Genomic DNA, 56,319 nt, shown 5'->3' on the forward strand with positions numbered 1-56,319 from the left:
CGCTGCCGATCGGCGACCCCGGCCCGCAGCACCTGTTCGACCCGCCGGTGTACGTGCGCGGCGCCATGACCCTGCACGCGCTGCGGCTGACGGTCGGCGACGCCGCGTTCTTCCGCACCCTGCGGACCTGGCCGCAGCTCCACGCCGGGGGCACCGTGACGACGGAGGAGTTCATCGCGCACGCCGAGCGCGTCTCCGGCCGCCAGCTGGACGACCTCTTCGCCGCCTGGCTGTACGGCACGACCCAGCCGGACTCCCCGGCGGGAACGGCCGCCCGGGCGCGAACTGCGCAGGTGGGCCCGCCGTCCGCGGTCGTGCGCCGGGCGATGCACCGGGGCCGGTAATTGCGTTGAGGCCCGTCCCCGGCCGCCGCAGGATGGAGGCACCGCTTCCTCCTGCCGAATGAGGACGTTCGATGCGCCTGCTCCGCGACTTATGGGGTACTTCGCCCCGTCGCACCGCCTTCATCGCCGTCCTCATCGTGCTCGGCGCCGCCGGCCAGGCCGGTGCCCTCGGGCTCGCCGGCGCCGTGCTCGTCAACCGGTCCGTGCCGCTGTTCGGGGTGCTCGCCGCCGCCCTCGTCGTGTCCGTGCTCAGCGACGTGCTCGTCGGGCTCGCCGCCGCCCGGCTGACCGCCGACTGGGCCGCCGCCGTGCGCCGCGGGCTCTGCCGGGTGGCGTTCGGCCAGGACGTGCCCACGCTGGAGAACACCCCCGTCGGCGAGCTGCTGGACCGCATCGACAGCGACGTCTACCAGGTCGGCTCCGAGCTGCGCGGCAGCGGCGTACGGCTGGCCCAGTCCCTGGCGGTGGCCGTGCTGTCCGTGGTCACCGCGTTCTTCGCGTGGTGGCCCGCCGCGCTCGGCATGGTGCTCGTGTCGGTCCTGCTCGTGGCCGTCATGAACAAACCGATCCAGCGCATCTCCCCCGCGCGGATCAGCGAGGAGGAAGCCTGGTCCGACCTGGCCGCGGTGATGGAGGAGGCGATCCACGGGCAGGACGACGTACGGACCAGCCTCGCCGCGCCGTACGTGCGCCGCCTCTACGCCCAGCGCGCCCGTGAGGTGCTGCGCCGGGGCCGCCTGGTGTGGCGGATGTCGTCGCGGATCACGATGGGCGCGGGCGCGATCACCCGGACGCTCATCGCGGTGCTCGTGGTCGGCGGCGCGTGGGCGCTGGCGGCCGGCCACATCGACGGCGCCCGGCTGACCGCGGTGTGGCTGCTGGCGCTCGGCTTCGGCGGCACGCTGGAGCACGTCACCCGGATGGTCCCCGAGCTGCAGAACGCGCTCGGCGCCTGGAGCCGCGTGCAGCTGCTGCGCGGCGTCGAGCAGGAACCGGCCGGCGGGCAGCCCCCGTCCGACGGCGACCTGGTCGTGCGCGACCTCACGTTCCGGTACGGCGAGTCCGACAGCGCCCGCCCGGCCGCGCTGCGTGGGGTCAGCCTCACGTTCCGGCGTGGGCGGTCGTACGCGCTCATCGGCCGTACCGGTTCCGGCAAGTCGACGCTCGCCAAGGTCCTGACCCGCGCGGTCGACGTGCCGCGCGGCACGGTGTTCCTCGCCGGTACGGACATCAACGACCTCGACATCGAGGGCCTGCGCCGGTGGACCGCGATCGTGCCGCAGCGCACCGAGATCCTGGCCGGCACGCTCGCCGAGAACATCGCGCTGTTCGACGAGGACCTGCTGCCGCGGGCCGCGACGGCCGTGGCCGAGCTGGGGCTGAGCGGCTGGGTGGAAGGGCTTCCGGACGGCATCGACACCAAGCTCGGCGACGGCGGCTACGTGCTGTCCGCCGGGCAGGAGCAGCTGGTCGCGTTCGCCCGGATCCTGGTCCGCGACCCGCGCGTGGTCATCCTCGACGAGGCGACCGCACGGATGGACCCGGTCACCGAGACCTGGGTGCAGCGGGCCACCGACCGGCTGCTGCAGGGCCGCATCGGCGTGATCGTGGCGCACCGGCTCTCCTCGGTGCAGCGCTGCGACGAGGTCGTGGTGCTCGCCGACGGCCAGGTGCTGGAGGCCGGCCCCCTCGCGGGGTCACGCCGCTTCGCCGAGCTGCTGGCCAGCTCCAGCGTCGCCGCACCGGCCCGTTCCGGCAGCGGCGCGGCGGCGCAGGCGGACCCGGGCGGAGGGGGCGTCGCCGTGCTGGAGCGGGAGGCGGTCGAGCCGGTCCGCGCCGAGCTGGGCAACACCCTGCCGCTGGCCGATCCCCCGCCGCTGCCGGAGGAGCCGCCGGCCCGCACGATGCGCGAGATCTTCCGGCTCACCACCAACGACGCCCGGTACGGCCTGGCCGCGCTCGGCCTGTTCCTGGTCCTCGTGCTGCTCGGCCTGGACGGCGCGATCCTGCCGCTGCTCTGGTCACATGTGGTCGACGGCGCCGGCGACCCGATGTGGCCGGCGCTCGGCATCGCGGCGGGGCTGCTCGTGGCGATCCCGTCGCTGTTCTACACCGGCGCCTGGTTCCCCGAGTGGTGGGTGCGCCAGATGCTGCGGATCAGCCTGCGGCTGGTGCACGGGCAGATCGGGCCGCGCCGGGTCAGCAAGTACACGCCGGCCGAGGTGGTGGCCCAGGGCGGCGACACCGAGCGGGTGGTGATGCTGGCCGACAACCTCATCGACACCTCGATCAGCCTGGTCGTGATCGTCACGATGACGGTGGCGTCGCAGTCGCTGGTCCCCGCCGGCTTCTTCGTCGGGACGATGGTCGTGTCCGGCCTCATGGCGACGCTGTTCGGGCCGCGGCTCGAGCGGGCGGCCCGGCGTACGGTGGCGGCCCGCGCGGCCTTCGCGACGGCGCTGGTGTCCTCGCTGTCGGCGGCGCGCACGGTCAAGCTGGCCGGCGCCACCGTGCCGGTGCTCCAGCACCTGGCCGGGCTCGACGAGGTCCGCAGCGAGCGGCAGCGCCGGGAGATCGCCATCCAGGTGTGGGCCCGGTCCACGCCGTCGGTGCTCAGCGGCCTGCTGCCGATCGCCGCCTGGGCGATGTACCTGTCCGGGGAGCTGTCGGCGGCGGCGACGCTGATCGCGGTGGCGGTGCTCGGCTCGGCGCGGTGGTTCGCGTGGACCACGGCCTCGCTGGTGTCGCACTTCCCGTCGGCGCGGGTCTGGACCCGGCGCACGGTGGCGATGGCCGGCGAGTCGGCGTACTCGTCCGCGGTTCCCGGGGTGGACATCGCGGCGGGTACGGCCGACGCCCCGCCCACGCCGCCGCGGGTGCCGCTGCAGCGCCTGGAGCTCACCGGCTTCAGCGCGGTGCACGAGAACGGCACGGTCGGCGCGCAGGACGTCGACCTGACCGTCGAGAAGGGCGAGCTGGTGCTGGTCGTGGGCCCGGTCGGCGCCGGGAAGTCGTCGCTGCTGCGGGCCCTCGCCGGCATCGTGCACCACACCGGCACGCTGGCGTGGAACGGCCGGCCGGTCGGCGAGCCGGAGACGTTCCTGCGGCCGAACCAGGTGGGCTACGTCGCCCAGCTGCCGCGGGTGCTGTCCGGCACGGTCGCTGACAACATCCAGCTCGGGCACGAGGTCGACGCCGCGGACGCGGTGACGACGGCGCAGCTCGAGCACGACCTGGCGGCGGCCGGCGGCGGTCTGCAGCTGCTCATCGGCCACAAGGGCACCCGGCTGTCGGGCGGCCAGCTCCAGCGGCTCGCCCTGGCCCGGGCCCTGGCGCCGCGTACCGAGCTGCTCGTCGCCGACGACGTGTCCTCGGCGCTGGACGTCACCACCGAGCTGGACCTGTGGCGCGCGTTGCGCGAGCACGGCGTCACGGTGATCGGCTCGACGTCGAAGCGGGCGGCGCTGTCCCGCGCCGACCGGGTGGTCGTGCTGATCGGCGGCCGCGCGGTGGCCCAGGGCACGTGGCGCGAGCTCGAGGACCGCTACGGCCACCTGGCCGGGTGAGCCGCGGCGACGCGCCGGCCAGCCCCTTCACAAGGAGGTGACCCGTGCGGTTGCGGCCCGCCGAGACCGTCATCGCCGCGGCCCGGCGCATCGAGCGGGACGTCCGCGAGCGCCTGGCCCCGCTGCTGCCGGCGCACGAGCTGACGCTGACCGGCGGTAGCTCGGTGCCCGGTGCGCTCACGAAGGGCGACGTGGACCTGCACCTGACGGCCGCGCCCGCCGACTTCCCGCAGACCGTCGCGACCCTGCGCGGCCTGTACGCCGTGGTCCACCCGGAGATCTGGCAGGACACGCTCGCCACGTTCGCGCTCGAGGCGGAGCTGCCGGCCGGGCTGGCGGTCACACCCGCCGGGAGCGAGCACGATGTCCGGTTCCGGCGCGCCTGGCAGCTGATCGCCGCCGACCGACGGCTGCTGGCCGAGTACAACGCGATGAAGCTTGCCGGCCCCGAGGGCTACGAGCAGCGCAAGTCGGCGTTCTTCACCCGGCTGACCGGGCCTGCGCCTCGAGCCGGTCGATGACCTGGGTGACCGTACCGGCCGGGATCGCGAAGCCCACCCCGACGCTGCCGGTGCTCTGGTCGCTCGCCGTGGCGATCGCGACGTTGATGCCGATGACATTGCCGGAGGTGTCGACCAGGGCGCCGCCCGAGTTGCCCTCGTTGATCGCCGCGTCGGTCTGCAGCAGGCCGGTGAGCTTCTCCGACCCGGTGTCGACCTCCCGGTCGAGCGCCGAGACGATGCCCGAGGTCACCGTGCCCTCCAGGCCCAGCGGGGCGCCGAACGCGAGGACCGTGTCGCCGACCGCCACGCTGTCGTCCGTGCCGAAGGTGGCCGGGGTCAGCCCGGACAGCCCGCTCGCCCGCACCAGCGCGAGGTCGTGGGTGGTGTCGGCCGCGACGACCGAGGCCGGGACCGTACGCCCGTCCGCCAGCCGTACGCTCACCGTGCCGCCCGAGGCGATGACGTGGTTGTTGGTGAGCACCAGGCCGTCGGCGGTCAGCACGACCCCGGAGCCCAGCGACGACTCCGTACGGCCGTCGACGAGGACGGTGACGATGGTCGGCGACACCTTCGCCGCGACGGCGGCCAGGCCGGTGCGCCCGGTCACCGCGGAGGTGGCCGTGGCAGTCGCGGCGGCGGCCGGGCCGGGGTTGGCGTAGCGCTCGGCGACGACGGCCCCGGCCGCACCCCCGCCGGCGACCAGCGCGAGCAGGGCCGCACCCCCCGGCGACGCGGCGGGGCCAGCGGCTTTCTCCCCGGCCGCGGTGGCTGACGACGTACGGCGGCAGCGGCGGTACGGGCGGCCCGGCGGAGGTGGGGTGGTCGGTGTCCGCGGGCCGGGTCAACAGATCGGTCATGGCTGAGCCTCCTTGGGTGCCTTCACTGTCGCCCGGCGACTTGTCAGCTCGCGGTGAGCCCTCTGTGGGTTCGCTGAGTGCCGCGGGTCACCCGTGCGGGGCACGGCTGACCCGGTGTCCGTCGCCGCTGCCGCTCCCGCCCGTTAGACCTGCGCACAGCTGGACACGATCGGCGGGGGATGGACGAGATGACGAAGCGGCTGCCGGCGGTGGCGATGCTCCTGCTGGCCCTGAGCGGGTGCGGCGACGACGCCGGCACCTCACCGGCGAGGACGCCGTCGCCCGCGACCAGCACCGTCGCCCCTTCGACGACCGCCACGACCCGGACCGCCGCCGGTGCGGACGCTTTCGTGGCGGAGGTGCGCCGCAGCCTGCCCGAGGTCGCCGCGGACCGCCGGGAGGACGAGATCGGCGCCGTCGCGCGGCGGGCCTGCGCCGCGCTGGCCAAGGGCGACGACGCCGACGCGATCGTGGCGCAGACCCGTACCCTCGGCACCGTCGACGCCGAGGCCGTCGACGAGGCCACCGCCCGGGAGCTGGTCAAGCTGGCGATCGACACGGTCTGCCCGGACCAGGACCGCCGCGTCGACGAGTTCTGAGGGCGGCGGTCGGCCGAAAGTCGCAGCGGATCCACAGCAGGTCAGGACCGCGGTCCGATGTCCTGCACAGCTCGCCGGCGGATTCTGGGAGCAGATCACGAGAGCCCTGCGGAGGTAGCGATGTCGGCACGAGGAATGCTGAGTGTGGTCGGGACCGCCGTCGGCGGCCTGATCGGCTGGAACGGCGAGCCGGTACCGGCCGCGGACCCGGCGGCGGTGCGGGAGCTCTTCGCCGATCTCGGCCTGACGGTGGGCCCGGACCCGGCCGGCCTCGACGCGGCCATCCGCCGCTTCCAGGACCGGGTCGGCCTGGAACCCGACGGCGTCGCCGGGCCGCACACGGTTCACCTGCTCACCCGGTACGCCAAGGAGGCCCGCGAGCTGCGCCGCTTCGAGCGCGCGGCCGCCGCCTGACGACCGGCGCCACCAGCAGCGGCGCGACATCGCGGCGCAGCGTCAGACCGGCGCGGTCACCGCCCGGTCCGCCCGGCGAGGGCCGCGAGCGCGGTGAGGCCGGGCAGCAGGAAGTATTCGCCGCCGCGGCAGGTGACCAGCGGCCGCGGGATGGGCACGTACGCCGGCGGTTCCCCCTCGACCAGCACGCGCGCCCCCGGACCGCCGGCCGTGGTGAAGACGTCCTGCTCGCCGCCGCGGCCGAACACGTTGCCGTCGGCCATCCATTGGGTCTGCACGAACTCGAACTGCCGGTGGATGTCGCCGACCACGGCGAGGAAGAGCAGCCCTCGCTCCCGCGCGTCGTCCGGAACCCCGTCGGGCAGCTCCGGCCCGTACGGGATGCCGCGCCGCAGCATCATGTGCCGCCGCGACAGCCGGATGCCCCCGGGCAGGGTACCGAGCGGGTTCGCCCGGCGTACGTGCGAGGCGACCGGGCACCGCTCCAGCGAGGAGCCGTCGATCGCCCGCCCCACCAGCGCGGCGGCCACGTCGCCGGCACCACCCTCGAACCGGTCCGCGACGGCCGCCGTGGTCTCCCGGAACGCGGCGACGTCCTGCTCGAGCTTGCGGTAGACCAGGAAGCTGCCGTTGCGGGCCAGGTCGGCGGGGATGCCCCGGCCGGCCGCGTCGCCGTCCACATCGGGCAGGCCGAGGACGAACTCGCCGGGCGGCAGCAGCTCGTCGCCGGCGCCCTCGTCGTACCCGTCGATCTTCGGGGTGGACAGGCCGTCGGCGAACCCGAAGTGCTCGACGAAGGTGCGCCGGCCGCCCCGGTCGGCCAGCAGGCGGTCGCCGCGGATCTCCCCTGCGACGGTGACGCCGGCGTCCGGCCCGGTCCCGGCGCGCAGCTCGCGCAGCGACGCGTCGAGGATCTCCCGCGTGGTGGCGGAGACCATGAGCACCGCGTGCACCGCGCCCGGGCGATCGAACGGGGCGGCCCAGGGACCGGTGCCCCGCCCCGGCGACAGCGCGGCCTCGCGGGCGTACATGCCGGCGCGGAACTCGTCGGGGAAGGCGTCCAGCTCGGCACCGGTGACGCCCAGCGCGGCCAGGCCGGCGTGGCTCAGGCCCAGGTGCAGCGCCCGGTTGGGCCGTTCCTGCACCTCGGCGGCGGAGGTCACGCGCGGCGCCAGCTCGCCCAGCCAGGATCGGGCCGCGTCCGGTCCGGCGAAGCGCAGGAAGAGGTGGGCCGCCGCATGGTGGTGGCCGAAGCCACGCAGCACCATGCCCTGGATGTCGCCGAGCCGCAGCGCCTCGGAGACCACCGCCCGGGGCCGCTGCGGCACGGGCGCCGGGCCCGACGTGGTCAGCGCGGGGACCCGGCCGGCGTTCCCCTCGGCCGCCAGCGCCGCGAGCCGGCGGCGCATCCCGGCCGCCTCCCGCAGCTCGCCGACCGTGCCGCCCGGCGCGCCGGCGAAGGTGTAGTCCGCGCGCTGGCTGCGCTCCACGAAGAACCGTACGAAGCCGGCCGCGCGCTCGCTGCCGGGGTATCCGGTGCAGTGCTCCCAGATCGCGTCGGCCTGCGGCCCGAGGGCCCGCATCCCGGCGAAGAAGCGCTCCTGCGGCCCGTCCACCGTGGCGGTCAGCAGCAGGTACGGGTGCGGCAGCCGGTCCGGGCGCGGCCCCCGCCCGGCGTGCACCACGAGGTCGAGCAGCCGCGCCTTCCAGCGCCACACGGCCGGGCGGACCTGCGCGACGACGTCCTCGACGACGACCAGCCGTACCACGTGGACGCCGGGTACGTGGGCGAACGGCGTACCCGCCTCCCGCAGGGTCTTGCGCAGCGCCTCCACCCGGTCGTCGGCGATGCGGGCCAGGACGGTCACGGACCGGGTACCCCGGTCAGGCTGCGAGGTCATCGTCACGCTCCCATGCGTGCAGGTCACCCTGGACGGCGGCCAGGAACCGCGGCCACGCCGGGTGGGCCGGCGCGTCGGCGGGATCGGTGTCGCCGAGATGGTCGCTGTAGGCGTCGCGTACCCGCAGCGCGGCGGCGATCTCGCTCACCGAGGACTCCGGGTACGCCGACCAGTAGTGGTCGACGGGCAGGTCGTTGCGCCGGATGTAGCGGCGGAACGGCTCCGTGGGCAGCGCGCCCGGGAAGCCGTACGACCAGCCCCAGATCAGCGCCATCCGCAGCGGGATGACGATGGAGAAGGCGTCGATGTACTCGTCCCAGTCGCCGTTGAAGTCGCTGCGGAACAGCAGGTACGCGTACCGCGTGCGGCGCTCCTGGCCCGGGAACCGGGTGATGACGCTCCAGTGTGCGAAGTGGATGAACGACATGTCCTGCAGGTCCCGGCTGGGCCCGAGGCGCTTGCGCAGGTACAGGATCGCCCGCAGCGGCCCCGCCCACAGCCTCGGCATCGGGCTGAGCACGGTGAGCGCCGTGCTCCGCCCGGAGTGCCCTGTTCCGTTCATGGCTGGCTCCCCCGGTGGACGCTCGCCCGGCCGGCCGGCGCCGACGCGGTACTGACATCCTCGTATGCGGACAACTCGTATGCGGCCAACCGGCATACACTCGGCCGATGATGCTCGGACGGACCGCCGAACGTGCATTGATCGACGGTCTTCTGACAGACGCCCGGGCCGGGCGCAGCGACGCCCTGGTGCTCACCGGGGAGCCGGGCATCGGCAAGACCACCTTGATCAAGTACGCGCTCGACCACGCCGAGGGTATGCGGGTGCTCAGCGCCCGCGGCTACGAGGCGGAGTCCGAGATCCCGTTCGCCGGTCTGTCGGACCTTTTGCGGCCGGTGCTCGCCGAGCTGGACGGCCTGCCCGCCCCGCAGGCCGCCGCGCTGCGCAGCGCCCTCGCGCTGGGCCCGCCGGTGGCCGGCGACCGCTTCTCGGTCTGCGCCGCGACCGTGGGCCTGCTGTCGGCGGCGGCGCAGGGCGGCCCGCTGCTGGTCGTCGTGGACGATCTGCAGTGGCTCGACGCGTCGTCGCGCGAGGCCGTGCTCTTCGCCGGCCGGCGGCTGCAGTCCGACGGCATCGCGCTGCTGCTCGCCACCCGCAGCGCCTCGGACACCGCCGAGCTGCGCGCGCCGCACATCGCGCTGAGCGGGCTGAGCCTGGAGGAGGTCGACACCCTCGCCCGGGCCACCCTGGCGGCCACCCCGGCCGGGACGGCGGCCCGCCTGCACGCCGCGACCGCCGGGAACCCGCTCGGCGTGATCGAGATGTGCCGGGAGTGGACCGACCCGGCCGAGGACCCGATCGGGGCACCCGTGATCCCGACCGGCTCGCGGCTCGAGCGCTCGCTGGGCGCCCGGCTCGCGCAGCTGCCCGAACCGACCCGCCGCGCGCTCGTGCTGGCCGCGGCGGCGGCCGGCGGCGACATCGGCACGCTGCTCGCCGCGGCCCGCGCGACCGGGCTCCAGCTGCGTGACTTCGCGCCCGCGGAGAAGGCCGACATCGTCACGATCGACGAGCGCCGGGTCGACTTCCGTCACCCGATGCTGCGGTCGCTGGCGTACTACGGCGCCTCCATGGACGACCGCTGCGCCGCGCACACCGCGCTGGCCGCCGCGCTCGCCGGCGAACCCGGTGACGCCGCCGCCGACGCCCGCGCCTGGCACCTGGCCGCGGCGACCCTGGAGCCCGACGACGACGTCGCCGCCGAGCTGGAGAGCGCGGCGCAGCGGGCGGTCGGGCGCGCCGGGTACGTGGCGGCCGCCCGGGCCTTCGGCCACGCCGCGCGGCTGAGCCGCGGCCCCGACCGGCCCCGCAGGCTGCTGCGCGCCGCCCGGTGCTGGCAGCTCGCCGGCCGCAACGACCAGGTGCTGCCGCTGCTCGCCGAGGCGCTGCCGCTGACCACCGACCCGGGCCGGCGCGCGGTCATCCAGCACATGGACGCGTACGTGCGGATGTGGCGGGAACGGCCGGACGGTGCCCTGGAGCGGCTCACCGCCAGCGCGCACGCCGTGGAGCTGGCGGACCCGGCCCGCGCCGCGCTGATGTATTCCGACGCCTGCATCCCGTACTTCATGATCGGCCGGATCGACGAGCTGCAGGAGGCGGTCCGGCGCGCGCACGACCTGGGCGTGCGGGTCGGCGGCGTGGCGCGCCTGGTCGCGGCCGTGGCGTACGCCGGCGGCCGGGCCCTGCAGGGTGAGCGCGCCGAGGCGGCCCGGCTGCTGACCGACTGCCACGACGAGCTGCTGCGCGCCGACCCGCTCGTCCGCGCCCAGGAGATGTGCCACGCCGCGCTGACGTGGATCTGGCTGGACGGCTACGACCGGGCCGGCGAGCTGCTGGACCGGGTCGTCGACGCGGCCCGGGCCACCGGGGCGCTGGGGGTGCTGCCCCAGGCCCTGGGCGTGCAGTCGGAGCTGCAGTTCCGCACCGGCCGCTGGCACGACGCCCGGGTCAGCGCGGCGGAGAGCCTGCGCCTGGCCAGCGAGACGCGCTCGGCGAACCTGTACGGGCTGTTCTTCGCCGGCCGCCTCGACGCGGTCCAGGGCCGGGTGGACGACTGCGAGCGCCGGGTGGGCCGGACGGAGGAGGTCGCGCAGCGGCTCGGCATCGACTGCATGGCCCTCTACACCGGGCACGAGCGGGGCCTGCTCGCGCTCAGCCAGGGCGACGCCGCGGAGGCGATCACCCGGCTCGAGGCCGTCCGCGAGCTCCCGGTGGTCCGGCAGATCCACGACCCGGCCGTGGTCCCGTGGGTGTTCGACCTGGTCGAGGCGTACGTCCGCGCCGGCCGCCCGGACGACGCCACGCAGCTGCTGGACGCGCCGGAGGCCGCCGGTGAGGGCGTCTGGGCGCGGGCGGCGGCGCTGCGGTGCCGGGCACTGCTCGCCGAGCCGGGCGAGATGCGCGAGGCGTTCGCCGGCGCGCTGGCCGCCGAGGCGTGCGCGGTGATGCCGTTCGAGCGGGCCCGCACCCAGCTGGTGTTCGGCGAGCGGCTGCGCCGGCAGCGGCAGCGCGCGGAGGCCCGGGAGCACCTGCAGGCGGCGCTGGAGACCTTCGAGCGGCTCGGCGCCCAGCCCTGGGCGGACAAGGCGCACACCGAGCTGCGCGCCACCGGCACGTCGGTGACCCGCGCGGACGCCGGCCTGCCCGGCCTCACCCCGCAGGAGCTGCAGGTGGCGCTGGTGGTCGGCCGGGGGGCCACCAACCACGAGGCGGCGGCCACCCTCTTCCTCAGCCAGAAGACCATCGAGTACCACCTCAGCAACATCTACCGGAAGACGAACATCCGCTCCCGGTCCGAGCTGGCGGGCATCGCGGCCGGGAATTAGTGCCATGCGTACGACCCCAGGCCGCTGCCCTCGAGCTGGGTACGCAGCTTGCGCAGGGACCGCATGCGGGTGGGGCCGATGCTGCCGACGGGCATGTTGGTGATCCGGGCGAACTCGGCGTACCCGGGGGCGTTGCTGCTGCTCAGGGTGGTCAGCAGGGCCCGCGCGGGCGCCGGGAGCCGGTTCACGTGCTGCCAGAGCAGGTCGTTCATGCTGCGCTCGACGGCGGCGCGCTCCGGTTGCGGCTCGCGCTCGTCGGGGCGGTCGGCCTGGTTGTCGAGGCCGACGATCTCGCGCCGGCCGTGGCGCAACAGCTGCAGGCATTCGCGGCGGGCCACCGTGGCGAGCCAGGCGCCGGCCCGCTCGGGGTCGCGCAGGTCGCCGAGCCGCTCGACCATCCGCAGCCAGGTGTTCTGGACGGCGTCCTCGGCGTCGGCCTCGGAGAGCCGGAACGAGCGGACGGTCCACCACACGAGCGCCTCGAACGTACGGATGAGCGTCTCGCGGGCCCGGGTGTCCCCCGCCTGGGCGTCGAGAATGGTCTGACGGATGCCGTCGGATTCGTTGGTCGTCATGGGTCTCGCGTCCTCCCGTGTCAGCACCCGTCCGACGCTAGGGATTCCGGCACCCCGGGAGATCCGGGCGGCACCCTAGCCGTCGAGGCGCACCACCCTGGGGTTCGTACGTCCCCCGGGTGTCGGCCATCCGATCGGATCTGGGTCGCCGGGGTGTATCAACCGGCCGCCGGGCCCCCCGTAGGGTGTCCGTCCACAGTGCTGGAGCTCCCCGTGGAAGGACGATCCGTGCGTATCGGCCTCAACCTGCCCCATTACGGCTCCCTCACCAGCCCCGAGGCCGTCACCGAGGTCAGCCGCGCCGCCGAGACCCTGGGGTACGACAGCCTCTGGACCGGCGACCGCCTCCTGTCCCCGCTGGTCCCGAGCGACCCCTACCCCGGGGGCGACGGCACGATGCCGGCCGAGATGGCCACGTACCTGGACCCGCTGACCGCGCTGACCTTCGCCGCGGCAGGCACCTCCCGGATTCGCCTGGGTACGAGCACCCTCAACGCGCCCTGGTACAACCCGGTGCTGCTGGCCCGCACGCTCACCACGCTCGACGTGCTCAGCCGGGGCCGGCTGGAGGTCGGGCTGGGGCTGGGCTGGATGCGCGACGAGTACACCGCGACCGGCGTGCCGTGGCGGGGCCGGGGCGCCCGCCTCGACGAGATCCTGGACGTGCTGGAGGCGGTCTGGGGCGCCGAGGTCGTGCGGCACGAGGGGGCGCGGTTCCGCGTACCGGACAGCCGCATCGAGCCCAAGCCCGCGCAGCGGCCGCGCCCGCCGCTCCTGCTCGCGGGCCTGCGGCCGGAGGCCACCACCCGCATCGCCCGCCGCGCCGACGGCTGGCTGGCGGTGGGTCTGCCGCTGCCCTACCTGCGGTCGCTGTGGGACAAGATCAGGACCGAGGCCGAGGCGTACGGGCGGGACCCGGCCGCCCTGCGCATGGTGCAGCGGCTGAACCCCAGGCTGACCGCCGCACCGGCCGACCCGGCCCGCGTCCCCGCGACCGGCACGCTCGAGCAGGTCGCGGCCTACGCGAAGGAGGCGGCCGCGGACGAGGTTTTCATCGATCTCACCCTGACGGTGACCCGGCAGGACGAGATGCTCGAGCTGGCCGCCCGCTTCCTGGAGCTCATGCGGGCCGGCTGAGACTCACCGGTGCGGCGGCGCGAACTCGTTGGTCCGGGCCTGCGTCCGGGCGGCGCGCAGGCGCATGAAGCCGGCGCCGGCCGAGACGCCGGTGATCACGATGAGCGCCGCGACGATGATCTGGTGGCCCAGCTCGACCCGGTCGTCGGTGGCCTCGGCGGCCGGGCTGAGCCACGACTCGTGGGCCTGGGCCGCGGGCTCCGCCGCACTCTCCGGGCTCTGCGCGTCCAGCGGTACGGCCACCGCACCCGGCTCGGCGGAGCGGGACACCTTCGGGGTGGCCTTCTTCACCGGCTTGGCGGCAGCTACCGCCACCGGCGCGGAGATCACCAGGTCGGAGCACGAGTAGTACGTGTCCGGCGTGCTCGACGTCTGCCACACCGTGTACAGCACGTGCCGCCCCGTACGGTCCTTGGGCAGCTTGGCGGTCATCCGGTAGCTGCCGTCACGCAGCGGGGGGTCGGTGACCGTGAGGATCGGGTCGCCCAGGTCACCCCAGCCCAGCGGCCGCGCCGGATCGTAACCCGCCCGGGTGAGATACACCCGGAAGGTGCCCTCGTGCGGGATCGTCCCGGCGTACCGGATCGGCAGCGTGGCGCCCGCGGTGACCTTGGTGGCCGGCCAGTCGGCGCGGGGCAGGTCGAGACCCTGGAACTCGGGCAGATCACCGCTGCAGAGGTTGCCGTCGGGGATGTACTGCCGGTCCTTGCCACCGACGTTGGGCACCCGCAGGTTGTCGAACGAGCCGAAGGGCCGCCCGTTCGCGGCGCGGGCCGCCCGGCACGCGGCCGCACCGGTCCGTTCGCCTCCGGTCGCGCAGGCGGCCGTCCGGCTGATCGGTGACGTCGGCGCGCCGTGCGCCAGGGCCGGCGCGGCCGGCAGGACGGTCGCGGCCGCAGCGATCCCGCCGGCGACGGCGAGAGCTGCGGTACGGCGGACGGACCTCATGCGACCTCCTCGGCGGCACACCTGTGGGCGGAGCGGGCCCACGGCGGACAGTACGGAGATCGGCCTCGGATCGTTCACCCCCTGAGGGGTGGCGCTGCCCGAAAGCACACCCGGCTGTGGTTGCATGGCCCTGCACGCAATCGAAACAGGAGGACACATGCAGAAGCCCGACGTCGGCCCCATCACCGGTGAGCCGCCCGCCGAGCTGGTCGCGGAGGACCTGGTCGTCGGCGACGGCGACGAGGCGAAGCCGGGGCACCAGGTCAGCGTCCACTACGTGGGCGTCGCGTTCTCCTCCGGCAAGGAGTTCGACGCCTCCTACAACCGCGGCGAGCCGTTCGAGTTCGGCCTCGGCGCCGGTCAGGTCATCAGCGGCTGGGACCAGGGCGTGGCCGGCATGCGCGTCGGCGGCCGCCGCAAGCTGACCATCCCCCCGCACCTGGGGTACGGCGCCCGCGGCGCCGGCGGCGTCATCAAGCCGAACGAGACGCTCATCTTTGTGGTGGATCTGCTCGGCGTGCGCTGAGCCACGGCCGGCAGGCCGCGCGGGCCGGGACGGGCGTCGCCTGTCCCGGCCCGTCACCGTCCCGGTCGCCGGCGGGCCCGCGGGAGTGCTGCGCGGGGTCGAACGGCTCGCCGATCGGGGTCATCGCGCCGCCTTCAGGTCGGCGCAGCCGGTCTCCCCGGGCAGCAGCGGCCGGAAGCGGACGGTCCAGCCGTTGCCGCCGGAGATCCACGGGGTCTGCGCGTTGGCGTCCTTCGCCGCGGCCAGGATCGCGTCGAGCTGGTCACCCGTGGCGGTGACGCAGCTCAGCTTGAGCGCCGGCGTCAGCGGTTCCCCGGGCAGGGCGGGCCCGGGCCATTCCTTGCCCGCCGGCCGGGCGGGCAGGTCGTCGCCGGGTTCGACGTACGGCGTGACGATCGCCGCCAGGATCTCCGGCCGGTACGGCTGCGCCCCCGGACCGGCGGCGAGCTTGTCGGCACGGTCGAGGAAGTCCTGGAGCTTCGCCCGGGCCTGCCGCTGCGCCGGGGTGAGCAGCGGGTCGTCGTCGCTCGCCTCGCGCAGCGCGTTCGCGGCCACCTTCTGCTCACCGGCCGCCGTGACGACGGTGACCTCGGTGGTGGTGGCGTCGGCCACGCCCGGCTGCCCCAGGTCGGTGCCGGAGCGCACCCCGGCCGCGACGGCGCGCTCGACGAGCTCCCGGACCTGCTCGGGCGAGATCATGCGGACCTGCACGTTGGGCAGCGCCGCGCCGGGGTAGATCGCCGTGACCGGGCCCTCGAAGATCATCCGGCCGTCGGCGTACACGCTGAGCTCGGGCAGGCGGCCGGCGAGCGCGTCCGGGCCGACGAACCCGCCGGTGTGCGCCACCCGCAGCACCAGGCCGTCCGCGCCGCCGGCGGGCGGGCCGGACGGGGGCACGGAGGACGGCGCGGCGCCGGGCCCGCCGGCGGTGCCGGCCTGCGCACAGGCGCTGATCAGGAACAACGTGGCGGCGGCTGCGACCGCCCCCAGGCCGCGAAATGTCGTCATGGTCGTCAGACGTACCCCCGTCGGCGCCCGGTTCCACCGCCGGGCGAAAAACGTGTCCCTACTTCACCGACCCCAGCGACAGACCCTGCACGAGCTTGTCCTGCGCGGCGAAGCCGGCCACCAGCACCGGCAGCGACACCACGAACGCGGCCGCGCACAGCTGGGCGAGGAACAGCCCCTGGCTGGTGACGAAGCTGGTGAGGAAGACCGGCGCGGTCTCGGCGACGGTGGCGGTCAGGACCCGGGCGAACAGCAGCTCGTTCCAGCTGAAGATGAAGCAGATCAGCGCGGTCGCGGCGATGCCGGGCATGACCACGGGCGCGATCACCGAGCGCAGCGTCTTGGTCAGGTTGGCGCCGTCCATCGCGGCCGCCTCGAGCATCTCCACCGGCACCTCGGACAGGAACGAGCGCATCATCCACACCGCGATCGGCAGGTTCATCGCGGTGTAGAAGACGATGAGCAGCCAGATGTTGTCGAGCAGGCCGGTGTTCTGCGCGAACAGGTACAGCGGGAGCAGGCCGGCGACGACCGGGAGCATCTTGGTGGAGAGGAAGAAGAACAGCACGTCGGTCCACTTCTTCACCGGCTTGATGCTCAGGGCGTACGCGGCCGGGAAGCTCAGCAGCAGCACGAACAGCGTCGAGATGATGCTGGCGGTCAGCGAGTTGAGCAGCGGCGGCCACGGGCTCGCGCCGCCGGAGAAGAACTCGCGGTAGCCCTCGAGGGTGAGCGGGGCGAGCACGGCCGGGGGGTTCTGCGCGGCGTTGGCCTCGGAGTGGAACGAGGTCAGCACCATCCACACCACGGGCAGCACGAACAGGATGCCGACCACCCAGGCCAGCAGGCTGAGCCAGACGTTCGCGCCCTCGCGCCGCTTCTTCACCGGCCGCCCGCGCTCGTCCCGCGTCGCTGCGACAGGTGCCGTGTCCGTGATGCTCATCGACCGGGGTCCTCTCGGAACAGCGACGACACCGTACGCAGCGCGAACGTCGCGATGATGATGGTCCCGGCCACCACGACGACCGCGGCGGCGGAGGCCCGGCCGTAGTCGTGCGCCTGGTAGAAGATCTGGTAGATCGTGTACGGGAGGTTGGCCGTACCGAGCCCGCCGGACGTGATCGTGAAGACCGCGTCGAAGTTCTGCACGATGTAGATCGAGCCGAGCAGCGCACCCAGCTCCAGGTACTGGCGCAGGTGCGGCAGGGTCATGCTGCGGAAGATCTGCCAGGTGTTCGCGCCGTCGATGCGGGCCGCCTCGATCACGTCCAGGGGGCGCCCCTGCAGGCCGGCCAGGAGGATCAGCATCATGAACGGCGTCCACTGCCAGACCAGAGCGAAGATCACCGCCCACAGCGGCATGGTGCTGATCCAGTCCGGCTGCGGCGGGTTGTCCGAGCCGAACAGGCCCCAGATCCGGGTGAGCGCGCCGTTGAAGAGGCCGTACTCGGGGTTGTAGAGCGCGTGCTTCCACAGCAGCGCCGCCGCGACCGGCACCACGAGGAACGGGGCGATCATCATGGTGCGGACCGCTCCCCGGCCCCGGAACTTGCGGTCCAGCAGCAGCGCGATGCCCAGGCCCAGCAGCAGGCTGATCAGCACCACGCCGACGGTGAGCAGGATCGTGGTCCAGACGGCGTCGCGCATGTTGACGTCGGTGAACACGCGCCGGAAGTTGTCGACGCCGGCGAAGCCCACCTCGTCGGGGTAGTAGGCGTTCCAGTCCATGAACGAGATGACCAGGGTGGCCACGAACGGCAGCTGGGTCACCACGATCATGAAGATGAGCGCGGGCATCAGCGGCGCGCGCCGGATCCACGCACTCGCGCGGCGGGCACCGCCCCGCGGCGGCTCGACGGTGCCGGCCGGGGTGCCGGTCTGTTCGGCGACGGACGTCATGACGGCACCTCAGCCTTCCGCGCGGGACTTGTAGCGTTCGGCGACGTCCTCGGCGAGCCGCTGGCCCCGGTCGAGGGCCTCGGTGACGCTCATCTGCCCGGCGATCGCGGAGCTGACGTACTGGGACGCCTGGGTGCCGAGGTCGGTGAATTCGGGGATGTCGACGAACTGGATGCCGAGCGCCGGGCGCGGCTGCACGCCGGGGTTGCGCGGGTCGGCGCCCGCGATGGCGTCCCGGGTGGGCGCGGCGAACGCCGAGGCCACCTTGAGGTACTCCTGGTTGGTGTACGTGGACGAGCGCTTGCCGGCCGGGACGCTGGACCAGCCGATCCGTTCGCCGACGAGCTGCTCGTACTGCTTCGACGATGCCCAGGAGATGAACTTCCAGGCGTTGTCCTTCTTCTCGCTGGCCTGCTGGATGCTCCAGGACCACGCGTACAGCCAGCCGGAGGCCGGCGTACGGACCACCGGGGCGGCCGCGTACCCGATCTTGCCCTTGACCGGGGAGTCGGCGGCCTCGAGCGAGCCGGCGGCGCTGGTGGCGTCGTACCACATGGCGACGTTGCCCTGGATGAGGTTGTTGAGGCACTCGGTGAAGCCGGCCTGCGGGGCGCCCGTCTCGCCGTGCGCGCGGACCAGGTCCACGTAGAACTGGGTGGCCTGGCGGAACTCCGGGGCGTCCACCCGGGCGTTCCAGCCGGCGTCGAACCACGTACCCCCGAAGGTGTTGACGACCGTGGTGAGCGGGGCGAAGATCTGGCCCCAGCCGGGCTGGCCGCGCAGGCAGATGCCGGCCATGCCGGGCTGCTTGCCGTCCACCTGCGCGGCGATGTCGGCGACCTGCTGCCAGGTCGGCTTCGCCGGCATCGTGATGCCCTGGGCGTCGAGCACGTCCTTGCGGTACATCAGGAACGACGACTCGCCGTAGAAGGGCTCGCCGTAGAGCTTGCCGTCGTCCGCGGTGAGCGACTGCGTCATCGGCTTGAGGATGTCCGCCTGGTCGAACGCGGTGTCGGCGCCCACGTAACCGTCGAGCGGCGCGATCCACTTGCTCTTGGCGTAGATCGGGATCTCGAAGTTGCTCAGCGACGCGATGTCGTACTGGCCGGCCTGGCTGGAGAACTCCTGGCTGATCTTGTCCCGGACGTCGTTCTCCGGCAGCACCGTGAAGTTGACCGTGATGCCGGTCTGCTTCGTGAAATGGTCCGCGGTCAGCCGCTGCAGATCGATCATCTGCGGGTTGTTGACCATGAGCACGTCGATGCTGTTCGCCCCGCCGGAGCCCCCGCCGCCGCCACCCCACCCCGCACATCCGGCGAGAGCCACGGCCAGCAGGGCGGTTACGGTTCCCGGCAGCAGACGGGCACGTGACATGGGGCCTCCCCAGCGAGGCGGGACATCGGACTCAGTACATGCCTGTGATCGACGCGGTGTCAACATCTCGTGACGGTGCGCTGCATAAATGAGTATCGAAGTCCGCCCGTCCCGCCCTATGCGATCACGCGCACCGCCCGGCCCCGTACGGCGACCACGTCGCCCGGGTGGAGTTGCCGCCCGCGCCGGATGTCCACCTCGCCGTTGACCGTCACGTCACCGGCGGCGATCAGCACCTTGGCCTCTCCCCCGGTGTCGATGAGGTCGGCGAGCTTGAGGAACTGTCCGAGTCTGATCATGTCGCCGCCGATGGGTACCTCACGCATGCGACCATCATGCGGCACGGCCCGCCGAAGAAATCTCGCCGGGTGTTGAACCATTCCGGCGCGCGGCCCGAACTACCGGGCGTGAGTCGACTCGAGAAGCACCGCCGGGCGGGCGTCCTGGCCGCCACCGCCGCCGCTGGTGTGCTCGGCTTCGCGGCCCCCGCCGCCGCCGACGTGACGGTCAGCCCGCCCAGCGTGCCGCAGGGCAGTGGCCAGAACCTCGCGTTCACGGTGACGAACACGGCCACCAGCCCGATCACCCGGCTCAAGCTCGTCCTGCCCCCGGACATGCCGGTCGCCGAGGTCTACCCGCTGTCGGTGGACAACTGGGCACCGCAGATCGAGAACCGGAAGCTCGACGCGCCGCTGACACCCATCCACGGCGCCGGCCCGGTGAGTGAGACCGCCGCGTCCATCACCTGGATCGCGATGCCGGGCAAGGCGCTGCCGCCGGGCAAGTCCACGGACCTCACGGTCGCGATGGGTCCGATACCGACGACCGGCAGCCGGATGAGCTTCGCGGTGCAGCCCACGTACGCCGATCCGGCGAAAGCCGTCCCGATGCCGCCGGTCGCGCTGACGCTGACCCCGGCCGCGCCGGGCCAGGAGGCCGCCGGGCACGGCGGCCACGGCACGAGCACCGCCGACGGTACGAGCGACGCCGACGCGGCCACCTTCGCCGCCCTGGCCGCGGCAGCCGACGACGGCCCCGGCTTCTGGACCATCGCCGGGTGGGTCGTCGCGGGCCTCACCCTGGCCGGAGGAGCCGTGGCCCTGCTGCGCTCGCGCCGCCGCCACCCCGCCGCCGAGCCGCAGGCCGGCGAGCAGGACGCGGGCGACGAGAAGGAACTGGCCACGGCGGGTGCCCCGCGGGTGACCGCCTGGAGCTACCGGGACGACCCTCAGGAGTGACAGATGTCCCGCGCAGGTGGGCGCGGGCTTGTCGTGGCGATGCGCGTGGGGCGCGGACCACGACATGCGGGTGGGGTCCAGGGCAAGACCCACGACTCGCGTCGGGCGGGGTGGAGAGGTTCGGCTCTCCACCCCGCCAGCATCTTTCAGACGGAGACCGTGCGGGGGGTCTTGAGGGCCGCGACGATTTCGGCCTGGACGCGGTCGGCCTCGGCGTGCGGGACCTGGCAGGTGCCGGCCGCGAGGTGGCCGCCGCCGCCGTAGCGCAGCATCACCTCGCCGATGTCGACCGGTGAGGTGCGGTCGAGGATCGACTTGCCGCAGGCGAAGACGGTGTTCTGCCGCTGGAAGCCCCAGATCACGTGCACGGACACCCGCGCCTCGGGGAAGAGCGCGTACACCATGAAGCGGTTGCCGGCGAAGATCGTCTCCTCCTCGCGCAGGTCCACGATCACGACGTCGCCGTCCACCCGGCTGACCCGCTGGAGCTGCTCGACGAACATGGCCGACGAGTCGCGGTACATGTCGGCGCGCTCGGCCACGTCGGGCATCCTCAGGATCTCGTCGATCCCCATCTGGATGCAGGCGTCGATGAGCAGCCGCATGAGCGCGAAGTTCGACACCCGGAACTCGCGGAAGCGGCCGAGGCCGGTCCGGCTGTCCATGATGAAGTTGAGCAGCGTCCAGCCCGTGGGACGCAGGATGTCGTCGATGGTGTAGTCAGCCGAGTCCGCCTGGTCGACGGCGCGCATGAGGTCGTCGGGCACCTCCGGGAAGCGCTCGGCGCCGCCGTAGTACTCGAACACCACCCGCGCGGCCGACGGCGCGTCCGCGTTGATGATGTGATTCGGGCGCTCGCCCTGGTTACGCAGCGTTTCCGAGTGGTGGTGGTCGAACACCAGGTGGGCCTTCGGCGAGTACGGCAGATTCGTCAAAATGTCACGGTCGGTGATGTCTGCCGTGCCGTCCTGGACGTCCTTCGGGTGGACGAACTTGATGTCGTCGATGTCGATCACGTTCATGAACTTGAGCAGCACGGCGCAGACGAGGCCGTCGAAGTCGCTGCGGGTCACGAGCCGGTACTTCACGAGATCTCCCTCTGCCGGACGGCGGCTTAGTTCCCAGTTTGCCACTTTTGCGGCTATGGCCCTGGTCGCATCGGCGTACCGGTTTGATCCGAGCGGCCCTCGCGCTGCGTAAAGTTCAAACGCAAGCTCACGTACGCGGTCGGAGGAAGACCTGACGATGGAACCCGTTCCCCAGCTCGCACAGGACCGCAACGCCCCGCCCGCCACCCTGGTGATCTTCGGCGCGTCCGGCGACCTGACCCGCCGCAAGCTGCTGCCGGCCGTGGAGAGCCTGGCCCGGCACAACCGCCTCCCCGGCGAGTTCGCGCTCGTGGGCGTGGCCCGCACGCCGATGGAGGACCACCAGTTCGCCGACAGCGCGCTCGGCACCCGCAGCCTGGCGGACAAACCGCAGCTCCAGGGCGGAATCAGGTACGTCTCGGGCGGCTACGACGACCCGGAGACGTACAAGCGCCTCGCCGAGGTGCTCGACGAGCTGGACGCCACCCGTGGCACCTCCGGCAACCGGATCTTCTACCTCTCGACGCCCGCCGAGGCGTTCGAGCCGGTCATCAACGGGCTCGCCGGCGCGGGGCTGAACCACGCCCGCGAGGGCGCGTTCGCCCGGCTGGTCATCGAGAAGCCGTACGGCAAGAGCCTGCAGACCGCCCGCGAGCTGGACGGCATCGTGCACGCGGCGTTCGACGAGCCGCAGGTCTTCCGCATCGACCACTACCTGGGCAAGGACACCGTCCAGAACGTGCTGGCGCTGCGCTTCGCCAACGCGATCTTCCAGCCCATCTGGAACCGCTCCTGGGTCGACCACGTGCAGATCACTGTCGCCGAGACGCTGGGCGTCGGCACCCGCGGCGGCTTCTACGAGCACGCCGGCGCCATGCGCGACATCGTGCAGAACCACGTGCTGCAGGTCCTCGCGCTCGCGCTGATGGAGCCGCCGGCCTCGTTCGACGCCGAAGGGCTGCGCAACGAGAAGGTGAAGCTGCTGCAGGCCATCCGGCTGCCCACCGACCGGGACATCGCCGACCTGGCGGTGCGCGGGCAGTACACCCGGGGCGGCACCCGTGAGGACCTCATGGCCGGCTACCGCGAGGAGGTGGGCGTCGACCCGCTGTCGCGCACGGAGACGTACGCGGCCATGCGGCTCAACGTCGACAACTGGCGCTGGGCGGGGGTGCCGTTCTACGTGCGCACCGGCAAGCGGCTGCCCGCCCGGGTCACCGAGGTCGCGCTGCAGTTCCAGCGGCCGCCGCACCTGCCGATCCCCACCGCGCAGCTCACCGAGCTCGACGCCGACGCGCTGATCCTGCGGATCCAGCCCAACGAGGGCATCTCGCTGCGCTTCGGCGCCAAGGTCCCGGGCCACTCGTTCCGGGTGCGCACGGCCAGCATGGACTTCTCGTACGAGCAGACGTTCCGGGAGGAGTCGCCCGAGGCGTACGAGCGGCTGCTGCTCGACGCCCTGCTCGGCGACCCCACGCTGTTCATCCGCAGCGACGAGGTCGAGCAGTGCTGGCGCATCGTCGACCCGATCATCGAGCACTGGTCCAACGACCAGTCCCCGATCCCGACGTACGAGGCGGCCTCCTGGGGCCCCACGGACGCCGACCGGCTCATCGGCCGCAGCGGCCGCAAGTGGCGCAACGAGCTCTGACGCCGTACAACCGCACGCCGGCCGGGTCTCGCGAGTCGAGGCCCGGCCGCTGCGCGTGGCGGGCACCGTCGACTGAATTCGCCCATGCGGGGGACCTCGCCTAGGGTGGAGACACCACCGCCGCCCGACACCCGACCCGGCTGACCCCTGCCCGCCCCACGACGAAAGCGACACCCCCCATGCAGGTCTCGGTCGCGCACCACCCGCCGAACACCGCCGTCCTGACCCTGCGCGGCTCCCTCGACATCGACACCGCGCCCTCGCTGAAGGCCAACCTCGGCCGGCTTGTCGAGCGGCCCACGCCCCGCGTCGTCGTGGACCTCTCGGGCCTCGACTTCTGCGACTCCATGGGCGTCGGCGTGCTGGTCACGGCCCACGGCCGGGCGATGGAACGCGGCGGCTGGGTCCGCCTGGCCGCGCCGTCGGGCTTCCTGCGCCGGCTGCTCGACACCCTGGGCCTCACCGACTACCTGTCGCTGCACGCCGACGTGGAGACCGCGCTCAAGGACTGACGGGTCGTGGCCACCGCTCCGGCCGCTCAGTCGAGCGTGACCTCGGCCGCCACGACAAGGTGGGCGAGCCCTTCTCGTTCCCGTTCACGCTCGTAGCGGATCCACTGCTTACCCTCGGCTGCGATGCCCTCAAGAACATGAAGCGTGTTGCCGAGCCCGGCAGCGTCCAGCGTGACCCGGGAGATCGTCCGGTTGTCCTCGCCGGGCCCCACCGTCTGGGGCGGCGGTCCCGTCACGGCTACCTTGACGGACTGGTTGTCAAGCAGGGTGAGTTCGAGGGTCTTCTGGCCGTCGTCCGCATCGATGACGTGGACCGCCGCCACCGCGTCGTAGCGGTAGTTCATCCGCTCACGGTCATGGAACCGACCCGTCTCGAAGTTCAGGGTGACGCTCATCTGCCGAACGCCGTCGGCCGACAGAAGAAAGATCAACAGCCGGTACCGCGAGTACCGCATCGGCCCCTTCGGCACCCTTGCCCGCTCGTACGCGCCTGACGGAGGCGCCTCGATGAAGGCGTGCGCGATGATGTCATGCGGAGCGAGCCGATAGTGCTGCATCGCCTCCTCGATCAACGCCTTGTGGTCGCTGTCCAGCCACTGTGCCATTTCGGCGTCGCTGGGGCGGGACTCCAGCTTGCGCGACCACCGCCGATATGCCGCGACACGAGCTTCGTACGATTCTTCGGCCTCGGCCTGCTCCGCGGCGAAACGAAGCCTCTCCAGGAGGATGCCGGCCCAACCACGCACGGCGAACGTACCGCCTGCCAGCGCGATGATGGTGGACCCTGCAGCGGCGAATGGTCGCACCTGCATCGCGTTCCACAGAAGGCCCGGAATGACCACCACGAGCACGACAATGCTCGTGGCCAGAGCTGCGTCGACCGCTACGGGAACTTGCAGCCGCCGCCGGTAGCCGTACAGCTCGCCGGCGAGCCACTGCCTCTTGACGTCGGCAGCGAGGAATCGCACGAGCCACGCCACTCGCTTCGCCGGAACCCGTGACTCCCGGTAGATTTCCACAATTTCGTCGCGCAGCTTCTGGCGGAAACCTCGCGTCAGCTCGAGCCAGTCCCTGCGATCAACGCCGTCCGGCACATACCTGCCGAAGTAGGAGCGGAATTGCCGATCGATGTCGGATGCGAACCTGTACCGGCGCGGCGTGTCCCCCTCGGTGACTGCTCCCGAGAGTCGCCGCTCTTCCGTTCGAAGTCGGCGCATAAGGTGCCTCCGGTGCAGCCCCGCCACGGCGGCGAGATACCCGGCGCCAACGGCGATCAGTAGTCCACCTAGCGTCCACGACCACGTCTGCTGCCAGCTCAGAGTCACAAGGAATCCCGCAAAGAACAGAAACACCACCGCCGTTGCGCCCGCACGAATCCGGTCACCCAGGCGGGTACGGACGGGCGCCGGCCATCTCACCCGCGGACCGGCCGGCTCCGGCTGGAAGAAGCGCCAGACGCGGTTCTGCCGGTCGTCCTGCCATCGTTGCTCACGAGCCGCATCGAAGGCTCGTTGCCACGTCCAGTCCTGATGCGGGCCGGCGAGGAACACCTCCAGGTTGCGCAGGACCGCCTCTCGTTGCTCCCGGCCCAGCCCGTCGAAATCCTTGACGATGGCCTGGAGGTCCTCCGTACCCGGCGAGGACAACGACTCCAAAAGCCTGTTGATGACGTGGATCGCATCGGTCCACCGGTCTCGAGGCTGATCGGCTGTCCACTCCCGGGCCGTCCGCAGGATCGACAGATCCTCCGTCGACAGGTGCTGCAGGGTTCGCCCGCTCAGCAGGGCGAGCATGAGATAAAAGTAAGATTCGCTGCTGGCGTGACCGGCCATGACCGCGCTCTCGATGAGCCGCCGGGCTTCGGACGGTACGCCGGCATGCAGATACCTCACCCCGACGGTGAATCTGCGCTCCGGCGAATCGGCATCCGACACCTGATAGATGGTGACCCCGCCGTGGACAGTGTCCGCCTGCACACCGACGACGGCGGAATCGTGCGCCTCGTTCACCGTTTTCGGGCCGGCGTGCGTCATGACATGCCCTTGAGCGTCGCAATGATCGCTGTGACCTTGGCAGCCAGTTCTGTCCAGTCCAGGAGAAGCCCGCGCAGTCGCTTCAGGGCGATGAAGGTCTGATTGCGTGACTGCTCGCCCGACGGCGACGGCGCGCCGGTAATTGTGTCCAGTTCCCGCTCTGCCGCTTGGAAGGTGTCGCTGTCCACCTGCCCAGCAGCTCGCATTTCGACGAGCTCCTCGCGCAGCTGGGCAACTTGCGCCAGGAGAGCCGAGGGGACATCCGGTCGGGGCTGCACGATTGAGATGCCACCGTGCACGACGCCGGCTTGCACTCCCACCTGAGCGTTGCCCTTGGCCGTGTTCCTGACCGTCCGCGTCATCGTCGTGTCGTCCTTCCGTCCGGGAATGCCGGGTTGGAGTTTCTGCCGACGAGTGATCTCCTCGGCCAGGGCCATCGCGAACGCCGCGGCGTGTGCGGCCGCACGGGGTTGCCAGTTCGCTCCGTCGGTGCTCGCCTTTGTACCGTCGGCGCGGTCGCTGATCCCTCGGACCACGACCGCCGGCAGGGACCGGTTGAGGTGGGCTGCCTGCGCCAGGCCCGCTGCCTCCATCTCGATCGCAATTGCGTCGTTGTACGTTGAGCGGACCCAGGCGGCATGCGCTGAGGTGGCGGAGTCCTGCACCACTTCGCCCGCGGCGACCGGCCCGAACCGGACCCGGGGCTGCGGCTCTCCCGGCGGCAGTCGGCGGGACCAGGCCGACGTACGGTCCAGATGATGCGCCAGCTGGTCGTACTCGTGAGGGATCTCCCAGACCCGTGGTCTTGCTTTGAAGCCGTCGTCCTGGCTGGTGCCGCCGTGATACGCGTAGACGTGACTCGCCACCACCACGTCCCCGAGATTCACGTCTGGCCAGAGGGCGCCGGCCACTCCGACGAACAGGACCGCCGGCGGGTCGAAGGCGGCCATCGCGCGCTCGGCGAGGACCGCAGAATGGTGGTTTCCTTTCCCGACCAGGCTCAATGCAACGGTGCACCCGGTCCGGCCGAGCCGGCCCACTTCGAACAGCGTTCCCATCGGATGCCTGTACTCGGTCACGTCCCGGAGGTGTTCACGGACGGCGCGATATTCCAGGTTCAGCGCGGTCAGCACGACGATCGGACGATGTTTCACGACGGGCTCCCCTCCCGCACCAGAGCCTGGGCCGAACGAGCCATCGGGGGATACAGCTGCCGCCCGGGGCCGGCCCGGAACGTCTTGGCCGGTCGCCCGTTGCCGGTACGCCGCAAGGGCCCGGCCTCGACGATGAACCCCGGCGTGTTCTGCACTTTTCGATAGAAGTTGCGAGGGTCGAGCCGGACACCCCAGACAGCCTCGTACACCTGCTGCAGTTCAGAGATCGTGAATGTCTCCGCGCAGAACGCGGTGGCCAGGGAGGAGTGCTCCAGCTTCGACCGCGCCCGCTCGACGCCGTCCCGCACGATGCTCAGGTGATCGAACGCGAGGGCCACCGACCCGGCGACAACGAGGTCGACCGGAGTCCATTGCGCTCCGACGGCATCGGTGCCGGCCTCGGGGTCCGGGAGCTCGGGCGCGATGGCCAGGTGAGCGACCGACACCACACGTCCTCGAGGGTCGCGGCCCGGTTCGCCGTACACCCCCAACAGCTCCAGATGCGGAACGTCTGCGAGGGCCGCCTCCTCGGCGAGCTCCCGACGAGCCGCGGCGAGGATGTCCTCTCGATCGTGCGCCAGGAAGCCGCCGGGCAAGGCCCAAGACCCGCGGAAAGGGTCGATTCCGCGGCGGATCAGCAGGACGTGGAGGGCGGACCGGCGCAGCGTCAGGATCACAAGGTCCACCGCGAGAAGGACGCGGGGCGCCTGCCATTGATCGTCGCTCATAAATGTAAGGTAGCTTCTTGTCACCCTGACAAGAAGGGTTGGGAGGTGTCACTTTTCAGCGGTTCCCCGAGTCACAGTCCTGTCGGGTGACTGGCTGCTAGAACCGCACGGGACCGATCCAGCCCGGCTCGCCGAGCGCCTTGAACTTCGCGTCGTCGTGGGACTGTGGCTGCGTGGAGACCGCGCTCAAGGACTGAGGAACCGGGGGTCCGGGCGGCGGCGGCCGCCGCCGGATGGCAGGATCGTGCCCCGTGAATGATCCGGATCTTGTGGAGGCCCGCCCGTGAGGGCGGTCATCGTCGCGGCCGCGGTCGCGTTCATCGTCTCGCTGTTCGTCACACCGGTCGCGATCCGGGTCTTCAGCGCGCTCAAGGCCGGGCAGCCGATCCGCGCCCTCGGGCTCGCCTCGAACGAGGGCAAGAAGGGCACCCCGGCGATGGGGGGCGTCGTGTTCATCCTGGCGACGCTCGTGGCGTACGTCGCGGGGCACGTCGCGCTGATCACGCTGCCGGAGCGGCAGATCGCCCAGGAGAAGCCGACGATGACGGCCCTCGTCCTGCTCGGACTGTTCGTCTCGTGCGGGGCGGTCGGCTTCGTCGACGACCTCCTCAAGGTCCGCAAGCGCAACTCCGACGGCGTGTCCGCCCGGGGCAAGCTGCTCGGCCAGGCGGTCATCGGCATCGGGTTCGGCATCGCCGCGCTCTCCGTGGCGAGCACCGGCGGCCAGACCGTCATCAGCGAGAACGTCTCGTTCATCCGGGACATCGGCTGGCTGGACGTCGGCAAGGTCGGCGCGGTGATCGCCTTCGTCTTCGTGATCACGGCGATGTCCAACGGCGTCAACCTCACCGACGGCCTCGACGGGCTGGCGACCGGCGCGTCGACGCTGGTGCTCGGCGCGTACGCGCTGATCGGGTACTGGCAGTACCGGCACTGGTGCGCCGACGAGATGTACGCCCGCGCGAACGAGTACTGCTACCAGACCCGCGACCCCCTCGAGATCGCGATGATCGCCGCCGCGGCCGCCGGCGCCTGCGTGGGCTTCCTGTGGTGGAACACGTCCCCGGCCCGCATCTTCATGGGCGACGTGGGCGCGCTCGGGCTCGGCGCCCTGATCGGCGGGCTCGCGGTGGCGACCCGCACCACGCTGCTCTCGATCCTGATCGGCGGTCTCTTCTTCATCATCACGATCACCTGGGTGATCCAGATCGTCTCCTACCGGACCACCGGCCGGCGGGTCTTCCGGATGGTGCCGCTGCACCACCACTTCGAGCTGGCCGGGTGGAGCGAGGTCAACATCGTGGTGCGGTTCTGGACCGTGGCCGGCGTCTGCGTGGCCGCCGGCCTCGGCCTCTTCTACTCGGACTTCCTGGCGGCCACCGGGTAGGGCCACGGCCGTGGCCCCACCCGGGACTGCCCTACAGGTACGGCCGGGTGATCAGCTCGATGGCGTGACCGGAGGGGTCCTTGAAGTAGACGCCCCGGCCGCCGTGCTCGTGGTTGATCTCGCCCGGGCGGCGCATCTGCGGATCGGCCCAGTGCACGACGCCGCCGTCCCGCAGCCGCCGCAGCGCCCGGTCGAACAGGTCGTCGTCCAGCAGGAACGCGTAGTGCTGCATCTGGATCTCGACCGGCGGCTCGGCGAACTGCAGCAGCACGCCGTCGCTGAGCTGGATGTTGGTGAAGACACCCCAGGACGGGGCCTCCGGGACCTCGAGCAGGTCCCGGAAGAAGCGGGCCGACTCGGCCCGGTCCTTCGACGCGATGATGGTGTGGTTGAACGTGACTGTCACTGATGAACCTCGCTGATGGTCTCGGTACGACGATGGACGCTCGGTGCTCGAAGCACCGGAGGTCCTCGCGCCCGTCCTGCCGTCAGCGGTCCACCGGAGAGCCCGTCCGTGAATGGCGTATCGCCGGCCCGGTGTTCACGGAGGTCACCTTAGCTTGCCGGTTAACCTCCCGCTCCACCGCCGGCGTCGCTGCGGAGAGTTCGCTGCGTCGTCAAGGGTGACGACGGTGCACGTCGGCCACGCGCTGGGCACAGGCAGCGATTGGACCCAGCGCGCCTTGTCTGCGGCATGACAGTGCGAAGCTTGGAAAGGGCCGCGCCGCGGCCCCGAGACTGGGCAGGAGCCGGCAATGTTCCGAAGTCCTGCACCCCGTGTCTGGGGGAACCGACGGCCGCAGCCTCACGACGAGCGGAGACGCAGTGGGCCCTGAAGAAAACACCTATGTGCGGGATCAGAATGCTCGAGTAGACCCGATGCTCACACTCGGGACGATCACCGTCGCCGGCCTGCGGTCCATCCTCGCCGATCTGCCAGACGAGGCCATCGTTGTCGTCGCAAGCGACGGAGCGGGTGGAGTCGACTGTCTGCCACTGGCCGACGTGGAGGAGGTCTGGTACTTCCCAACTGCCGGCGAGTCCGCTCCGCTCGGGCGCGACGGCGATGGCAACGTCCACGAGCCCGGCTCCCGTGACCTGTACGCGGTGTTGCTACGCCCGGCTGACCGCCGCTGACCGGTGCCCTTAGCGCCCATTATCGGCGGCAGGAGAGTACGTGACAGCGACGCATGATCGTCCATGAAAGACTGGGTTGATGAAGAACCTGGTCATCGTCGGCGGCACGATGGGGGTCGGCAAGACCGCGACCTGTCGCGAACTGCAGGAGATACTCCCACGGAACGTATTTCTCGACGGTGACTGGTGTTGGGACACGCGTCCGTTCGTCGTCACGGAGGAGACGATACGGATGGTGGAGAGCAATATTGCTCACTTGCTCAACGGGTTCCTCGACTGCTCGGAGTTCGACAACGTCATCTTCTGCTGGGTGCTCCATGAGCAGCGGATACTGGACGATCTTGTAGCGAATCTGAATCATGGAGACTGCACGGTCCACAGTTTTCGCTCGTCAGCAATGAGGAGGCCCTGTCGGAAAGATTGAGCCGCGACATCGCAGCCGGAAAACGAAGACCGGAAATTATTGAGCTCAGCCTGGCGCGCCTGCCGCTATATGATGAGCTCGACGCCATCAAGATTGATGTAACTAATATCTCGCCGGCCGACGCGGCAACTCGGATCAAGAACTGCCTGAAGGCCTGTGAGTGAGCGCACCCGACCGTACGGCTGAATCGCGCAACAGCGAGCCCGGCAGCCAGCCACTGCCCGGCTGGCCCGCAGTCCAAGCGCTCACTGTCGGCGGCTACTTGAGTGCGCGTCGGCGGAGTCATCGTCAGGTACAGCGTTCTTAGGGGCGTTGCTGGTCGCGCAGCGTTCAGTGGTGGCGAGGGATGTGGTGGGTGTTGCTCGCAGTCCTGCGATGAACATCGCCGCGCCCGCGCTCGCCTAGGCCGCGATGGTGGCGAAAACTGGGCGTGTACCGGCGAATTGCAGGGCGGGGCCCACGGATACGGAAGCGACGAAGCCGGCCAGGTTTTCGGTGGTCGTGACGGCGGCCAGAACGTGCGGTCTGCGGTCAGGTGCGGTACGCAACGTGAAGCGCGTGATCAGCGTCGCCGCGAGTATTGGCGTGGCCAGGCCGGTCAGGAACAATCCGATGGCCACGATGACCGGCCGTTGGGCGAGGAGCAGCCACAGCGGCAGGGCGAGCAACGCCGCAGCCGTGGTGAGGGCGGCAATGCCCATCCGGCTCAGCGCGGTGATCGCGACCAGGCTGCCGAGCGCAAGGCCGGCACCGTTGGTCGCCGTGAGCAGCCCTAACGTGCGGGGATCACCGCCGAGGTTGTTCAGGACCAGCACGGGCAGGCAGAGGAAGACTGCCGGGACTGCGAGTGTCACAAGGGCCAGTGCGGCGCCGAGGAGACGCAGGGCCGGGTCGCCCAGCACGTCGCGAAAGCCGCTGCCGCTCGCAGGGGTTGTCCGCTCGCTCGTGGCGGGCCGCCCGGCGCGGGGTCGCACGAAGACGAGCACGATGATGAAGGACACCAGATATGTCGCGGCGTCGATCCAGAGGACCTCTGACGGGCCGAGCAGCGCGATCAGCACGCCTCCGACCGCGGGGCCGGCAAGCGCGGCGAACCTGGTTGCGCCGTCGATGAGGCTGTTGGCGCGGCCAAGGAGCCTTTCATCGGTGCCCCGCACCGGCCCCAGCAGTTCGGGAAGGATCAGCCGTTGCGACGACACATACGGCGTGGTGAACACGCCGAGCCCGAACGACACCGCGAGCAGGACCGGCAGGCTCAGTCCACCGGCCAGGTGCAGCAGCGGTATCGACGCCATCAACGGCCCGCGGGCCGCATCGCCGATCAGCATGGTTCGCCGCGCGCCCAGTCGAGCGATCAGCTTGCCGCTGGGCAGTCCGAGGGCCACCACGCCCACGAACTCGGCGGTCAGCACCAGGCTCATCTTCACCGGCGATCCGGTGGTGATCAGCACGAACCACGGGAGCGCCAGAATGGTCAACCAGGACCCGAACGTGGACAGCAGCTTCGCGGTGAACAGCGCCAGCAGGCCGGGTGTGCGCAGCATCAGCTGGGACCGTCGTAGGTCGGAACGGCATAGGCGAAGAAGGCGACCTGGCGGGCGCCCCGTTTGCGGGGCCGGGCGGGGTCCGTGTACTCCGCGATGACGGCTTTGATCCGCTCGGTCGCTTCGGTAAGTTCGTCGGGGTCGAGGTAGCCCATGTCCTCGCCGAGCCAGGCGGCTTCCCGCCAGGTCACATCGAACTCGTCCTCGTGACGCTGGAATTCGTCGAGGGCGGCGAGTCGGTGGGCTATGAAGTGCTCGCGCAGTGCTCGGGAAGCGGCCGCGAACTCCGGCGAGCCGTCCCCGGTCGCGGTCCAGGTGATCCCGCGGCTGGTGGCCTGCCACGGTCGCTCGCGCCCACGCGCCAGATGGAGGGCCGGCTCGACAAGGCCCCATTTCGCCAGTTGGCCGACGTGATAGCTGACCGATGCCGTCGACTCGCCGGTCAGATCCGCCAGCCTTCTACCGGTCGCTGGACCATCCACGGTCAGCAGTTCGAGCAACTTGAGTCGAATCGGATGGGCCAGCGCGCGCAAGGCCTGAGGGTCGGTGATCTGCTTCCGATGCTGAGCGGCCACTTAGCCAAGGTATGTTGGCCAAGGACTCTTGGTCAAGGCCGCGTGCTCCAGGCCGCCAGGGCGCGTGGCGTCGTCGAAACGATGCTGCCGGTGAGCCGAGCACTGCTGGGGAAGGCGGGCGGTGGTGGCGACTTCGAAGCGAGAGTTGTTCACGGCTCCCCGCGATGTAGCGAGGCGGGAGCCACGTTCACCCCGAACGCCGCGGTGACCGGCGCTCATCCACGGCCCCGCGAACGCCGCCCAGGCCGCGCGATATCCGCCGCAGATGAGCGCACCTCTTGCTGGGCCATTCCCTTTGTCTGGGTCGGCCATGTCGCCGGCTGGCTCGGGCCTGACGCGAGCTTCTGGGTTCTCTGCGCGCCGCTGCCGATGGGTGTCCTTGCCGTCACGTTGTTCGGGCCACGTGAGGCTCCGAATCTGCACAAACGGTAGATGGGGTGCCGCCCCGTGGCTGGCGGAGGCAAGATCTGCGGGGCCGTTGGATAAGAAGAATCCGCGCTTAGCGGCGCCGCCGCGCGTCCACACCTCCTATGCGATAGTTCCGGGTGCGCCACGCACTCATCTCGGCTACTTGTTGACTGGTGGCACAACCGCGCCCGGCCAGGCATGGTCGAGGTGACCGGCGGAGTCGCTCTCAATTCGGCTGCCTACCCGCGTCTTGGTGTGGCTCAGATTTGGCATGCGCCTGCCGGTCACCGCGGCGCGGAGAGGCTCGAGAGGGGTCTGCCCAGCTCAAAGTAGCGGTGCTCTCCTCGCCGGCAGTCCTGTCGGGATCGAGGAAGGAAACGGCATGGCCCGGGTCGTCATCGGTGTGGATCCGCACAAGCGCTCCGCCACCATCGAGATCATCAACGAGCGTGAGCAAGCCGTCGGTCAAGGCCGCTTCGGCACCGACCGTGACGGCTACAAAGCCATGCTGGCCGCCGGCCGTCAACACAACGACCGGGTGTGGGCGGTCGAGGGCTGCAACGGCATCGGCCGGCACGTCGCCCAACGCCTGGTCGCCGACGGCGAGACCGTACTGGACGTCCCAGCGAAGCTGTCCGCCCGGGCCCGGGTCTTCGCCACCGGCCAGAGCCGCAAGACCGACCCGGTCGACGCCCGCAGCGTCGCCGTGGTCGCTCTGCGCACCGACGGCCTGCGGCAAGTCGTCGTGGACGACACCACAGTGGCGTTGCGGCTGCTGGTCGACCGCCGTGACCAACTCGGCCGCGCCCGCACCGAGACCGTCAGTCGACTGCACCACCTGCTGCTCGAGCTCGTTCCCGGCGGCGCCAAGAAGTTCCTGTCCGCGCAGCAGGCCCGCGCACTTCTGAACACCGTGCGCCCCCGTGACGTCGTCGGCAAGACCCGCCGGTGGCTGGCCTCTGAACTGATCCACGAACTCACCGTGATCGACAAGAAGATCGAAATCGCCAACGCCGAACTCACCGATCTGGTCCACAGCACCGGCAGCACCCTGCAGGAACTGAACGGCATCGGCCCATCCGGCGCCGCCCGCCTGCTCGGCGACATCGGTGACATCGGCCGGTTCACCAGCCGCGCCCACGTCGCATCCTGGAACGGCACCGCTCCGCTGGACGCATCGTCCGGCGACCAGAACCGGCACCGACTCTCCCGCGCCGGCAACCGGCGCATCAACCGCGTTTTGCACATCATGGCCGTCGTTCAACTTCGCCGTGACACCGAAGGCCGCGCCTACTACCGGCGCAAACTCGCCGCCGGCAAGACCCCGATGGAAGCCATGCGCTGCCTCAAACGGCGACTGTCCGACATCGTCTACCGGCAGATGCTCGCCGACGCCAAGCGGCTTACGACGGGCCCGGGAGGACACGTGGGGGCGACTCTGCAATCCAGCGCGGCCGATCAAATCCCCATGATCGGCACTTCGGAGAAGTCACTCCCGGACCCGCCAACCCACAGCCTAAAACAGCCCTCATGATCAACACTTGACTTAGAGGGGTGCCAGATCCGTGTACCCGTCAAGTCTGTCTCCCAGCCGGATGCCGTGACTCGAGCATCATGCGGTGCCTACGTAATTGACGCTTCGGCAAGCTCAGCCTTGTCCGCAGCTACCGATAATCGTTGTGGCGGCCATGGCCGACCGAGCAGAAGCGATCGGTGTGTTGGCGGATTTCCGTGAGGAGCTCTACCGATGCGTGACCCGGCGGGCGGACGCCTTGTTCGAGCTGACCGACGCGCTGCTGTGCACCGACGGTCCGGTCAAGACCCTGGTCGGGTTGTTCCTGGCTCCGGAGCACCGACGTGGCCACGGCGCGTTGTATGAAGCGCTCAACCACGGCCGCATCGACGTGGAACGCCGAGCCGGCAGCTGGCCGGCTTGCCGTTCCGAGGACGGCGGACGGCCGCCTGGTACCCGCTCGCCCCGGCCCGAGTGCGGCGGGGGTTTCGGAACCTGCGCGCGACCGGCGTCTCGCCAGCGCGTGCACCTGAACCGAGCAAACCCGGTCCCGGGCCGCCCGGCTCTCGCAATCGGCACACCGCAACCCGCTATGACGTAGGACTCGTACCGGTCACCGGCCAGGCCATCAACGACCGGCCCACCAGAAGAAGGACACCAAACGCCAGCGTACGGGTTGAAGCGTAAGCTCGCCGAACGCGAAGGCGCCCCGGGGAACCCCCGGGGCGCCGTGCGTGCGCGGACCGATCAGCTGGTGAGGCCGAAGACGATCCGGCCGAGCGTGTCCTCCGTACCGATGAAGCCTTCCGCCGGGCTGAACCGGTCGTCGCCGAAGTCCACGTCCGCGTCGTCCGCCGTGCCGCCGATGCCGTCCGGCCCGACGCCGAAGAGCACGTCGAAGTTGGCGCCGCCGGAGTCCATCAGGTTGGGCACGTCGTCGGAGTTGTCGGTGTGCCAGTCGCCGAAGAAGTGGCCCGCCTCGTGCGAGGTCACGTTCGCGATCGCCTGGCTGACGAAGGCGACCCGGTCACTGGCGTCGGTCAGGTACGTGTTCAGCGAGGCCGGCCCGCCCGCCGGGTCGCTCAGCACGTCCTGCAGCACCAGGGCGGTCTCCTCGGTCTCGAAGTTGCCCGGGTCGATGCTCTGCGCGATGCCGATCGTGCTGACGCCGGACTCCTCGATCGTGCCGCCGATGACGATGCGGCTGACGTTCTTCTGGCCCCACGGGTCCGCGTCGTCCTTGCTGTTCAGGATCTTCAGCTTGAACCGGCTGTTGAGGCCGCTGTCGATGAGGTCCTGCTTCAGGTTCTCGGTGACGCCCGCGACGATCCGGTCGATCACCTCGTCCTCCTGCGCCCGGGTGAGGCCCCAGCGCGCCAGGAACGCCGAGAACGGGCTCAGCGTGACGTTGCCCGTACCGTCGAAGATGCCGGTGTTGACCCGGGCCCCGTCGAAGTCGAGGAACAGCGTCTGGTTGGGCCGCGTGCCCTGCAGCGGCGGCCGGTACGCCTCCACCGTGATGTCGTAGCTGCCGCTGCCCTCGGCGACGCCGACGTAGTGCCAGCCCGCCTTGGTCGCGACGTAGTCGGTGGCCGCGTTGCCGCCGCCCGGCAGCTTGGAGTCCACCGGGTAGATGAACGTGGCGTCCTGGTTGGACCCGTGCACCTCACGCGGCACGGTGTCGTACACCGTCAGGTACGACGGCGAGCCCTTGACCGAGGCGCCGAGCACGTCACCGGGCTTGAGCTTGACGGCGAAGAAGTCCCGGTCGGCGGCGGCCGCCGAGATCGTCACCGTGTACGGGCCCTCGCCCGCCCCGCCGTCACCGCTGGCCGGGTCGAACGGGTCGGCCGGCAGCCCGCTGTACGACGCGACGACGGCGTAGTACGTGCCCGCGGCGGGCACCGAATACGTCAGGCGGCTGTCGAAGTCGGGGCCGGAGTCGTCGTCGGAGGCGACCGGCGTGCCGTCGGCGGTGTAGAGCACGACGATCGTGTCGAGGTCGCCGGTCGGCGTGGCGGTGGCGACCGTGACGGTCTGGCCGGCGGCCGCGGTGAGCTTGTAGAAGTCGAAGTCGTTGGTGCCCGTGCCGGCGGAGCCGTGCGGGCCGTCACCGATCTCGGCCGACGTGACGATCGCCCGGCGGCTCCCGCCGATGCCGGTGTCGCCGGCGAGCGGGATGGAGCCGTCGTCCTCGGGCGTGGCCGCCCGGGTGACCGGCGTGACCGACTCGTTGTCGAGCGAGCCGAGGATGCGGATCGCCGGGTTCTGGCCGGAGCCGGTGCCGAAGATCGAGATCCGCTGCGCGTTCGCGGGGGTCTCGTTGGAGCCGAGCGTGCCGTCCGGCTCGTCCTCGTCCACCACGGCGGCGGCGGCCTTCGCCGCGGCCGAGGGCGCCCCCTGCGCCTTCAGCCGGGCCGCGGCCTTCGCGGTGGCCTGCTTGTTCAGGTACGCCGCCCAGCTGCTGTAGTCGGCCTTGCTCGCGTCGGGCAGCAGCGAGAGGAACGGGTTCGGGCCGGCGGGCTTCTTGCCCGGGGCGGCCTTCGGAGCCACCGGGAGCCCGGCGGTCAGTGAGGCCTGGTCGGCGGGGCTGAGCCCCGGCTCGGACGGGTTCGGAGCGGCGTGTGCCACGCCCGGCAGGAGGGTTGCCAGGCCGAGCACGACCGCACCGACGGTCGCGATGCTTCGTCGCATCAGGTATCCCCCTTCAGCGCGTCCGGGGCCCCCGCCACGGACGGCAAGGGGGACGCTACTGAAGAGGGTGATCAATATCTAGGGCGATCGATAAGGCTTAACAGGTGTGTGTCCCCTTCGGGCAATCACTGCGGCGGCACGGTCTCCAGCGCCGCCACCGCCGCACCGCGGGCGCCGGCCATGTCCAGGTCCGGCACCAGGGCGAACGTGGCCGCGGCCTGCTGCTCGCGGCGCAGTTTGGTGTGCTCACGGACGGTGTTGAGGAACCACTGTCGGAAATGCGGCGCCGCCTCCACCACGCCCCCGCCGAGGAAGTACGCGGACGGGTCGGTGAAGTTGGCCGCGATGGTGAACAGCTTGCCGATGGCCTTGGCCTGCTGGCCGAAGACCGCGAGGGCCAGCGGGTCGTCCTTCTCGCCGTACCCGCGCAGCATCTTCGCCGCCTTGCCGATCGGCTCGGCGGCGAGCGGGTGATCGGGATAGCGCGACAGCCAGTACGGCAGGAGGTTCTTGGTGATGCCGGTCAGCGAGGCGATGCTCTCGACGTCGCCCTCGAACCCGCAGTTGCACACCGGGATCGGCTGGCCCTGCTCGAGCACGTCCTGCAGCGGGATCTGCACGTGCCCGAGCTCGCCGGCCATGCCCGCGGCCCCGCTGACGACCTTGCCCCACTCGACCACGCCGCCGCCCAGCCCGGTGCCGACGATCGCGGCGACCGAGGAGCGGTGTGCGGCGTCCGCGCCGAAGTGGCGGTGGTGGGCGTACAGGGCCGCCGCGTTGGCGTCGTTGTTGTAGACCACCGGCAGGCCGATGCGGGCCTCGAGCGCGCCGCGGATGTCGAAGCCGTGCCAGGACACCTGGGAGAAGTTCGTCGAGCCCTTGGACGAGATCACGCCGTCGGCGCTGGCCGGGCCCGGGGTGTCCAGGCCGACCGCGCGGACCAGGCTCGACGGGGTGCTGGTGAGCGTGAGGATGCCGGTGAAGGCCTCGGCGAGGGCCTCGACCGCCGACTCCGGCCCGTCCTGCACCCGGCTCGGGTTCTCCACGAGCCGGTCGACGAGGAACTGGCCCGTCGCGTCCAGCACCGTCGCGTTGTTGCAGGTGCCGCCGTTGTCGAGCCCCACCACGACCCAGGACGCGGGGGTCCGTACCGCATCGATGTGATCCACGAGCCGAGCGTACGTCCGCGCGGCCCCGGAAGCGACGGGTGCGGGCCGATTGCGGGCCGGTCAGGGCCGATTGCGGCCGGTGCGGGCCTGTTGCCAGGTCGCGGACGGCCGAACGGCCCCGGCACTCCGCCAGGACGCTGCCCGCTGACGGCTCACCCGAACCACGTCATGGCCTGCCCGTGCGAACGGGTCCAGGCCAGCGGCGTGCCGTCGAGGGCCAGCACGTTGTGCAGCGACCCGCCGTCCGGCGGCCGCGGCAGGCCGGCGTAACCCATCACGTCCGCCGCCTCGTTCGACACCCAGTGCCCGGGCAGGGCCCGCACCATCTCGGCGAACGCTTCCCGGCGCGGCCGGGGCACGTGGTACAGCACCGAGGTGTGGAACACGACGAGCGTCGCGCCGGCCGGCGCCCGGGCCGCCAGCGCGGGAAGGTCGTCGAGCAGATCGCCGCGGACCAGCACCGGCGGATCGGCCGCGGCGACCGCAGCAGCGGCGCGCAGGCGCTCCCGGCGATGGTCGTGCTCCGGCCAGATGAGCGCGTCGAGCCACGCCACGTCCGCGGGGTCGGTGACGTCGAGCGGGTTGACGTCCAGTCCGGCGCGCCACCCGACCTCGGGGACACTGTCCGGAAGCGGCGTACCCGTGGCCGCGCAGTCGAGCACCGGCGAGCCGTCGCCGACGTGGTGGTCGCCGTAGCGGTAGGCGTACCGGTCGGGATAGAGGCACAGGCCCGCGGAGGCACCCACCTCGAGCAGCGCGAGGGGCGGCGGCAGCGTGGCCAGGACGGGCAGCAGCACGGCACAGCGGCCGGCCTCGTTCGTCTGCGTGATCCGTACGCGGACCTCGGCGGCGATCGCGGGCCAGTGGGTGAGCACATACTCGCGGAACGCGGCGGGGTCCTCCACCGGGCCGCCGTGCAGGCGTACGACGCCGAAGAGCAGGTTGGGCTGCCACTTGTCCGGCGGCAGCGAGCGGACGAGACCGAGCAGCTCGTCGTCCCCCGAGACCGCGCGGGCGAGACGTTCGTAGTGGGGTGAGGTCCCGCGCGCCTCCTGGTCGGCGAAGGCGGCGTAGACATCGGCGACCGTCATCACCCCATCATGCCCGGTAAGATCCGTTTCGATGTCGACACACGCACCGTTACGACCCACCGACCCGCGCCGGCTGGGGGCGTACCGCCTGGAGGGCCGCCTCGGCCAGGGCGGCATGGGCACCGTCTACCTGGGGCGCGACCCGGGCGGCCGGCCGGTGGCCATCAAGGTCGTCAAACCGGAGTACGCCGGCGAGGACGAGTTCCGGGCCCGGTTCCGCAGCGAGGTGAACCGGGCACGGCAGGTCCCGCCGTTCTGCACCGCCGAGCTCCTCGACGCCGACCCCGACCACGAGACGCCGTACCTGGTGGTCGAGTACGTCGACGGCCCCAGCCTGGCCGAGGTCGTCGCCGACCAGGGCCCGCTGACCGGCGGCAACCTCCACAGCGTGGCGGTGGGGGTCGCGACCGCGCTCGCCGCCATCCACGGCGCCGGGGTGATCCACCGGGACCTGAAGCCGAGCAACGTCCTGTTCGCGCTGGGCGCCCCGAAGGTGATCGACTTCGGCATCGCCCGGGCGTTCGAGGCCACCAGCCGGCACACCCGCACCGACCAGATGGTGGGCACGGTCGCGTACATGGCACCGGAACGCTTCGAGGCGGACTCCGCCCGGCTCACCGGCCCGGCCGCGGACGTCTTCGCCTGGGGTGTCGTGGTGGCGTACGCCGGCACCGGCCGTACCCCCTTCGGCGGCGACACGGCGGCGGCGACGGCCGGCGCGATCCTCACCCAGCCGCCGCGGCTGGACGGCCTGCCCGCGCCGCTGCGCGACCTGGTCGCGATGACGCTGGCGAAGGATCCCGCGCTCCGGCCCACCGCGGCGGAGCTGCTCGACATGCTGCTGGCCGCCGACACCCGGGACGCGCCGTCCGCGGCGAGCCTTGCGGGACGGCCGGAGGTGCGGCGCGCCGCCGAAGCCGTTCAGCTGTCCGGCTCGCGGCCCACGGGGGTGGGGTCGCGGCGCTGGGGGCGTACGGCTCCGGCCCTGGCGGCCGCGGCCGTCGTCGCGACCGCGGCCGGCCTGCTGACCCTGACGCCGACGCGCGAGCTGCTGTTCGGCTCGTCGGACGCCGGATCGACGCCGCCCGCTTCCCTCTCGAGCAGCGCTGCGAAGCCGAGCGGGCAGAGGTCGCCCAGCCGCACCGCCCGGCCCGCACGCACCAGCGCGGCGCCGTCGACCGGACCGGCGGACGACGCGGACGTAGTGGTCCCGGCGCCGCGCCCGACCAAGACGGTCCGGGCCTGCCGCACCTCCGACACCAGCCTGACGGTCACGGCACAGAACTTCGGGCCATCGGGTACGCAGAAGGGCCTCGTCTCACTGGTCAACGAGTCGGACACGTCCTGCCGGATCGACGGCCGCGTCACGATCCGCCTCTACAACGCCGCGGATGAGGCGGTGGACGTACCGACGCGGGGCGTGGACGAGCCCGGTGAGGCCGTGGCGATGGTGCTGCGGCCCGGGGGCGGGGCCTTCCAGGGGATCAAGTGGGTGGCCTGCGACAAGAACGACAGCGACTGCCCGGCCGGCAACACGCTGCGCGGCAGCCTCGAGTCGTCGGGCCGCGGGGTGGTCGCCGCCCTGGAGGACTTCCCGGCCGCCGTCGACAGCGACATCACCATGAAGTCGCTGCTGCTCGGCACCCTTCAGCCGAGCCCGCAGGGCACCGTGGCCTGGTGATCTGAGGGCCGGGATCGAGCTTTCTCTCCCTCAGGGCTCTCACAGCGACCAGCGCCTATGGTGCGCCGATGATCGGACGGCGGAGCCTGCTTCGGGGTGGCGTTCTGGCGCCGATCTTGTTTGTTCTGGTATTTCTCATCAACGACGCGCTGAAACCGGGCTACGAGCCGGTTCGGGATTACGTCAGCGAGGCGGCAATCGGTCCGGGCGGCTGGGTCCAGATTGCCAACTTCGCGGGGGCCGGACTTCTGATCACGGCATCGTCATTCGGGCTGTCCCGGACGGTCAGCCGGTGGACCGGCCGCCTGATCCGAGTCTTCGGCGTGTGCCTGATCGCCGCCGGCGTCTTCGTCTCCGATCCCGTACCGCATGACCAGTCAACGTGGCACGGGTCCGTCCACAACGCGGTGTCGATCGTCGCCTTCGGGTCACTGACGCTGGCGTGTTGCACCGCGTCGCGGTGGCGGCCGACATCAAGGTGGCGTTGGGTCTGCATCCTGACGGGCTGCGCAATACCGGTCCTGTTCGTCGTCGCGGGAGGCGTATCCGAGACAGCCGGGTTGTGGCAGCGCCTGACGATCGCGATCGGGTGGTCATGGCTGGCCGTGCTCGGGCTGAGGGCGCTGCACCGGTAGCCGTGAGTGTCGGCCGTACGTGTCCGCCGGGGACCGTCATGATCTGTATCGGACGAGGACCGGCTCCTCGCCGATGGACAGCGGCGAGCCTCCGGCCACCGGCGCCGACGTGCCGTCCAAGCGCTCGACGGAGACCATGTCGGCCGCAGCGGTGAAGCTCGCCGTGCCCTCGTGCGTCCAGAGGATGGTGGCGCGGGTGCGGTGCGTTCCGGCGCCCGGGTCCTTCCGGGCAGCGAGGGTGAACCGGCACTGCCAGGCGTTCGGCGGCAGGTCGATGGCCGGACCGTGGCCGCAGGAGGAGACCCGTGCGCCCGCCAGCCACCGTTGCAGCGTCTCGACGGCCCTTGCCGCCGGCGTGGGGGAACCGCCGTCGACCTGAAGCACGATCGGGACCTTCGCGCCGCCCCAGTTGTACAGGTACATGCGCTCGAGAAAGATGTTCCGCGCCAGCAGACCGACCAGGTAGAAGCGCACCGCGTGGTTGACGGCCGCGGCCTCGTCGAGCCGGCCCTGCAGCGGGATCGTGTACGTCGTCCCGGTGTTCCAGATCCGCGGGTGCACCCCGGCCGCGTGCAGGATCCCGTCCACGGCATCGGTGAGTTGCAGCATCGTCTCGGGTGGATCGGCGGCGCTGCGCTGATGCAGCTTGATGCCGGCGACGTCACAGTGGTCGTACCCGCCCAGCTCGGCGAAGCGGCGCAGCGTCTGCCGGCCCTCGTCGGTCCACAGGTTGCCCATGCCGGGGCAGACCACGGTGGCGTGCGGGTCCGCCCGTTCGATGATCCGGTCGGCGCGGCGGGTCATGTCGACGAGGGTCTCCACGCTGCCGCTGTAGAAGTGGCGGTCGGTGGCGAGCACCCACAGCTCGTACGCCTCGATCCGGCCGGCGTACCGGTGCACCAGGGCGGAGACGAAGGCGTCCCAGCGGGCCGGGTCGTCCGGCGGCGCGGCGCGCGCGTCCTCGGGGTAGGGCGCCCGCGGACCGGCCGGCGCGGCCCAGCCCGGTGTGCCGCCGAGCACGAACAGCACGGGTAGCGACGCGCTCTCCGCTCCCTTGACCTGCCGGTCCAGCGTGGTCCAGTCGAAGCGGCCGGGCTCCGGCTGAAGGGTGGCCCACAGCGTGCCGCTGTCCCACAGCCGCACCGCGCCCACCGTGAACGCGGGCATGTGTCCGGTCGCGCTGTTGATCGTCACCCCGAACAGCGTCGCGGGCACCGGCTCGGCCGGCAGCGTCCAGGTCGGCCCGCTGACCCACTGGGCCGCGGGGGCGCCGGCCGGCTGGTCCGGATCGTTGCCGCCGCGCAGACCGTTCAGGATGACGAGGACGCCGAGCACCATGGTCAGGCCCACGACGGCCGAGGCACGTCGCGGCCGCTGCCACAGGGGTCGCGCCTGGCCTACGCCCGTGTCTCCGGGTTTCGCATCGGGAGCGTGCGCCGTCTCGGTGCACGCCACCGCCCGGGACCACAGCACGAAGAGCCCTTCGAGCTCGGGTCGGCTCGCACCGGTGGCCCGGCCGATCCGTTCGACGGTGCCGAAGTCGGCCGGGGTGCAGCTGCCCGCGCAGTACCGGTGGATCGCCGACTTGCTCAGGTGGGTGCGGCTGCCGAGCGCCTGGTAGCTGAGGCCGGCGTGTTCCTTGAGCCGGGTCAGCCTCCGTCCGAGCTCCGCACGTGGATCACTCGCCGCCATCGCTCGCCCCCGATCGATGATGCGCGGTTGTCTCGTCCCAGCGTCGCACCCATTCATCGGTGCCACTGTCCCCTTGCGGACTGCGCCGCGCGCACGGGGCCGGGACGGTGTCCCGGACCGTCGCGTTCCCGCTGGTCAGAACCGGGTTTTCGTCCCAGCGTCCCGTGGTCCGGCGGGAGCCTTGTGCGGCCTTCGGCGCGCGCCGCACCGTGGATCCAGGCCGGTGCCCGGTGGCACCGAAAATCATCGAGGGGGAACGATGGAAAGAAAGCCGATGCGATGGCGGAACGGCCGCGGCATCGCCGGGGTCCTCGCCACGCTGACCGCCGTGGCGGCGCTCGTGGTGCTGCCTCAGAGCAGCGCGGCGCAGGCGAGCCCGGACAGCGGCCGCGCGGGCAAGGTGGACGTCTCCGCCCGTGCTCTCAGCAAGAGCCACGCCCTGTCCGCCGCGGGTGCGACCTTCGCGGCCCAGGGACGGACGTCGGGGCTGACCGCCGGTCAGGCCGATGCCCTGCAGGCCAAGGCCGACAAGTACCTGGCCGCGCTCGGCAGCGACGCCACCCAGGTGGGCCCGGACAAGATCACGGTCGGCGGCAACGTGCTGCTGCTGGCCGTACCGGGTGAGGCACACCCGCGCGGGCTGTCGTCCACGGCCGACGCGCGGATGGCCATCCCGTGCCCGTACACGTACTTCTGCGCGTACAGCGCCCAGTGGTTCACCGGCGACGCCTTCCTGCTGGAGGACTGCAACGTCGGCGCCCTGATCCCGTGGTTCACCACCGGCTCCTGGAAGAACAACCAGACCTCCGGGACACAGCCGTGGCTCTACTTCGCGGACGGCCAGGCTCCGTGGCACATGCCCGGTGCGTACGCCGAACAGGCCTCGGGCGTGGGCTGGTCCCCGGTCTACTCCATCGATCCCTGCTGAACCGCGGACGACCGGTGCCGGGACTCGTCGCGTACGGGTCCCGGCACCGGCACGCCGCAGAGCCGGAGCGCGCTCTCGGAGAAGACGGCGTACGCCTGATCGGCGTCCAGACGTCCGGCGGCGACCTGGTCGGCGGCGGTGTGGGCCAGCCCGACGACGGCGACAGCCAGCCACCCGGACGGCAGGGCGGTCGCGAAGTCGCCGGTGTCCTGCCCGCGCCGGATGATGCCCTCGAGGTGGTCCGTGCCGGCCGCGTGGGCGGCTTCGCTGCCGGGCGGGGTCCGGGCGAGGGCCGTCGTGAGCAGGTACGGATAGCGGCGGATGAGCTGCCAGCCGATGTCGAGATACCGGCGCAGGGCGGTGACCGGCGGGTCGGTGTCGAGCCGCGCGGCGTCGATCGCCTCGACGGTCTCGGCGCCCGCGGCGTCGATCAGCGCCGTGATCAGCGCGTCGCGCGAGGCGAAGTGGGCGTAAACGGTCTGGCGGGTGACGCCGGCCGCCTGGGCGATCTCCTCCATGCTGGCGTCGGGCTGGTGGCCGAGCAGCGTGCGGGCCGCGGTGAGGATGGCGTCGATGCTGCGCCGGGCGTCGGACCGGCGGCGACGGGTCTCGGGCGCGTCGTTCATCACCGGGCAGGCTACCCGCTTCACCATCCTTGACATGATGTAAGACTTCGCGAATGCTGACAGCGTGTAAGAGCTGAGCCACGAAAAGGAGTCCCGGCATGACCGACACGACCCCACGCGGCCGCCCGTTCTACGGCATCGACGCGCCACCCATCCCGGCGCTGCTCGGCGCGGCGGGGATCGCCTCCGCCGTCGCTGCCACCAGCCGGCGAACCGGCCGGACCGCCCTGGCCGTCGCCGGCGCGGTGCTGCTCGCCGGCACCGGCATCTATCTCCACACCACGCTGCGCGGCAAGCTCCGTGCCTGGGACGCGATCCTGGACCGGGCCGCCTCAACGGCGACGAGCAGGTGCTGGACCTGGGCTGCGGGCGCGGCGCGGTCCTCATCGCGGCGGCGCGTCGGCTCCCGCAAGGACGAGCCGTGGGTGTGGACCTGTGGTCGGCGGACCAGAGCGGCAACCGCCCCGAAGCCACCCTCGCCAACGCGGCGGCCGCGGGGGTCGCCGATCGGATCGAAGTACGCAGCGGCGACATGACAGCGCTGCCCTTCCCCGACAACTCGTTCGACGTCGTGACCAGCGCCATGGCCATCCACAACATCCCGTCGGCGCAGGGGCGGCGCCGCGCGCTGGACGAGGCGATCCGGGTGCTCCGCCCGGGCGGCCGGCTGCTCATCGCCGACCCCTCACCTTTCGTACGCAGGTATGCCACGCACCTGGGGCAGGGCACGCTGCGCGCGCTCGGGCCCGGGTACTGGTACAGCGGCCCCTGGGTCGCCGTGAGCCTCCTGCAGGTCGTCAAACAGGGCGCCATCGAGCACGAACCCGTCGACGCACAGGGCCGTCGGTAGTGGTTGGCGATCACATTCCGCTCGGCACCAGATCGGCTCTCGCGGCATGCCATGGCGGCCATGGGCAGGTCAAGGGCGGCGGAGGGCGCCGATCAGCAGGGCCGCGCTTCCGGCCAGGCAGAGGATGGTCCGGGCGTGGTTGGCCAGGTCCCAGCCCGCCAGGAACTCCGACCAGGTGACCGTGCCGGCGTCCAGGCGGTTGTTCAGCGGCACGTTGACCGCTGACGTGACGCCCAGCGCTCCCACGAGCGTCAAGATCGCCCCCAGCACCAACCACCCGGCGCCGGGCTGGGACCACGTGACGAGCGCCCGGACGATCACTACCGCGCACAGCGCCGAGACGCCGAAGAGGGCGATCATCAGAGGCGGGCGCTGGGCCGTGACGTTGATCGAGCGCATTGCCGCCGCGCCGCCCGCGTCCGGCAACCGGCGCAGGCCGCTCATCACGAAGGCGGAGAACGCGAAGAACACGCCGGCGAGCAGCCCGGCGCCGACGGTGGTGGCTGCGGTGAGGACATCCCAGGAACGACTCATGACCCCATGTCATCGCAGCCGGCCGAGATGATCCATGCGGCAGGCCCGCGGGAGCATGCGCGAGCGTCTATGCTGCGCCGATGGACCCCGTCAGCGGCCTGCTCGACCCGCGGGCACGGGGAGCCTTCATCCTGCGCTCGGTGCTGTCGGCGCCGTGGTCGATACGGATCGAGGACCGGGCTCCGCTCACGCTGGTGGCTGTGGTCCGGGGCTCCGCGTCCATCGGCGCGGGCTCGGCAACCACGGAGCTCGTGCCGGGAGACGTCGCGGTCGTGCGGGGGCCGGCCCCGTACACGGTGGCCGATTCCGCCACGACGGCGCCGCAGGTGGCGATCGGGCCGGACCAGGTGTGCCGGCCGATCCCCGGCGTGACCGGGGCCCGGCCGGTGGGGCCGCTCGGGCTGCGGTCGTGGGGAAACGATCCGGACGGCGACACGGTCCTGCTCACCGGGACGTACCACTCACCGGCGGAGATCAGCCGGTCGCTGCTGTCGGCCCTGCCCGGCCTGGTCGTGCTGCGCCCCGGCGAGTGGGACTCCGGCCTGCTCGACCATGTCATGGACGAGGTGGATCGCGACCTGCCCGGCCAGGACGTCGTCCTGGACCGGCTGCTCGACCTGGTCCTGATCACCGCGGTCCGGACGTGGCTCGCGAAGCCGGACGCGCACCCGCCACGCTGGTACACCGCCCAGGACGACCCGATCGTGGGCGTCGCCCTGAGCGGCATCCACGCCCGGCCGGACCACGCCTGGACGGTCGCCTCCCTGGCCGCGGAGGCCCGCTGCTCGCGCGCGTTGCTGGCGCGGCGCTTCACCGAGCTCGTTGGCGTACCGCCGATGACGTACCTGACCGAATGGGGCCTGTCCTGCGCGGCCGACATGCTCCTGCGCAGCGACGCGACCCTGGAGACCATCGCGCGCGAGGTGGGGTACGCGAGTCCGTTCGCGCTGAGCGCCGCTTTCAAGCGGGTCCGAGGAGTGTCCCCGCGCACGCTGCGCAGCGAAGCAGCCGGACCTGACGGGGTCCATCAACCGGTGAATGGCCGCTACACGCGTTGACGGCGCCGGACGCCAGGAAAGAATGTTCGCGAATTCTTGCTGCCAAGTACGACGCTCAATGATCGACGCAGCGGCGAACCGGCGCGGCGTGCGCGATCCCCGGACATTGAAGGGCGGCGATACGCTCGAGCGCGGGTGAGCTGGTGCACGGGAGGATCATCGCCATGGCGTGGGTCAGCACGAACAAAGACATTCTCAGTCTCCTGATCGCTCTTCTGGCGATCCTGGTGTCACTCTCCACTGCCTTGATCAATCTGCGGAATCTCCGGACGAGCAGCTTCATCGCGATCCAGAAGGAGATGCTCCACAGTGAGATGCAGCGCGGCCGGCTGCTGGTGTACCGGGCACTCGCGACGGGAGACACACCACCGCGCGACTCCGAGGAGGAATATCTCATGGTCAGAGCCTTGGCGGTATTCGACCAGCTCGGGATGCTGTCGCGCCAAGGGATCGTGCCCCGCAGATGGGTGCTTCGATTCTGGCACGCGCGTCTTCAGCTGTTGAAACACGGCTTCGGAATGGAGCCGGACCCCAGCCGTCCTTACATCCTTCAGGGAAGGCCTGACCTGCAGTACCTCATTGACCGGGCAGAGCGTTACCAATGCGCCGACACCTGTTGCGCGGGTGGCCGAAGAGAGAGCCGGCTGAGGGCGCCGCAGAGAATGCGCCGCGGCGATCAGATCGGCCCGGCAGACGTCGAGTGGAGTCCCGCGGAAGGGGCTTGATGGCATCGGCCGGTGGACGGACACGCGAGAGGGTGGCGGCCGCCCGGCGGGGCGGCCACCACCCTCTCATCCCCTTTTCACCCTCCGGCCGGCGCCGCTTGCGCGGTGCCGGCGCGGACACTCAGCGGGAGGCGCCGGAGCGGCGCTTGGTCCAGACGTCGAAGGCCACCGCGGCCAGCAGGACCGCTCCCTTGACGAGCATGACCTGCTCGCTGGGGGCGCCGATCAGGCTCATGCCGTTGTTGATGACACCCATGATCAGACCGCCGGTGATCGCGCCGACGACCTTGCCGACGCCGCCCTGCACCGCCGCGCCGCCGATGAAGGCCGCCGCGATGGCGTCGAGCTCGAACGCGTTGCCCGCGGTCGGGTTGGCCTGGTTGAGCCGGCCGGCGAAGATGATGCCGGCGAGCGCGGACAGGACGCCCATGTTGACGAACAGCCAGAAGACGACGCTCTTGACCTTGACGCCGGAGAGCGTGGCGGCCTGCAGGTTGCCGCCGACGGCGTAGATCTGGCGGCCGAAGACCGCCTTGTTCGTCATCACCGAGTAGCCGATCACCAGTGCCGCCAGCAGCACCAGCACCCACGGCAGGTTGCGGAACCGGGCCAGCTGGATGATCACGAACATCAGGATCACCGCGGCGATCGCGATCTTCGCGATGAACAGCGGCAGCGGCTCGACCGCCTGCAGGTAGTGCTGGCGGGCCGCCCGGGTACGCCACTGGGTGTAGACGATGGCGGCGACGGCGAGCAGGCCGACCAGGATGCTGAAGAAGTCGGCGCCGCCGAGCGCGCCCAGGCCGATGTTGCCGAGGTAGCCGTCGGTGAAGCCGTTGGCCAGCGTCCGGACCTCGTCCGGGAACGGGCCGATGCCCCGGTTGCCCAGGATCATCAGGGTGACCGCCCGGAACAGCAGCATGCCGGCCAGCGTGACGATGAACGCCGGGATGCCGAAGTACGCGATCCAGTAACCCTGCCAGGCGCCGATGACCCCGCCGAAGATCAGCGTGACGATCAGCGCGATGGGCCAGGGCACGTCCCAGTTGACCATCATGACCGCGGCGAACGCGCCGGTCGCCGCCACCACCGAGCCGACCGAGAGGTCGATGTGCCCGGCGATGATCACCATGATCATGCCGATCGCCAGGATCAGGATGTACGAGTTCTGCACCACGATGTTGCTGATGTTCTGCGGCGCGAGCATGTCGCCGCCGGTCAGCACCGTGAAGAGCAGCACGATCAGCGCGAACGCGATGTAGATGCCGCTCTGCCGCAGGTTGAAGTTGAACCGCCGCGGCGAGTCGCCCGGCTCGGACGCCGAGGGCGTACCGAGCGCGAGGTCGGCGTTGGTGGGTGCCACGCTGGTCACCGCGCGACCTCCTGTCCGATGGTCATGAGGGTCATGAGGCCCTCCTGGGTGGCGTCGGCGCGGGACACCTCACCGGTGATCCGTCCCTCCGACAGGGTGTAGATACGGTCGCAGAGACCGAGCAGTTCGGGCAGCTCGCTCGAGATCACGAGCACGCCCTTACCCTCGTCGGCGAGGCGGTTGATGATCGTGTAGATCTCGTACTTGGCGCCCACGTCGATGCCGCGGGTGGGTTCGTCGAGGATCAGCACGTCCGGATCGGTGAAGATCCACTTCGACAGCACGACCTTCTGCTGGTTGCCGCCGGAGAGCTTGCCGGTGACGCTCGCGACGCTGGGCGCCTTGATGTTCATCGACTGCCGGTACTCGTCGGCGACCTTGAACTCCTCGTTGTCGTCGACCCAGCCGCTCTTCGCGATCTTGCGCAGACCCGCCGCGGACACGTTGCGCTTGATGTCCTCGATCAGGTTCAGGCCGTAGCGCTTGCGGTCCTCCGTCGCGTACGCGATGCCGTGGTCGATGGCCTCGCGCACGGACCGCAGGTGGACCTCCTTGCCGTCCTTGAAGACCCGCCCGGAGATGTTCACGCCGTACGAGCGGCCGAACACGCTCATGGCCAGCTCGGTACGGCCGGCGCCCATCAGCCCGGCCAGCCCGACGATCTCGCCCCGGCGCACGTTGAGGTTGGCCTCGCGGACGACGACCCGCCCGTGCTGGGTGGGGCTGTGCACCGTCCAGTCCTCGATGCGCAGCACCTCCTCGCCGACGTGCGACTCGTGCGGCGGGAACCGGTGGTCCAGGTCGCGGCCCACCATGCCCGAGATGATCTTGTCCTCGGTGACCTCGTCGTCGACGATGCTCATCGTCTTGATGGTGCGGCCGTCGCGCAGGATCGTGACCCGGTCCGCGATGGCCATCACCTCGTTGAGCTTGTGCGAGATGATCACGCAGGTGATGCCCTCGTCCCGCAGCCCGCGCAGCAGGTCGAGCAGGTGCTCGGAGTCCTCGTCGTTGAGCGCCGCGGTGGGCTCGTCGAGGATGAGCAGCCGCACCTCCTTGGAGAGCGCCTTGGCGATCTCCACGAGCTGCTGCTTGCCGACGCCCAGGTCGATCACCTGGGTGGTCGGGTTCTCCCGCAGCCCGACGCGGCGCAGCAGGTCCGCCGCCGCCGCGTTCGTCTTGTTCCAGTCGATGAAACCCCGGCTGGCCCGCTCGTTGCCGAGGAAGATGTTCTCGGCGATCGACAGGTTGGACGCGAGCGCCAGCTCCTGGTGGATGATGACGATGCCGCGGCTCTCACTGTCGCGGATGCCGGAGAACCGGCACGGCTCGCCGGCGAAGATGATCTCTCCGTCGTACGAGCCGTGCGGGTACACGCCCGACAGCACCTTCATCAGCGTGGACTTGCCGGCGCCGTTCTCCCCGCAGATCGCGTGGATCTCTCCCTGGCGCACGTCCAGCGTGACGTCCTGCAGGGCCTTGACGCCGGGGAACGTCTTGGTGATGCCCTGCATGTGAAGGATGGTGTCGGCGCCGGTCACTTCAGGTCGGCCTCGGTGTAGTAGCCGGAGTCGACGAGCTCCTTCTTGTAGTTGGTCTTGTCGACGATCACCGAGTCCAGCAGCATCGACGGGACGACCTTGACACCGTTGTTGTAGTCCTTGGTGTTGTTGGTCTTCGGGGTCTCGCCCTTCAGCACCGCGTCGGCCATCTCGACGGTGGTCTTGGCCAGCGCCCGGGTGTCCTTGTAGATCGTGCTGTACTGCTCACCCTTGATGATCGACTTGACCGACGCCTGCTCGGCGTCCTGGCCGGTGACGATCGGGTACGGCTGGCCGGCGGTGCCGTAGCCGTTGCTCTTCAGCGCCGACAGGATGCCGATGGACAGGCCGTCGTACGGCGAGAGCACGCCGTTGACCTTGGCGCCGCTGCGGTAGGTCGAGGTCAGCAGGTTCTCCATGCGGTCCTGGGCGACCTTCGGCTGCCAGCGCAGCGTGGCGACCTTCTTGAAGTCGGTCTGGCCGCTCTTGACCACGATCGTCTTGTTGTCGATGTACGGCTGCAGCACGCTCATCGCCCCGTTGAAGAAGAACGTGGCGTTGTTGTCGTCCGGCGAACCGGCGAACAGCTCGACGTTCAGCGGGCCCTTCGCGCTGCCCTTGGAGCCGTCGGCGTTGAGCACCTTCAGGCCGGTCAGCAGCGACGTCGCCTGCTGCACGCCCACCTTGAAGTTGTCGAAGGTGGCGTAGTAGTCGACGTTCGGGCTGTTGCGGATCAGGCGGTCGTACGCGATGACCGGGATGTTGGCGGCCTTCGCGTTCTCGAGCTGCGTGGTGATCGCGGTGCCGTCGATCGACGCGATGATCAGCAGCTTGGCGCCCTTGGTGATCTGGTTGTCGAGCTGCTGCGTCTGGGTCGGGATGTCGTCCTCGGCGTACTGCAGGTCGACCTTGTAGCCGAGGCCCTCGAGCGCCTTCTTGACGTTGTCGCCGTCGCTGATCCACCGCTCGGAGGACCGGGTCGGCATGGTCACGCCGATGAGCGCGCCCTTGTTGTCGGCGGCGCCGCCCTTCTGGTCGACCGTCTTCTCGGCGTTACCACAGGCGGCCATCGCCGCCGCGAGCGTCATGGCCGTGGCCACGGACGCAAGCCGGGTGAACTTCATAGTTGCTCCTTCTATATGGCTGCGATGGACGCGCACAGCGTGGGACGACTTTCCCGCACGTCCGATCAGAAGTGAACAGGTACGGACACTGTTGTTAGCGGGGTGTTACCTTTCCGATCATCGAGGGAACTGCCGGTAGTACGCCTGGTTCCACCGGACCCGGTCCGCGAAGTCGTGCGTGGTGGTGCTCTCGTCGATGACGAGCAACTCGGTGTGCAGCATGGTGGCGAAGTCGCGCAGCGTCTCCACGCCCACGGCCTGGGTCAGCACGGTGTGGTGCGGGCCGCCCGCGGTCAGCCACGACTCGGCCGACGTCGACAGCGACGGCGCGGGCTTCCACACCGCCCTGGCCACGGGCAGCTTCGGCAGCGGTTCGTCCGGCGGGGTCACCTCGATGGTGTTGGCCACGAACCGGAACCGGTCCCCCAGGTCGGCCAGGCCGATCACCACGCCCGGGCCCGCGGCGGCGTCGAAGACCAGGCGTACGGGGTCCTCACGGCCGCCGATGCCCAGCGGGTGGATCTCGCAGGACGGGCGGTCGGCGGCGATGCTGGGACACACCTCGAGCATGTGCGCGCCGAGGATCTTCTGCTCGCCCGGCCCGAAGTGGTACGTGTAGTCCTCCATGAACGAGGTGCCGCGTCCGGTGGCCGTACCCATCGCCTTCACGGCCGCGAGCAGCGCGGAGGTCTTCCAGTCGCCCTCGCCGCCGAAGCCGTAGCCGTCGGCCATCAGCCGCTGCACGGCCAGGCCGGGCAGCTGACGCAGGCCGCCGAGGTCCTCGAAGTTCGTGGTGAACGCGCCGAAGCCGCCGTCGGTGAGGAACGCGCGCAGACCGGCCTCGATCCGGGCGGCGTAGCGCAGCGAGTCGTGCCGATCGCCGTCGCGGGCCAGCTCCGGCGCCAGGGCGTACGCGTCCGCGTACTCGGCCACCAGGGCGTCGATCGCCGTGTCGCCCACCCCGTCCACGACCTTGACCAGGTCGTTCACGCCGTACGTGTTGACCGAGACGCCGAACCGCAGCTCTGCCTCGACCTTGTCGCCCTCGGTGACCGCGACGTCGCGCATGTTGTCGCCGAAGCGGGCGAGCCGCAGGCCGCGCAGGTGCGCGGCTCCGGCGGCGGCCCGGGCCCAGCCGTCGATCCGGGAGACGACCGTGGGGTCGGCGGCGTGCCCGGCGACCGTCTTGCGGGCCACCCCGATCCGGGTCTGGATGTACCCGAACTCCCGGTCGCCGTGCGCGGCCTGGTTCAGGTTCATGAAGTCCATGTCGATGGACGCCCACGGCAGGGCCTGGTTCAGCTGGGTGTGCAGGTGCAGCAGCGGCTTGCGCAGCGCGTCCAGGCCGGTGATCCACATCTTGGCCGGCGAGAACGTGTGCATCCACGCGATCACGCCCAGGCAGGCCGGATCGGCGTTGGCGTCGATCATCACCTGGCGGATCGCGCCGCTGTCGGTCAGCACCGGCTTGCCGACGATCTCGGCGCTCAGCCCGCCCGCGACGAGCAGCTGCTGGATCTGCTGCGACTGGGCGGCGACCTGCTCGAGGGTCTCCGGGCCGTAGAGGTGCTGGCTGCCGGTCAGGAACCAGATCTGCGGCTTCACTTGGCGGGCTCCTGTCCGTAGACGTTCTGGTATCGGGCGTACAGCGCGTCGATGTGCGCCTGGTCGATCGGCAGGGGCTCGCCGATCTGTCGGGAAATGTGCACGGTCCGGGCGACGTCCTCGCACATGACGGCCGCCTTGACCGCGGCCTTCGCGTCCCGGCCGATCGTGAACACGCCGTGGTTGCGCATGAGCACCGCCGGCGAGCGGTGCCCGCGCAGCGTCTCGACGATCCCCCGGCCGATCGAGTCGTCGCCGATCAGCGCGAACGGCCCCACCGGGATCTCGCCGCCGAACTCGTCGGCGATCATCGTCAGCACGCACGGGATCGCCTCGCCCCGCGCCGACCAGGCCGTCGCGTACGTGGAGTGGGTGTGCACCACCCCGCCGACCTCGGGCATGTGCTTGTAGACGTACGCGTGGGCGGCGGTGTCGCTGGACGGGCTCAGCTCGCCCTCGACGAGGTTGCCGTCGAGGTCGCAGACCACCATGTTGTCGGCGGTGATGTCCTCGTAGCGGACCCCGGAGGGCTTGATGACCAGCAGGTCCTCGCCCGGCACCCGGGCCGAGACGTTCCCGGCGGTCCAGACGACGAGCTCGTTGCGCGGCAGCTCGGCGTGCAGGTCGGCGACCTGCTGGCGGATCTCCTTGAGGACGCTCGCGATCACGCCGTCACCGCCTGCCGGCGGACCCGGGCGCGGCTCCGGTCGGAGACGGCCCGCCCCGGCAGGGCGCCGGAACCGGCGCCGGCCATGAGGGACCCGGACGGTGGGACGAACATGATCAACTACCTCCGCGGAGGGGGAACTGGCGTGTCACAGACCACATACCGGTCGGCGTGCGTCGAGTGTGAACGCTAACAATTCGCGTGTCAACGGGTCCACGGCAACAAGGTCGCAATCTTGCGGAAATGGCGTGGTGGTTGCCCGTCGGTGCAGGGCGGCGCGCCGGGCGGGCAGCTTTCCCGGGGCGGCGCCTCGCCCGGCACTGCCGTGCACGGCACCACCCGGCCGGGGGGTGCTCCCGGCGCGTGAGGTCAGGCGGGCGGGGCCACGCTGGCGCGGTCCACCAGCGTGGGCGCGATGACGACCCGCTCCGGCGTCGTGGTCTCCGCGGTGATCTGCGCGAGCAGCAGGTCCAGGCCCGCGTGGGCCACGGCGCCGAAAGCCGGCCGTACGGTCGTCAGCGGCGGGATGAAGAACGCCGCCTCCGGGACGTCGTCGAAGCCCACCACGCTCACATCCTCCGGCACCTTGCGCCCGCGCTCGCTGAAGGCGCGCAGCAGGCCCAGCGCCTGGTGGTCGTTCGCCGTGAAGACCGCGGTCACCTCGGGCATCCGCGCCAGCATCTGACCGGCGTCGTAGCCCGATGCGGCCGACCAGTCACCGGGTACCAGCGGCGGCACCTCGGCGCCCGCGTCCTCCAGGGCGGCCCGCCAGCCCTCGATCCGGCCGGCGGCGTCGTACCAGTCGGCGGGTCCCGAGACGTGCCAGACCGTACGGTGCCCCGCGGCGAGCAGCCGTTCCGTGGCCAGCCGCGCCCCCGCGGCCTGGTCGACGATCACCAGCGCGTGGGCCCGGCGCGGGTCGCCGTCGATCGTGACCAGCGGTACGCCGGCGGGCATGTCCTCGAGAGCGTCGTCGGCCGAGGCGACCGGCGCGATGACCACGAGCCCCGCCACGCGCTGGTCGAGGTGGCGCTCCACCGCACCGGCGATCGACTCCCGGTCGAGGCGGCCCACGCTCCCCACGCTCACGGCGAAGCCCGCCTCCGCCGCGGCCTGCTCGAACGCGGCCAGCAGCGACGCGGGGCCGTACAGCGTGCTGTTCTGCGCCACCACGCCGATGAGCTGGGATTTTCCGGTGACCAGGGCACGGGCCGCGCGGTTGGGGCGGTACCCCAGCTCGGCGATGGCGGCCCGGACGCGCAGCCGGGTCTGCTCGCGGACGTTCGGATGGTCGTTGAGGACCCGCGAGACGGTCTGGTGCGAGACCCCGGCGAGCCGGGCCACGTCGGTCATGGCCGGGCTGCGCGTCACCCTGACGTCCATCACCCACTCCATCCCGCCTGACGGCACCCGCTCGCCGGCACTGCCGGCAGGCCGGCGCCGCGCCGCACCCGCGGACGCGGCTTCACCGATCTCGGCCGGATCGTATCGCCGGTGGCCGGACGGCCGGACACCCGCTGTGCGTCCCCCGCTACGGACCCGCGATGCATTGTTAGCGATAACAAGATCGGCGTCAACCGGCGGCTGCGGTGAGGGCCCTCGCCGGGCGGCGCAGGAAGGCCACGGGGCAGCCTTCCTGATCTTCCCGCGGTGCGTAGGCTCGGCGGTGATGGACGCGCGCCCCGTTTCCCCGCCCGCCGCCGGTCCGGCGGACACCCCGCCGCCCGATGAGCAAGGTCCGGCGGAGGCTGCGCCGACCGACGGGCTCGGTCCGGCGGAGGCAGTGCCGCCCGATGGGCACATCGTGCTCGACGGCGGCCGGGACGACGGGTTCACGTCGCTGCGGCGGCCCGGGCGGCCGCGCGCCGAGCGCTACGAGCTGGGCCGGTCCCTG

At 71.3% G+C, this 56,319-nt stretch carries 53 protein-coding genes (2 of these 53 only partly in view); 24 read left to right on the forward strand and 29 right to left on the reverse strand.

All coding sequences use genetic code 11. The features are described from left to right. The 3 genes from IT780_RS41965 to IT780_RS18570 all read left to right on the forward strand — a co-directional run. A protein-coding gene (locus IT780_RS41965) for a M1 family metallopeptidase (protein WP_233413067.1) crosses the window boundary here: on the forward strand, positions 1-344 show its end. Its footprint begins 1,768 nt before the window's first position; 344 of the gene's 2,112 nt are visible here — the last part of the coding sequence; its start codon lies beyond the left edge, outside the window; its stop codon occupies positions 342-344. 71 nt (positions 345-415) lie between these two features. Beyond that, positions 416-3,910, forward strand: a complete 3,495-nt coding sequence (locus tag IT780_RS18565; protein ID WP_199512857.1) for an ATP-binding cassette domain-containing protein — start codon at positions 416-418, stop codon at positions 3,908-3,910. A gap of 44 nt (positions 3,911-3,954) precedes the next feature. Beyond that, positions 3,955-4,431 (forward strand): GrpB family protein, encoded by a 477-nt coding sequence (locus tag IT780_RS18570; protein WP_199512858.1) that lies wholly within the window; start codon positions 3,955-3,957, stop codon positions 4,429-4,431. On the opposite strand, the gene IT780_RS41970 is transcribed toward IT780_RS18570, so the two are convergent. Next, positions 4,391-5,020 (reverse strand): S1C family serine protease, encoded by a 630-nt coding sequence (locus IT780_RS41970; protein ID WP_307831247.1) that lies wholly within the window; start codon positions 5,018-5,020, stop codon positions 4,391-4,393. The genes IT780_RS18570 and IT780_RS41970 overlap by 41 nt on opposite strands. 438 nt (positions 5,021-5,458) lie before the next feature. On the opposite strand from IT780_RS41970, the gene IT780_RS18580 reads away from it, so the two are divergent. Next, positions 5,459-5,869, forward strand: a complete 411-nt coding sequence (locus IT780_RS18580; RefSeq protein ID WP_199512859.1) for a DUF732 domain-containing protein — start codon at positions 5,459-5,461, stop codon at positions 5,867-5,869. A 120-nt stretch (positions 5,870-5,989) separates the two neighbouring features. Then, on the forward strand, positions 5,990-6,283 hold the full coding sequence (locus IT780_RS18585; protein ID WP_199512860.1) for a peptidoglycan-binding protein: 294 nt from the start codon (positions 5,990-5,992) through the stop codon (positions 6,281-6,283). Positions 6,284-6,339: 56 nt separating this feature from the next. Here the strand turns inward: IT780_RS18585 and IT780_RS18590 are convergent, their stop codons facing one another. Together IT780_RS18590 and IT780_RS18595 are read right to left on the reverse strand one after the other, a co-directional pair. Beyond that, positions 6,340-8,184 (reverse strand): Dyp-type peroxidase, encoded by a 1,845-nt coding sequence (locus IT780_RS18590; protein WP_199512861.1) that lies wholly within the window; start codon positions 8,182-8,184, stop codon positions 6,340-6,342. After that, positions 8,168-8,746 carry a hypothetical protein gene (locus tag IT780_RS18595; protein WP_199512862.1) on the reverse strand — a complete coding sequence of 193 codons (579 nt, stop codon included), beginning with the start codon at positions 8,744-8,746 and terminating at the stop codon, positions 8,168-8,170. The genes IT780_RS18590 and IT780_RS18595 overlap by 17 nt, the downstream gene beginning before the upstream one ends. Positions 8,747-8,853: 107 nt before the next feature. Between IT780_RS18595 and IT780_RS18600 the strand changes: the two genes are divergently transcribed. Further along, positions 8,854-11,574, forward strand: a complete 2,721-nt coding sequence (locus tag IT780_RS18600) for an AAA family ATPase (protein ID WP_199512863.1) — start codon at positions 8,854-8,856, stop codon at positions 11,572-11,574. Here the strand turns inward: IT780_RS18600 and IT780_RS18605 are convergent. Beyond that, a complete protein-coding gene (locus IT780_RS18605) occupies positions 11,571-12,149 on the reverse strand; it encodes an RNA polymerase sigma factor (protein WP_199512864.1) in 579 nt (192 codons plus the stop codon). The two genes, IT780_RS18600 and IT780_RS18605, sit on opposite strands and share 4 nt — an antisense overlap. Before the next feature lie 228 nt (positions 12,150-12,377). On the opposite strand from IT780_RS18605, the gene IT780_RS18610 reads away from it, so the two are divergent. Then, positions 12,378-13,286 (forward strand): TIGR03619 family F420-dependent LLM class oxidoreductase, encoded by a 909-nt coding sequence (locus IT780_RS18610; RefSeq protein WP_199512865.1) that lies wholly within the window; start codon positions 12,378-12,380, stop codon positions 13,284-13,286. A 3-nt stretch (positions 13,287-13,289) separates the two neighbouring features. Here the strand turns inward: IT780_RS18610 and IT780_RS18615 are convergent, their stop codons facing one another. Continuing rightward, complete coding sequence (locus tag IT780_RS18615) at positions 13,290-14,234, reverse strand: lytic polysaccharide monooxygenase (protein WP_199512866.1); 945 nt, start codon at positions 14,232-14,234, stop codon at positions 13,290-13,292. Positions 14,235-14,391: 157 nt separating this feature from the next. Between IT780_RS18615 and IT780_RS18620 the strand changes: the two genes are divergently transcribed. Then, positions 14,392-14,760: an FKBP-type peptidyl-prolyl cis-trans isomerase gene (locus tag IT780_RS18620; RefSeq protein ID WP_199512867.1), complete on the forward strand. Its 369-nt coding sequence runs from the start codon at positions 14,392-14,394 to the stop codon at positions 14,758-14,760. Positions 14,761-14,880: 120 nt separating this feature from the next. Here the strand turns inward: IT780_RS18620 and IT780_RS18625 are convergent, their stop codons facing one another. From IT780_RS18625 to IT780_RS18645, 5 genes are all read right to left on the reverse strand, one after another. Beyond that, positions 14,881-15,768, reverse strand: coding sequence for a hypothetical protein (locus IT780_RS18625; RefSeq protein ID WP_199512868.1), 888 nt, complete (start codon positions 15,766-15,768; stop codon positions 14,881-14,883). Between the two features lie 58 nt (positions 15,769-15,826). Further along, positions 15,827-16,711, reverse strand: coding sequence for a carbohydrate ABC transporter permease (locus IT780_RS18630; protein WP_233413068.1), 885 nt, complete (start codon positions 16,709-16,711; stop codon positions 15,827-15,829). Continuing rightward, positions 16,708-17,667 (reverse strand): carbohydrate ABC transporter permease, encoded by a 960-nt coding sequence (locus IT780_RS18635; protein WP_199512869.1) that lies wholly within the window; start codon positions 17,665-17,667, stop codon positions 16,708-16,710. The genes IT780_RS18630 and IT780_RS18635 overlap by 4 nt, the downstream gene beginning before the upstream one ends. A 9-nt stretch (positions 17,668-17,676) precedes the next feature. Beyond that, positions 17,677-19,041, reverse strand: coding sequence for an ABC transporter substrate-binding protein (locus IT780_RS18640; protein WP_199512870.1), 1,365 nt, complete (start codon positions 19,039-19,041; stop codon positions 17,677-17,679). Between the two features lie 116 nt (positions 19,042-19,157). Then, entirely contained in the window at positions 19,158-19,367 is a 210-nt protein-coding gene (locus tag IT780_RS18645) for an RNA-binding S4 domain-containing protein (protein WP_233413069.1), read from the reverse strand. An 81-nt stretch (positions 19,368-19,448) separates the two neighbouring features. Between IT780_RS18645 and IT780_RS18650 the strand changes: the two genes are divergently transcribed. Beyond that, on the forward strand, positions 19,449-20,279 hold the full coding sequence (locus IT780_RS18650; protein WP_199512871.1) for a DUF1775 domain-containing protein: 831 nt from the start codon (positions 19,449-19,451) through the stop codon (positions 20,277-20,279). A gap of 146 nt (positions 20,280-20,425) precedes the next feature. Here IT780_RS18650 and IT780_RS18655 read toward each other — a convergent pair whose 3' ends face one another. Next, a complete protein-coding gene (locus IT780_RS18655; protein WP_199512872.1) occupies positions 20,426-21,367 on the reverse strand; it encodes an exopolyphosphatase in 942 nt (313 codons plus the stop codon). 157 nt (positions 21,368-21,524) lie between these two features. On the opposite strand from IT780_RS18655, the gene zwf reads away from it, so the two are divergent. Together zwf and IT780_RS18665 are read left to right on the forward strand one after the other, a co-directional pair. Beyond that, positions 21,525-23,018, forward strand: a complete 1,494-nt coding sequence (gene zwf, locus IT780_RS18660; protein WP_199512873.1) for a glucose-6-phosphate dehydrogenase — start codon at positions 21,525-21,527, stop codon at positions 23,016-23,018. Positions 23,019-23,197: 179 nt separating this feature from the next. Beyond that, positions 23,198-23,530 carry an STAS domain-containing protein gene (locus IT780_RS18665; RefSeq protein ID WP_199512874.1) on the forward strand — a complete coding sequence of 111 codons (333 nt, stop codon included), beginning with the start codon at positions 23,198-23,200 and terminating at the stop codon, positions 23,528-23,530. Positions 23,531-23,556: 26 nt separating this feature from the next. Here IT780_RS18665 and IT780_RS18670 read toward each other — a convergent pair whose 3' ends face one another. From IT780_RS18670 to IT780_RS18680, 3 genes are read right to left on the reverse strand one after another with little or no spacing between them, the layout of a single operon-like run. Further along, positions 23,557-25,563: a hypothetical protein gene (locus IT780_RS18670; RefSeq protein ID WP_199512875.1), complete on the reverse strand. Its 2,007-nt coding sequence runs from the start codon at positions 25,561-25,563 to the stop codon at positions 23,557-23,559. Then, positions 25,560-26,717, reverse strand: coding sequence for a 5'-methylthioadenosine/S-adenosylhomocysteine nucleosidase family protein (locus IT780_RS18675; protein WP_307831248.1), 1,158 nt, complete (start codon positions 26,715-26,717; stop codon positions 25,560-25,562). The genes IT780_RS18670 and IT780_RS18675 overlap by 4 nt, the downstream gene beginning before the upstream one ends. Then, on the reverse strand, positions 26,714-27,445 hold the full coding sequence (locus tag IT780_RS18680) for an NUDIX hydrolase (protein ID WP_199512876.1): 732 nt from the start codon (positions 27,443-27,445) through the stop codon (positions 26,714-26,716). The genes IT780_RS18675 and IT780_RS18680 overlap by 4 nt, the downstream gene beginning before the upstream one ends. A 283-nt stretch (positions 27,446-27,728) precedes the next feature. Here IT780_RS18680 and mraY point away from each other — a divergent pair, with 283 nt between their 5' ends. Next, positions 27,729-28,832 (forward strand): phospho-N-acetylmuramoyl-pentapeptide-transferase, encoded by a 1,104-nt coding sequence (mraY, locus tag IT780_RS18685; RefSeq protein WP_199512877.1) that lies wholly within the window; start codon positions 27,729-27,731, stop codon positions 28,830-28,832. A gap of 31 nt (positions 28,833-28,863) precedes the next feature. Here mraY and IT780_RS18690 read toward each other — a convergent pair whose 3' ends face one another. Continuing rightward, a complete protein-coding gene (locus IT780_RS18690; RefSeq protein WP_199512878.1) occupies positions 28,864-29,238 on the reverse strand; it encodes a VOC family protein in 375 nt (124 codons plus the stop codon). Between the two features lie 473 nt (positions 29,239-29,711). Between IT780_RS18690 and IT780_RS18695 the strand changes: the two genes are divergently transcribed. The 3 genes from IT780_RS18695 (at position 29,712) to IT780_RS18705 (ending at position 30,557) form a co-directional block, all read left to right on the forward strand. Beyond that, positions 29,712-29,969, forward strand: a complete 258-nt coding sequence (locus IT780_RS18695; protein ID WP_199512879.1) for a hypothetical protein — start codon at positions 29,712-29,714, stop codon at positions 29,967-29,969. Between the two features lie 79 nt (positions 29,970-30,048). After that, positions 30,049-30,393: an ATP-binding protein gene (locus IT780_RS18700; RefSeq protein ID WP_199512880.1), complete on the forward strand. Its 345-nt coding sequence runs from the start codon at positions 30,049-30,051 to the stop codon at positions 30,391-30,393. After that, positions 30,390-30,557 carry a hypothetical protein gene (locus IT780_RS18705; RefSeq protein WP_199512881.1) on the forward strand — a complete coding sequence of 56 codons (168 nt, stop codon included), beginning with the start codon at positions 30,390-30,392 and terminating at the stop codon, positions 30,555-30,557. The genes IT780_RS18700 and IT780_RS18705 overlap by 4 nt, the downstream gene beginning before the upstream one ends. Before the next feature lie 237 nt (positions 30,558-30,794). On the opposite strand, the gene IT780_RS18710 is transcribed toward IT780_RS18705, so the two are convergent. Together IT780_RS18710 and IT780_RS18715 are read right to left on the reverse strand one after the other, a co-directional pair. Beyond that, complete coding sequence (locus IT780_RS18710; protein WP_199512882.1) at positions 30,795-31,937, reverse strand: MFS transporter; 1,143 nt, start codon at positions 31,935-31,937, stop codon at positions 30,795-30,797. Further along, complete coding sequence (locus tag IT780_RS18715; RefSeq protein WP_199512883.1) at positions 31,937-32,512, reverse strand: winged helix-turn-helix domain-containing protein; 576 nt, start codon at positions 32,510-32,512, stop codon at positions 31,937-31,939. Before IT780_RS18715 ends, IT780_RS18710 begins: the two co-directional genes overlap by 1 nt. 790 nt (positions 32,513-33,302) lie before the next feature. Here IT780_RS18715 and IT780_RS18720 point away from each other — a divergent pair. Both IT780_RS18720 and IT780_RS43480 read left to right on the forward strand, forming a co-directional pair. Beyond that, entirely contained in the window at positions 33,303-34,454 is a 1,152-nt protein-coding gene (locus IT780_RS18720) for an IS110 family RNA-guided transposase (protein WP_199512884.1), read from the forward strand. Between the two features lie 154 nt (positions 34,455-34,608). Beyond that, positions 34,609-35,034, forward strand: a complete 426-nt coding sequence (locus tag IT780_RS43480) for a transposase (protein WP_233413071.1) — start codon at positions 34,609-34,611, stop codon at positions 35,032-35,034. Between the two features lie 146 nt (positions 35,035-35,180). Here the strand turns inward: IT780_RS43480 and IT780_RS18730 are convergent, their stop codons facing one another. From IT780_RS18730 to IT780_RS18740, 3 genes are all read right to left on the reverse strand, one after another. Continuing rightward, positions 35,181-37,127 carry a PPC domain-containing protein gene (locus IT780_RS18730; RefSeq protein ID WP_199512885.1) on the reverse strand — a complete coding sequence of 649 codons (1,947 nt, stop codon included), beginning with the start codon at positions 37,125-37,127 and terminating at the stop codon, positions 35,181-35,183. 125 nt (positions 37,128-37,252) lie between these two features. Beyond that, positions 37,253-38,296 carry an ROK family protein gene (locus IT780_RS18735; RefSeq protein WP_199512886.1) on the reverse strand — a complete coding sequence of 348 codons (1,044 nt, stop codon included), beginning with the start codon at positions 38,294-38,296 and terminating at the stop codon, positions 37,253-37,255. Between the two features lie 152 nt (positions 38,297-38,448). Beyond that, positions 38,449-39,387 carry a DUF2332 domain-containing protein gene (locus tag IT780_RS18740; RefSeq protein ID WP_199512887.1) on the reverse strand — a complete coding sequence of 313 codons (939 nt, stop codon included), beginning with the start codon at positions 39,385-39,387 and terminating at the stop codon, positions 38,449-38,451. A gap of 31 nt (positions 39,388-39,418) precedes the next feature. Between IT780_RS18740 and IT780_RS18745 the strand changes: the two genes are divergently transcribed. Together IT780_RS18745 and IT780_RS18750 are read left to right on the forward strand one after the other, a co-directional pair. Then, entirely contained in the window at positions 39,419-41,068 is a 1,650-nt protein-coding gene (locus IT780_RS18745; protein ID WP_199512888.1) for a serine/threonine protein kinase, read from the forward strand. Positions 41,069-41,136: 68 nt separating this feature from the next. Beyond that, complete coding sequence (locus IT780_RS18750; protein ID WP_199512889.1) at positions 41,137-41,703, forward strand: DUF998 domain-containing protein; 567 nt, start codon at positions 41,137-41,139, stop codon at positions 41,701-41,703. A gap of 36 nt (positions 41,704-41,739) precedes the next feature. Here the strand turns inward: IT780_RS18750 and IT780_RS18755 are convergent, their stop codons facing one another. Further along, positions 41,740-43,395, reverse strand: coding sequence for a helix-turn-helix domain-containing protein (locus IT780_RS18755; RefSeq protein ID WP_199512890.1), 1,656 nt, complete (start codon positions 43,393-43,395; stop codon positions 41,740-41,742). A gap of 274 nt (positions 43,396-43,669) precedes the next feature. Here IT780_RS18755 and IT780_RS18760 point away from each other — a divergent pair, with 274 nt between their 5' ends. Continuing rightward, the gene (locus tag IT780_RS18760) at positions 43,670-44,323 is read left to right on the forward strand and encodes a hypothetical protein (protein WP_199512891.1); all 654 of its coding nucleotides are present in this window, start codon (positions 43,670-43,672) and stop codon (positions 44,321-44,323) included. Here IT780_RS18760 and IT780_RS18765 read toward each other — a convergent pair. Continuing rightward, a complete protein-coding gene (locus tag IT780_RS18765) occupies positions 44,302-44,976 on the reverse strand; it encodes a TetR/AcrR family transcriptional regulator (protein WP_199512892.1) in 675 nt (224 codons plus the stop codon). The two genes, IT780_RS18760 and IT780_RS18765, sit on opposite strands and share 22 nt — an antisense overlap. A 322-nt stretch (positions 44,977-45,298) precedes the next feature. On the opposite strand from IT780_RS18765, the gene IT780_RS43185 reads away from it, so the two are divergent. Next, positions 45,299-45,799, forward strand: coding sequence for a class I SAM-dependent methyltransferase (locus IT780_RS43185; RefSeq protein ID WP_199512893.1), 501 nt, complete (start codon positions 45,299-45,301; stop codon positions 45,797-45,799). Between the two features lie 69 nt (positions 45,800-45,868). Here IT780_RS43185 and IT780_RS18775 read toward each other — a convergent pair whose 3' ends face one another. After that, positions 45,869-46,333 (reverse strand): anthrone oxygenase family protein, encoded by a 465-nt coding sequence (locus IT780_RS18775; RefSeq protein ID WP_199512894.1) that lies wholly within the window; start codon positions 46,331-46,333, stop codon positions 45,869-45,871. A gap of 80 nt (positions 46,334-46,413) precedes the next feature. Between IT780_RS18775 and IT780_RS18780 the strand changes: the two genes are divergently transcribed. Next, on the forward strand, positions 46,414-47,391 hold the full coding sequence (locus IT780_RS18780; RefSeq protein WP_199512895.1) for an AraC family transcriptional regulator: 978 nt from the start codon (positions 46,414-46,416) through the stop codon (positions 47,389-47,391). A gap of 164 nt (positions 47,392-47,555) precedes the next feature. Next, positions 47,556-48,116: a hypothetical protein gene (locus tag IT780_RS18785; protein ID WP_199512896.1), complete on the forward strand. Its 561-nt coding sequence runs from the start codon at positions 47,556-47,558 to the stop codon at positions 48,114-48,116. A gap of 121 nt (positions 48,117-48,237) precedes the next feature. Here IT780_RS18785 and mmsB read toward each other — a convergent pair whose 3' ends face one another. From mmsB to IT780_RS18815, 6 genes are all read right to left on the reverse strand, one after another. Continuing rightward, positions 48,238-49,488 (reverse strand): multiple monosaccharide ABC transporter permease, encoded by a 1,251-nt coding sequence (gene mmsB / locus IT780_RS18790; protein ID WP_199512897.1) that lies wholly within the window; start codon positions 49,486-49,488, stop codon positions 48,238-48,240. Next, complete coding sequence (gene mmsA, locus IT780_RS18795) at positions 49,485-51,002, reverse strand: multiple monosaccharide ABC transporter ATP-binding protein (protein ID WP_199512898.1); 1,518 nt, start codon at positions 51,000-51,002, stop codon at positions 49,485-49,487. Before mmsA ends, mmsB begins: the two co-directional genes overlap by 4 nt. Positions 51,003-51,025: 23 nt before the next feature. After that, the gene (chvE, locus tag IT780_RS18800; RefSeq protein WP_199512899.1) at positions 51,026-52,153 is read right to left on the reverse strand and encodes a multiple monosaccharide ABC transporter substrate-binding protein; all 1,128 of its coding nucleotides are present in this window, start codon (positions 52,151-52,153) and stop codon (positions 51,026-51,028) included. Between the two features lie 117 nt (positions 52,154-52,270). Beyond that, positions 52,271-53,758: an L-arabinose isomerase gene (araA, locus tag IT780_RS18805; RefSeq protein ID WP_199512900.1), complete on the reverse strand. Its 1,488-nt coding sequence runs from the start codon at positions 53,756-53,758 to the stop codon at positions 52,271-52,273. Next, positions 53,755-54,423, reverse strand: coding sequence for an L-ribulose-5-phosphate 4-epimerase (locus IT780_RS18810; RefSeq protein ID WP_199513090.1), 669 nt, complete (start codon positions 54,421-54,423; stop codon positions 53,755-53,757). Before IT780_RS18810 ends, araA begins: the two co-directional genes overlap by 4 nt. A gap of 371 nt (positions 54,424-54,794) precedes the next feature. After that, positions 54,795-55,808: a LacI family DNA-binding transcriptional regulator gene (locus tag IT780_RS18815; RefSeq protein WP_233413072.1), complete on the reverse strand. Its 1,014-nt coding sequence runs from the start codon at positions 55,806-55,808 to the stop codon at positions 54,795-54,797. 286 nt (positions 55,809-56,094) lie between these two features. Between IT780_RS18815 and IT780_RS18820 the strand changes: the two genes are divergently transcribed. Then, positions 56,095-56,319, forward strand: partial view of a DUF2252 domain-containing protein gene (locus IT780_RS18820; RefSeq protein ID WP_199512901.1) — the 5' end (the start) only. 1,302 nt of this gene lie beyond the right edge of the window; only the first 225 of its 1,527 coding nucleotides appear in the window; the start codon lies at positions 56,095-56,097; the stop codon falls past the right edge of the window.

This window comes from Nucisporomicrobium flavum (assembly GCF_016464385.1).
Taxonomy (GTDB): Bacteria; Actinomycetota; Actinomycetes; order Mycobacteriales; family Micromonosporaceae; genus Actinoplanes; species Actinoplanes flavus_A.

Excerpts from the sequence above, each read along its gene's own strand:
- IT780_RS18565 (WP_199512857.1), top strand. The coding sequence starts at position 416 with ATGCGCCTGCTCCGCGACTTATGGGGTACTTCGCCCCGTCGCACCGCC.
- IT780_RS18580 (WP_199512859.1), top strand. The coding sequence starts at position 5,459 with ATGACGAAGCGGCTGCCGGCGGTGGCGATGCTCCTGCTGGCCCTGAGC.
- IT780_RS18585 (WP_199512860.1), top strand. The coding sequence starts at position 5,990 with ATGTCGGCACGAGGAATGCTGAGTGTGGTCGGGACCGCCGTCGGCGGC.
- IT780_RS18590 (WP_199512861.1), bottom strand. The coding sequence starts at position 8,184 with ATGACCTCGCAGCCTGACCGGGGTACCCGGTCCGTGACCGTCCTGGCC.
- IT780_RS18595 (WP_199512862.1), bottom strand. The coding sequence starts at position 8,746 with ATGAACGGAACAGGGCACTCCGGGCGGAGCACGGCGCTCACCGTGCTC.
- IT780_RS18600 (WP_199512863.1), top strand. The coding sequence starts at position 8,854 with ATGATGCTCGGACGGACCGCCGAACGTGCATTGATCGACGGTCTTCTG.
- IT780_RS18605 (WP_199512864.1), bottom strand. The coding sequence starts at position 12,149 with ATGACGACCAACGAATCCGACGGCATCCGTCAGACCATTCTCGACGCC.
- IT780_RS18615 (WP_199512866.1), bottom strand. The coding sequence starts at position 14,234 with ATGAGGTCCGTCCGCCGTACCGCAGCTCTCGCCGTCGCCGGCGGGATC.
- IT780_RS18620 (WP_199512867.1), top strand. The coding sequence starts at position 14,392 with ATGCAGAAGCCCGACGTCGGCCCCATCACCGGTGAGCCGCCCGCCGAG.
- IT780_RS18625 (WP_199512868.1), bottom strand. The coding sequence starts at position 15,768 with ATGACGACATTTCGCGGCCTGGGGGCGGTCGCAGCCGCCGCCACGTTG.
- IT780_RS18630 (WP_233413068.1), bottom strand. The coding sequence starts at position 16,711 with ATGAGCATCACGGACACGGCACCTGTCGCAGCGACGCGGGACGAGCGC.
- IT780_RS18635 (WP_199512869.1), bottom strand. The coding sequence starts at position 17,667 with ATGACGTCCGTCGCCGAACAGACCGGCACCCCGGCCGGCACCGTCGAG.
- IT780_RS18640 (WP_199512870.1), bottom strand. The coding sequence starts at position 19,041 with ATGTCACGTGCCCGTCTGCTGCCGGGAACCGTAACCGCCCTGCTGGCC.
- IT780_RS18645 (WP_233413069.1), bottom strand. The coding sequence starts at position 19,367 with ATGCGTGAGGTACCCATCGGCGGCGACATGATCAGACTCGGACAGTTC.
- zwf (WP_199512873.1), top strand. The coding sequence starts at position 21,525 with ATGGAACCCGTTCCCCAGCTCGCACAGGACCGCAACGCCCCGCCCGCC.
- IT780_RS18665 (WP_199512874.1), top strand. The coding sequence starts at position 23,198 with ATGCAGGTCTCGGTCGCGCACCACCCGCCGAACACCGCCGTCCTGACC.
- IT780_RS18670 (WP_199512875.1), bottom strand. The coding sequence starts at position 25,563 with ATGACGCACGCCGGCCCGAAAACGGTGAACGAGGCGCACGATTCCGCC.
- IT780_RS18680 (WP_199512876.1), bottom strand. The coding sequence starts at position 27,445 with ATGAGCGACGATCAATGGCAGGCGCCCCGCGTCCTTCTCGCGGTGGAC.
- IT780_RS18695 (WP_199512879.1), top strand. The coding sequence starts at position 29,712 with ATGCTCACACTCGGGACGATCACCGTCGCCGGCCTGCGGTCCATCCTC.
- IT780_RS18700 (WP_199512880.1), top strand. The coding sequence starts at position 30,049 with ATGAAGAACCTGGTCATCGTCGGCGGCACGATGGGGGTCGGCAAGACC.
- IT780_RS18710 (WP_199512882.1), bottom strand. The coding sequence starts at position 31,937 with ATGCTGCGCACACCCGGCCTGCTGGCGCTGTTCACCGCGAAGCTGCTG.
- IT780_RS18720 (WP_199512884.1), top strand. The coding sequence starts at position 33,303 with ATGGCCCGGGTCGTCATCGGTGTGGATCCGCACAAGCGCTCCGCCACC.
- IT780_RS43480 (WP_233413071.1), top strand. The coding sequence starts at position 34,609 with ATGGCCGACCGAGCAGAAGCGATCGGTGTGTTGGCGGATTTCCGTGAG.
- IT780_RS18730 (WP_199512885.1), bottom strand. The coding sequence starts at position 37,127 with ATGCGACGAAGCATCGCGACCGTCGGTGCGGTCGTGCTCGGCCTGGCA.
- IT780_RS18740 (WP_199512887.1), bottom strand. The coding sequence starts at position 39,387 with ATGACGGTCGCCGATGTCTACGCCGCCTTCGCCGACCAGGAGGCGCGC.
- IT780_RS18745 (WP_199512888.1), top strand. The coding sequence starts at position 39,419 with ATGTCGACACACGCACCGTTACGACCCACCGACCCGCGCCGGCTGGGG.
- IT780_RS18750 (WP_199512889.1), top strand. The coding sequence starts at position 41,137 with ATGATCGGACGGCGGAGCCTGCTTCGGGGTGGCGTTCTGGCGCCGATC.
- IT780_RS18755 (WP_199512890.1), bottom strand. The coding sequence starts at position 43,395 with ATGGCGGCGAGTGATCCACGTGCGGAGCTCGGACGGAGGCTGACCCGG.
- IT780_RS18760 (WP_199512891.1), top strand. The coding sequence starts at position 43,670 with ATGCGATGGCGGAACGGCCGCGGCATCGCCGGGGTCCTCGCCACGCTG.
- IT780_RS18765 (WP_199512892.1), bottom strand. The coding sequence starts at position 44,976 with ATGGTGAAGCGGGTAGCCTGCCCGGTGATGAACGACGCGCCCGAGACC.
- IT780_RS18775 (WP_199512894.1), bottom strand. The coding sequence starts at position 46,333 with ATGAGTCGTTCCTGGGATGTCCTCACCGCAGCCACCACCGTCGGCGCC.
- IT780_RS18780 (WP_199512895.1), top strand. The coding sequence starts at position 46,414 with ATGGACCCCGTCAGCGGCCTGCTCGACCCGCGGGCACGGGGAGCCTTC.
- IT780_RS18785 (WP_199512896.1), top strand. The coding sequence starts at position 47,556 with ATGGCGTGGGTCAGCACGAACAAAGACATTCTCAGTCTCCTGATCGCT.
- mmsA (WP_199512898.1), bottom strand. The coding sequence starts at position 51,002 with ATGCAGGGCATCACCAAGACGTTCCCCGGCGTCAAGGCCCTGCAGGAC.
- chvE (WP_199512899.1), bottom strand. The coding sequence starts at position 52,153 with ATGAAGTTCACCCGGCTTGCGTCCGTGGCCACGGCCATGACGCTCGCG.
- IT780_RS18815 (WP_233413072.1), bottom strand. The coding sequence starts at position 55,808 with ATGGACGTCAGGGTGACGCGCAGCCCGGCCATGACCGACGTGGCCCGG.